Annotated in this window: 55 protein-coding genes (2 of these 55 running past the window's edge); 35 read left to right on the top strand and 20 right to left on the bottom strand. The window is 61.3% G+C overall.

The window, feature by feature from the left end; all coding sequences use genetic code 11:
• The 4 genes in view from ACSBQV_RS02090 to ACSBQV_RS02075 are tightly spaced (at most 2 nt apart) and all read left to right on the top strand, a layout consistent with a single transcriptional unit that may run on beyond the window.
• Nucleotides 1-605, top strand: partial view of a 2-aminoethylphosphonate ABC transporter substrate-binding protein gene (locus ACSBQV_RS02090; RefSeq protein ID WP_434991407.1) — the 3' portion only. The gene continues 406 nt to the left of window position 1, outside the view; the window shows 605 of its 1,011 coding nt (coding positions 407-1,011); its start codon lies beyond the left edge, outside the window; it ends in the stop codon at nucleotides 603-605.
• 2 nt (nucleotides 606-607) lie between these two features.
• Nucleotides 608-1,738 (top strand): 2-aminoethylphosphonate ABC transport system ATP-binding subunit PhnT, encoded by a 1,131-nt coding sequence (gene phnT, locus ACSBQV_RS02085; protein WP_373864250.1) that lies wholly within the window; start codon nucleotides 608-610, stop codon nucleotides 1,736-1,738.
• 1 nt (nucleotide 1,739) lies between these two features.
• Nucleotides 1,740-2,603, top strand: a complete 864-nt coding sequence (gene phnU / locus ACSBQV_RS02080; protein ID WP_099782813.1) for a 2-aminoethylphosphonate ABC transporter permease subunit — start codon at nucleotides 1,740-1,742, stop codon at nucleotides 2,601-2,603.
• 2 nt (nucleotides 2,604-2,605) lie between these two features.
• Nucleotides 2,606-3,409, top strand: coding sequence for an ABC transporter permease (locus ACSBQV_RS02075; RefSeq protein WP_042784335.1), 804 nt, complete (start codon nucleotides 2,606-2,608; stop codon nucleotides 3,407-3,409).
• A 45-nt stretch (nucleotides 3,410-3,454) separates the two neighbouring features.
• On the opposite strand, the gene kdgR is transcribed toward ACSBQV_RS02075, so the two are convergent.
• Entirely contained in the window at nucleotides 3,455-4,246 is a 792-nt protein-coding gene (kdgR, locus tag ACSBQV_RS02070) for a DNA-binding transcriptional regulator KdgR (protein ID WP_033642855.1), read from the bottom strand.
• Nucleotides 4,247-4,476: 230 nt separating this feature from the next.
• Here kdgR and ACSBQV_RS02065 point away from each other — a divergent pair, with 230 nt between their 5' ends.
• Nucleotides 4,477-5,871, top strand: a complete 1,395-nt coding sequence (locus tag ACSBQV_RS02065) for an MFS transporter (protein WP_099782811.1) — start codon at nucleotides 4,477-4,479, stop codon at nucleotides 5,869-5,871.
• Between the two features lie 104 nt (nucleotides 5,872-5,975).
• On the opposite strand, the gene ACSBQV_RS02060 is transcribed toward ACSBQV_RS02065, so the two are convergent.
• Both ACSBQV_RS02060 and htpX read right to left on the bottom strand, forming a co-directional pair.
• Complete coding sequence (locus ACSBQV_RS02060; protein WP_099782809.1) at nucleotides 5,976-6,683, bottom strand: hypothetical protein; 708 nt, start codon at nucleotides 6,681-6,683, stop codon at nucleotides 5,976-5,978.
• 338 nt (nucleotides 6,684-7,021) lie between these two features.
• Entirely contained in the window at nucleotides 7,022-7,900 is an 879-nt protein-coding gene (gene htpX / locus ACSBQV_RS02055) for a protease HtpX (RefSeq protein ID WP_033652481.1), read from the bottom strand.
• A gap of 367 nt (nucleotides 7,901-8,267) precedes the next feature.
• Between htpX and ACSBQV_RS02050 the strand changes: the two genes are divergently transcribed.
• The 6 genes from ACSBQV_RS02050 to ACSBQV_RS02025 are packed head-to-tail and all read left to right on the top strand — an operon-like array spanning nucleotide 8,268 to nucleotide 14,105.
• On the top strand, nucleotides 8,268-9,359 hold the full coding sequence (locus ACSBQV_RS02050; RefSeq protein ID WP_099782807.1) for an ABC transporter substrate-binding protein: 1,092 nt from the start codon (nucleotides 8,268-8,270) through the stop codon (nucleotides 9,357-9,359).
• A 2-nt stretch (nucleotides 9,360-9,361) separates the two neighbouring features.
• A complete protein-coding gene (locus ACSBQV_RS02045) occupies nucleotides 9,362-10,402 on the top strand; it encodes a FecCD family ABC transporter permease (protein ID WP_099782805.1) in 1,041 nt (346 codons plus the stop codon).
• Complete coding sequence (locus tag ACSBQV_RS02040) at nucleotides 10,399-11,184, top strand: ABC transporter ATP-binding protein (RefSeq protein WP_099782803.1); 786 nt, start codon at nucleotides 10,399-10,401, stop codon at nucleotides 11,182-11,184. Before ACSBQV_RS02045 ends, ACSBQV_RS02040 begins: the two co-directional genes overlap by 4 nt.
• Nucleotides 11,172-11,969, top strand: a complete 798-nt coding sequence (locus ACSBQV_RS02035) for a nicotianamine synthase family protein (protein ID WP_099782801.1) — start codon at nucleotides 11,172-11,174, stop codon at nucleotides 11,967-11,969. Before ACSBQV_RS02040 ends, ACSBQV_RS02035 begins: the two co-directional genes overlap by 13 nt.
• Entirely contained in the window at nucleotides 11,962-13,263 is a 1,302-nt protein-coding gene (locus ACSBQV_RS02030) for an opine metallophore biosynthesis dehydrogenase (RefSeq protein WP_099782799.1), read from the top strand. The genes ACSBQV_RS02035 and ACSBQV_RS02030 overlap by 8 nt, the downstream gene beginning before the upstream one ends.
• Entirely contained in the window at nucleotides 13,260-14,105 is an 846-nt protein-coding gene (locus ACSBQV_RS02025) for a DMT family transporter (protein WP_033652485.1), read from the top strand. Before ACSBQV_RS02030 ends, ACSBQV_RS02025 begins: the two co-directional genes overlap by 4 nt.
• A 66-nt stretch (nucleotides 14,106-14,171) precedes the next feature.
• Here ACSBQV_RS02025 and prc read toward each other — a convergent pair whose 3' ends face one another.
• The 3 genes from prc to ACSBQV_RS02010 form a co-directional block, all read right to left on the bottom strand.
• Nucleotides 14,172-16,226, bottom strand: a complete 2,055-nt coding sequence (prc, locus tag ACSBQV_RS02020) for a carboxy terminal-processing peptidase (protein ID WP_434991406.1) — start codon at nucleotides 16,224-16,226, stop codon at nucleotides 14,172-14,174.
• A 19-nt stretch (nucleotides 16,227-16,245) separates the two neighbouring features.
• Complete coding sequence (gene proQ, locus ACSBQV_RS02015; RefSeq protein ID WP_004931497.1) at nucleotides 16,246-16,956, bottom strand: RNA chaperone ProQ; 711 nt, start codon at nucleotides 16,954-16,956, stop codon at nucleotides 16,246-16,248.
• Between the two features lie 96 nt (nucleotides 16,957-17,052).
• Complete coding sequence (locus ACSBQV_RS02010; protein WP_033642843.1) at nucleotides 17,053-17,550, bottom strand: GAF domain-containing protein; 498 nt, start codon at nucleotides 17,548-17,550, stop codon at nucleotides 17,053-17,055.
• 255 nt (nucleotides 17,551-17,805) lie between these two features.
• Between ACSBQV_RS02010 and yebS the strand changes: the two genes are divergently transcribed.
• From yebS to ACSBQV_RS01955, 11 genes are all read left to right on the top strand, one after another.
• Nucleotides 17,806-19,053, top strand: a complete 1,248-nt coding sequence (gene yebS / locus ACSBQV_RS02005) for a membrane integrity lipid transport subunit YebS (RefSeq protein ID WP_108682295.1) — start codon at nucleotides 17,806-17,808, stop codon at nucleotides 19,051-19,053.
• Nucleotides 19,022-21,652, top strand: a complete 2,631-nt coding sequence (locus ACSBQV_RS02000) for a PqiB family protein (protein WP_099782947.1) — start codon at nucleotides 19,022-19,024, stop codon at nucleotides 21,650-21,652. The genes yebS and ACSBQV_RS02000 overlap by 32 nt, the downstream gene beginning before the upstream one ends.
• 102 nt (nucleotides 21,653-21,754) lie before the next feature.
• Nucleotides 21,755-23,191, top strand: a complete 1,437-nt coding sequence (gene rsmF, locus ACSBQV_RS01995) for a 16S rRNA (cytosine(1407)-C(5))-methyltransferase RsmF (protein WP_099782797.1) — start codon at nucleotides 21,755-21,757, stop codon at nucleotides 23,189-23,191.
• Between the two features lie 265 nt (nucleotides 23,192-23,456).
• Nucleotides 23,457-23,993: a Csu type fimbrial protein gene (locus ACSBQV_RS01990; RefSeq protein ID WP_033642841.1), complete on the top strand. Its 537-nt coding sequence runs from the start codon at nucleotides 23,457-23,459 to the stop codon at nucleotides 23,991-23,993.
• Between the two features lie 273 nt (nucleotides 23,994-24,266).
• The gene (locus ACSBQV_RS01985) at nucleotides 24,267-24,803 is read left to right on the top strand and encodes a Csu type fimbrial protein (protein ID WP_033642840.1); all 537 of its coding nucleotides are present in this window, start codon (nucleotides 24,267-24,269) and stop codon (nucleotides 24,801-24,803) included.
• Nucleotides 24,804-24,805: 2 nt separating this feature from the next.
• Nucleotides 24,806-25,309: a Csu type fimbrial protein gene (locus ACSBQV_RS01980; protein ID WP_099782270.1), complete on the top strand. Its 504-nt coding sequence runs from the start codon at nucleotides 24,806-24,808 to the stop codon at nucleotides 25,307-25,309.
• On the top strand, nucleotides 25,303-25,845 hold the full coding sequence (locus tag ACSBQV_RS01975) for a Csu type fimbrial protein (protein ID WP_099782272.1): 543 nt from the start codon (nucleotides 25,303-25,305) through the stop codon (nucleotides 25,843-25,845). The genes ACSBQV_RS01980 and ACSBQV_RS01975 overlap by 7 nt, the downstream gene beginning before the upstream one ends.
• 20 nt (nucleotides 25,846-25,865) lie before the next feature.
• Nucleotides 25,866-26,633, top strand: a complete 768-nt coding sequence (locus ACSBQV_RS01970) for a fimbrial biogenesis chaperone (protein WP_033642837.1) — start codon at nucleotides 25,866-25,868, stop codon at nucleotides 26,631-26,633.
• A 22-nt stretch (nucleotides 26,634-26,655) separates the two neighbouring features.
• Nucleotides 26,656-29,127 (top strand): fimbria/pilus outer membrane usher protein, encoded by a 2,472-nt coding sequence (locus tag ACSBQV_RS01965; RefSeq protein ID WP_404757950.1) that lies wholly within the window; start codon nucleotides 26,656-26,658, stop codon nucleotides 29,125-29,127.
• Nucleotides 29,128-29,143: 16 nt separating this feature from the next.
• Nucleotides 29,144-30,079 carry a Csu type fimbrial protein gene (locus tag ACSBQV_RS01960; protein WP_199169672.1) on the top strand — a complete coding sequence of 312 codons (936 nt, stop codon included), beginning with the start codon at nucleotides 29,144-29,146 and terminating at the stop codon, nucleotides 30,077-30,079.
• Between the two features lie 134 nt (nucleotides 30,080-30,213).
• Nucleotides 30,214-30,453, top strand: a complete 240-nt coding sequence (locus ACSBQV_RS01955; RefSeq protein WP_033652110.1) for a YebV family protein — start codon at nucleotides 30,214-30,216, stop codon at nucleotides 30,451-30,453.
• 55 nt (nucleotides 30,454-30,508) lie between these two features.
• Here ACSBQV_RS01955 and ACSBQV_RS01950 read toward each other — a convergent pair whose 3' ends face one another.
• Both ACSBQV_RS01950 and ACSBQV_RS01945 read right to left on the bottom strand, forming a co-directional pair.
• Nucleotides 30,509-31,108 carry a C39 family peptidase gene (locus ACSBQV_RS01950; RefSeq protein WP_099782276.1) on the bottom strand — a complete coding sequence of 200 codons (600 nt, stop codon included), beginning with the start codon at nucleotides 31,106-31,108 and terminating at the stop codon, nucleotides 30,509-30,511.
• A 4-nt stretch (nucleotides 31,109-31,112) separates the two neighbouring features.
• Nucleotides 31,113-31,505, bottom strand: coding sequence for an ASCH domain-containing protein (locus ACSBQV_RS01945; RefSeq protein ID WP_033638276.1), 393 nt, complete (start codon nucleotides 31,503-31,505; stop codon nucleotides 31,113-31,115).
• A 336-nt stretch (nucleotides 31,506-31,841) separates the two neighbouring features.
• Here ACSBQV_RS01945 and yniD point away from each other — a divergent pair, with 336 nt between their 5' ends.
• Nucleotides 31,842-31,934 (top strand): small membrane protein YniD, encoded by a 93-nt coding sequence (gene yniD, locus ACSBQV_RS01940; protein WP_016928013.1) that lies wholly within the window; start codon nucleotides 31,842-31,844, stop codon nucleotides 31,932-31,934.
• Nucleotides 31,935-31,972: 38 nt separating this feature from the next.
• Here the strand turns inward: yniD and ACSBQV_RS01935 are convergent, their stop codons facing one another.
• Nucleotides 31,973-32,125 carry a hypothetical protein gene (locus tag ACSBQV_RS01935; protein ID WP_162997461.1) on the bottom strand — a complete coding sequence of 51 codons (153 nt, stop codon included), beginning with the start codon at nucleotides 32,123-32,125 and terminating at the stop codon, nucleotides 31,973-31,975.
• A 159-nt stretch (nucleotides 32,126-32,284) separates the two neighbouring features.
• Between ACSBQV_RS01935 and ACSBQV_RS01930 the strand changes: the two genes are divergently transcribed.
• Nucleotides 32,285-32,494, top strand: a complete 210-nt coding sequence (locus ACSBQV_RS01930) for a hypothetical protein (protein WP_033642834.1) — start codon at nucleotides 32,285-32,287, stop codon at nucleotides 32,492-32,494.
• 146 nt (nucleotides 32,495-32,640) lie between these two features.
• Here the strand turns inward: ACSBQV_RS01930 and ACSBQV_RS01925 are convergent, their stop codons facing one another.
• Nucleotides 32,641-34,059: a serralysin family metalloprotease gene (locus tag ACSBQV_RS01925; protein ID WP_033652108.1), complete on the bottom strand. Its 1,419-nt coding sequence runs from the start codon at nucleotides 34,057-34,059 to the stop codon at nucleotides 32,641-32,643.
• Nucleotides 34,060-34,387: 328 nt separating this feature from the next.
• Nucleotides 34,388-35,731 carry a 2-hydroxycarboxylate transporter family protein gene (locus tag ACSBQV_RS01920; protein ID WP_033642832.1) on the bottom strand — a complete coding sequence of 448 codons (1,344 nt, stop codon included), beginning with the start codon at nucleotides 35,729-35,731 and terminating at the stop codon, nucleotides 34,388-34,390.
• A 432-nt stretch (nucleotides 35,732-36,163) separates the two neighbouring features.
• On the opposite strand from ACSBQV_RS01920, the gene pckA reads away from it, so the two are divergent.
• Nucleotides 36,164-37,783, top strand: coding sequence for a phosphoenolpyruvate carboxykinase (ATP) (gene pckA, locus ACSBQV_RS01915; protein ID WP_099782278.1), 1,620 nt, complete (start codon nucleotides 36,164-36,166; stop codon nucleotides 37,781-37,783).
• Between the two features lie 56 nt (nucleotides 37,784-37,839).
• Here pckA and ACSBQV_RS01910 read toward each other — a convergent pair whose 3' ends face one another.
• Nucleotides 37,840-38,484 carry a TetR/AcrR family transcriptional regulator gene (locus ACSBQV_RS01910; protein ID WP_099782280.1) on the bottom strand — a complete coding sequence of 215 codons (645 nt, stop codon included), beginning with the start codon at nucleotides 38,482-38,484 and terminating at the stop codon, nucleotides 37,840-37,842.
• A 93-nt stretch (nucleotides 38,485-38,577) separates the two neighbouring features.
• On the opposite strand from ACSBQV_RS01910, the gene ACSBQV_RS01905 reads away from it, so the two are divergent.
• From ACSBQV_RS01905 to ACSBQV_RS01885, 5 genes are all read left to right on the top strand, one after another.
• Nucleotides 38,578-39,276 carry a DAPG hydrolase family protein gene (locus ACSBQV_RS01905; RefSeq protein WP_025302572.1) on the top strand — a complete coding sequence of 233 codons (699 nt, stop codon included), beginning with the start codon at nucleotides 38,578-38,580 and terminating at the stop codon, nucleotides 39,274-39,276.
• Between the two features lie 84 nt (nucleotides 39,277-39,360).
• Nucleotides 39,361-39,747 carry a GFA family protein gene (locus tag ACSBQV_RS01900; RefSeq protein ID WP_099782282.1) on the top strand — a complete coding sequence of 129 codons (387 nt, stop codon included), beginning with the start codon at nucleotides 39,361-39,363 and terminating at the stop codon, nucleotides 39,745-39,747.
• A 90-nt stretch (nucleotides 39,748-39,837) separates the two neighbouring features.
• Nucleotides 39,838-41,142, top strand: coding sequence for an MFS transporter (locus tag ACSBQV_RS01895; RefSeq protein WP_099782284.1), 1,305 nt, complete (start codon nucleotides 39,838-39,840; stop codon nucleotides 41,140-41,142).
• A 168-nt stretch (nucleotides 41,143-41,310) separates the two neighbouring features.
• The gene (locus ACSBQV_RS01890; protein ID WP_099782286.1) at nucleotides 41,311-42,570 is read left to right on the top strand and encodes an MFS transporter; all 1,260 of its coding nucleotides are present in this window, start codon (nucleotides 41,311-41,313) and stop codon (nucleotides 42,568-42,570) included.
• Complete coding sequence (locus ACSBQV_RS01885; protein ID WP_099782288.1) at nucleotides 42,567-44,009, top strand: glycoside hydrolase family 32 protein; 1,443 nt, start codon at nucleotides 42,567-42,569, stop codon at nucleotides 44,007-44,009. The genes ACSBQV_RS01890 and ACSBQV_RS01885 overlap by 4 nt, the downstream gene beginning before the upstream one ends.
• A gap of 38 nt (nucleotides 44,010-44,047) precedes the next feature.
• Here the strand turns inward: ACSBQV_RS01885 and ACSBQV_RS01880 are convergent, their stop codons facing one another.
• The 3 genes from ACSBQV_RS01880 to ACSBQV_RS01870 all read right to left on the bottom strand — a co-directional run bounded on the left by ACSBQV_RS01880 (nucleotide 44,048) and on the right by ACSBQV_RS01870 (nucleotide 47,052).
• Complete coding sequence (locus ACSBQV_RS01880; protein ID WP_099782290.1) at nucleotides 44,048-45,049, bottom strand: LacI family DNA-binding transcriptional regulator; 1,002 nt, start codon at nucleotides 45,047-45,049, stop codon at nucleotides 44,048-44,050.
• Between the two features lie 69 nt (nucleotides 45,050-45,118).
• Entirely contained in the window at nucleotides 45,119-45,682 is a 564-nt protein-coding gene (locus tag ACSBQV_RS01875) for a HutD/Ves family protein (RefSeq protein WP_033652099.1), read from the bottom strand.
• Nucleotides 45,682-47,052 carry a formimidoylglutamate deiminase gene (locus ACSBQV_RS01870; RefSeq protein ID WP_197809003.1) on the bottom strand — a complete coding sequence of 457 codons (1,371 nt, stop codon included), beginning with the start codon at nucleotides 47,050-47,052 and terminating at the stop codon, nucleotides 45,682-45,684. Before ACSBQV_RS01870 ends, ACSBQV_RS01875 begins: the two co-directional genes overlap by 1 nt.
• A 180-nt stretch (nucleotides 47,053-47,232) precedes the next feature.
• Between ACSBQV_RS01870 and hutC the strand changes: the two genes are divergently transcribed.
• The 4 genes from hutC (at nucleotide 47,233) to ACSBQV_RS01850 (ending at nucleotide 51,949) form a co-directional block, all read left to right on the top strand.
• Complete coding sequence (hutC, locus tag ACSBQV_RS01865) at nucleotides 47,233-47,988, top strand: histidine utilization repressor (protein WP_033652097.1); 756 nt, start codon at nucleotides 47,233-47,235, stop codon at nucleotides 47,986-47,988.
• 156 nt (nucleotides 47,989-48,144) lie between these two features.
• Entirely contained in the window at nucleotides 48,145-49,368 is a 1,224-nt protein-coding gene (hutI, locus tag ACSBQV_RS01860; protein ID WP_099782294.1) for an imidazolonepropionase, read from the top strand.
• Nucleotides 49,365-50,168, top strand: a complete 804-nt coding sequence (gene hutG, locus ACSBQV_RS01855; protein WP_099782296.1) for an N-formylglutamate deformylase — start codon at nucleotides 49,365-49,367, stop codon at nucleotides 50,166-50,168. Before hutI ends, hutG begins: the two co-directional genes overlap by 4 nt.
• 245 nt (nucleotides 50,169-50,413) lie before the next feature.
• Nucleotides 50,414-51,949: a serine hydrolase domain-containing protein gene (locus tag ACSBQV_RS01850; RefSeq protein ID WP_049204075.1), complete on the top strand. Its 1,536-nt coding sequence runs from the start codon at nucleotides 50,414-50,416 to the stop codon at nucleotides 51,947-51,949.
• A 3-nt stretch (nucleotides 51,950-51,952) separates the two neighbouring features.
• Here the strand turns inward: ACSBQV_RS01850 and ACSBQV_RS01845 are convergent, their stop codons facing one another.
• Nucleotides 51,953-52,483 (bottom strand): chorismate mutase, encoded by a 531-nt coding sequence (locus ACSBQV_RS01845; protein WP_099782298.1) that lies wholly within the window; start codon nucleotides 52,481-52,483, stop codon nucleotides 51,953-51,955.
• A gap of 115 nt (nucleotides 52,484-52,598) precedes the next feature.
• Entirely contained in the window at nucleotides 52,599-53,096 is a 498-nt protein-coding gene (locus ACSBQV_RS01840) for an anti-virulence regulator CigR family protein (RefSeq protein ID WP_099782300.1), read from the bottom strand.
• A gap of 442 nt (nucleotides 53,097-53,538) precedes the next feature.
• Between ACSBQV_RS01840 and ACSBQV_RS01835 the strand changes: the two genes are divergently transcribed.
• Entirely contained in the window at nucleotides 53,539-53,718 is a 180-nt protein-coding gene (locus ACSBQV_RS01835; protein ID WP_033642811.1) for a hypothetical protein, read from the top strand.
• A 54-nt stretch (nucleotides 53,719-53,772) separates the two neighbouring features.
• On the opposite strand, the gene ACSBQV_RS01830 is transcribed toward ACSBQV_RS01835, so the two are convergent.
• From ACSBQV_RS01830 to yddG, 3 genes are all read right to left on the bottom strand, one after another.
• A complete protein-coding gene (locus tag ACSBQV_RS01830; protein WP_033652091.1) occupies nucleotides 53,773-54,654 on the bottom strand; it encodes a nucleoside-specific channel-forming protein Tsx in 882 nt (293 codons plus the stop codon).
• 362 nt (nucleotides 54,655-55,016) lie between these two features.
• Complete coding sequence (locus ACSBQV_RS01825; RefSeq protein ID WP_033642807.1) at nucleotides 55,017-55,289, bottom strand: hypothetical protein; 273 nt, start codon at nucleotides 55,287-55,289, stop codon at nucleotides 55,017-55,019.
• A gap of 73 nt (nucleotides 55,290-55,362) precedes the next feature.
• Nucleotides 55,363-55,655 carry the end of an aromatic amino acid DMT transporter YddG gene (gene yddG / locus ACSBQV_RS01820; protein WP_099782301.1) on the bottom strand. 601 nt of this gene lie beyond the right edge of the window, so 293 of the gene's 894 nt are visible here — the last part of the coding sequence; the start codon falls outside the window, past its right edge — the gene reads right to left on this strand; it ends in the stop codon at nucleotides 55,363-55,365.

Genomic DNA, 55,655 nt, shown 5'->3' with positions numbered 1-55,655 from the left:
AGGCGCCCGCCAGCTACCAACAGCTGCTGGACGCGCAGTTCCGCAATAAGCTGCAGTACTCCACGCCGGGCCAGGCGGGCGACGGCACTGCGGTGATGCTGCAGGCGTTCCACAGCTTCGGCGGCAAAGACGCCGGTTTCGACTACCTCGGCAAACTGCAAAGCAACAACGTCGGCCCTTCCGCCTCCACCGGCAAGCTGACCGCGCTGGTCAATAAAGGGGAGCTGCTGGTGGCCAACGGCGATCTGCAGATGAACCTGGCGCAGATGCGCAGCAACCCGAACGTGAAGGTGTTCTGGCCGGCCGGGCCGGACGGCAAGCGCAGCACGCTGGTGCTGCCTTACTACATCGGCCTGGTGCAAGGCGCGCCGCAAAGCGCCAACGGCAAAAAGCTGATCGATTTCCTGCTGAGCAAAGAGGCGCAGAGCAGCGTCAGCGCCATTTCCTACGGCATGCCGGTGCGTAAAGACGTGACCCCGACCGACGATAACTTCAGGCAGTCGCAGGCTGCGCTGCAGGGCGTGGATATCTGGGCGCCGGACTGGAATCAGGTGGTGAGCAGCCTGTCCGCCGACATTTCCCGCTGGCACAAGGTGACAGAATGACGCTGACCATGCCTTCTACCCTCTCCTCCAGCGCCGAGGCGCGGGATAACAGCCGGGACATCGCCGGGCCGTCGGCCATTCAGCTCGACCGCGTCAGCGTGTCGTACCGCGGCACCGAAGTGCTGAAACCCCTGACGCTCACCATCGCGCCCGGCGAAGTGCTGGCGCTGATCGGCCCCTCCGGCTCGGGCAAAACCACCGTACTGCGAGCGATTGCCGGTTTCGTGCAGCCGTCCGCCGGACGCATCGCCATCGGCGATATCGATGTCACCGACGTGCCGCCCTATGAACGCGGCCTGGGCATGGTGGTGCAGAACTATGCGCTGTTTCCGCATATGCGCGTCGAGGACAATGTGGCGTTCGGCCTGCGCGCCCAGGGCAAGCCGCGCGGCCTGACCGCCGAGCGCGTCGAAGAAGCGTTGGCCATCGTCGGCATGTCCGCCTACGCCAGGCGCTATCCCAGCCAGCTTTCCGGCGGCCAGCAACAGCGGGTGGCGATCGCCCGCGCCATTGCAGTGCGCCCCAAAGTGCTGTTGCTGGATGAACCGCTGTCGGCGCTGGACGCGCAAATCCGCCACAGCATGGTGGAAGAGATCGCCCGCCTGCACCGCGAGCTGCCGGATCTGACCATCCTGTACGTCACCCACGATCAGGGCGAAGCGCTGACGCTGGCGGACAAGATCGGCATCATGCGCGACGGCCACCTGATCGCCCACGGCGAAACTCGCGCGTTGTACCACCATCCGACGAACCGCTTCGCCGCCGAGTTCCTCGGCCGCGCCAACCTGCTGCCGGCCACCGCGCTGGAGACCACCACCGGGCAAGGCATGACCACCGTCAGCTGCGCCGGCAAAGTGATCGGCTGTTTCACCTACGGCGCACAACGCGGCTTCGACAAGCTGCTGTGCATCCGGCCGCAGCATATTGCGCTCGATGCCGACGCTCAGCGCAGCAACTGCCTTATCGGCACGCTGCGCGATATTCATTGGCAGGGTGAACTGACGCACCTGCAGTTCGACGCGCAAGGCCACCCGCTGCGCGTGGTCACCACCCATCGCAGCCGGATGCCGCAGATCGGCGAACGGGTGCCGCTCTATTTCGCCCCCGACGATGCGGTACTGATCGAGGACTGACATGACCGACTCTACGCTTACTCGCCCGGCCCAGCGGCTGCGTTTGCCGCACCGCCTGTGGATCCTGTTGCCGCTGCTGGCGCTGGCGACGCTGTTTTTCTACCCGCTGGCGTTGATCGTCAAACAGGCATTTACCGACGACCAAGGGCTGTTCAGCGTCACCGCGCTGCAGCAGGCGTTTGAATCACGCCGCTTTGTCGGCGCCCTTCTCAACACGCTGCAGATCGCGCTGCTGGCGACGCTGGGCTGCCTAGTGCTCGGCACCCTGCTGTCGCTGCTGCTGGTGTTCACGCCGTTCCCCGGCAGCCGTCTGATCGCCCGGGTGATCGATACCTTTATCGCCATGCCGACCTTCCTCATCACGCTGGCCTTCACGTTCATCTACGGTTCCGCCGGCCTGCTGAACGGCACGCTGATGGCGACCTTTGGTTTCACCCTGCCGCCGGTGGATTTTCTTTACTCCATCTGGGGGGTGATCCTGGCGGAAATCACCGTGTTTACCCCGCTGGTGATGCGCCCGCTGATGGCGGCGCTGTCGCAGATCGACCGCAGCCAGCTCGAGGCCGCCAGCATCCTCGGCGCCCGGCCGGGACGGGTGGTGCGCCAGGTGATTTTACCGGCCGCGCTGCCGGCCTTGCTGGCCGGCGGCAGCCTGTGTTTGTTGTTGACCACCAATGAGTTCGGCATCGTGCTGTTTATCGGCGCCAAGGGCGTCACCACGCTGCCGATGATGGTCTATGCCAAAGCGATTTTGGAATCGGACTACGCCGTCGCCTGCGCGATCGCCGTCGTGAATATCGCGCTGTCACTCGGGCTGTTCTCCCTTTACCGCTACGCCGCGGCGCGCGCCGGGCTGAGGAACTGACGATGTTGATTTGGTCTCGTACCGGACGCACCCTGACCTGCACACTGGCGGTCACGCTGTTCGCCCTGTTCTTCTGCCTGCCGCTGGCGGTGATCCTGATGTCCAGCCTCAGTGAACAGTGGAGTGGCGTGCTGCCGAGCGGCTTCACCCTCAGCCACTTCCGCCAGGCGTTCAGCGGCGCCTCCTGGGACGCGCTGATCGCCAGTCTGGCTATCGGTTTCAGCGCCAGCCTGTTCGCGTTGTTGTGCGGCACCTGGGCGGCGTTGGCGCTGCGCCACGTGCCTGAACGCGGCCGACGGCTGCTGGGCACGCTGTTTTTCATTCCCAGCGCGGTGCCTTCGGTCTCTATCGGTTTGGGGATGCTGGTGGCGTTCAGCCAGGGGCCGCTGCAGATGAACGGCACCTTCCTGATCGTGCCCGCCGCCCACTTCGTGCTGATTTCCGCCTTTACCTTCGGCAACGTCATGGCCGGGCTGACCCGGCTGCCTGACGACTACGAGAACGTCGCCGCCAGCCTGGGCGCTTCGCCGCTGTTTCGCCTGCGCCACGTCACCCTGCCGATGATCGCCCCCTACATGATCTCCGCCTTCGCGCTCAGCCTGTCGCTGTCGATGGGGGAGCTGGGCGCGACCATGATGATCTACCCGCCGAGCTGGGCGACGCTGCCGGTCACGATCTTCAGCCTGACCGATCGCGGCAGCATCGCCAATGGCGCAACGCTGACCATGATCCTGGTGGCGGCCACGCTGTTGCTGATGTTGGTGCTGGAGCGGATTTCTCAGCGGCTGACGCCCGGCGCAAAATAGCAGCAAGGCGCTGCCATGGCGGCGCCTTGCTCATCGAAACGCAGGTCAGAACGGGTAGTCGTGATAGCCCTGCTGTTCGGAAATGCGTCGGGCGGCGACGTGCAGCAACGCCACATACTCCTCCCGCGCCGCTTCGGAAAAGCGCAGCGTCGGGAAAGAGATGCTCAGCCCGGCGATCGCCACCCCGAACCTGTCAAAGACCGGAACCGCGATGCAGCGGATCCCCGCTTCTTGCTCTTCGGCATCTTCGCCGTATCCCTGCGCACGCACCCGATCCAGCACCGGCAACAGTTCGGCGGCGCTGGTCAGGGTATGCTCGGTGCTGCGGGTAAATTCAATCTGCGACAGGATCTGCGCTACCTCATCCCGCTCGCGCCAGGCCAGCAGCACCTTGCCGATGGCGGTGCTGTGCAGCGGGTTGCGGCGGCCGATGCGCGAATACATGCGCAGGTTGTACATCGCGTCGATCTTGTGGATGTAGACGATGCCATCCTCGTCCAGGGCGCCGAGGTGGATGGTTTCACGGGTATGATTCGACAGCTCGCGCATCTGCACGTCGGCGCTACGGATCAGATCGACGTTCTGCAACGATTTGGCGCCCAGTTCGAACAGCTTGAGCGTCAGCGCATACTTTTCCGTCTCGCCCTCCTGTGAAACGTAACCCAGCGCTTTCATGGTCTGCAGAAACCGGTAGACGGTGCTTTTAGACATCATCACCCGCTGGGACAGTTCGGTAATGCCGATCTCGCGCTCATCGCCGAGCGCCTGCAAAATGCCGAACACTTTCATCACGGATGAGACGGCATCCGGTTGCTTGTCTGAATCTGCGTTAGCCATGGCGAATACCCTACTTAACGGTTTTGTTTCAGGAAATTTAAACAAGGGTTTCAGTATAATCGGAACAGATCGCGACGCGCAACGCAGCTGAAGGCTAAGCGATTGAAGCCAAATGAATAACCGCCTGCCGCTCACCGCCGTTTACAATTAAGCGGACAAGGGGCATGCAATCGCAGGCGAATATGATTAGCATGATAATACTCTCCTGAATAAATACCGCTGAGACCTGCATGCGTCCTTGTTCCGACGGCCTCCCCGTCCCGCAACGCTATGGGGCGATCCTCGCCATCGCCCTCGGCATTACCGTATCCGTGCTCGACGGCGCGATAGCCAACGTGGCGCTGCCCACCATCGCGCGCGATCTCAACGCCAGTCCGGCCAGTTCCATCTGGGTGGTTAACGCCTATCAACTGGCGATCACCGTCTCTTTGCTGTCGCTGGCGTCGCTCGGCGATCTGGTCGGCTATCGCCGCATCTATCAGGCTGGATTGCTGGTGTTCAGCATCACCTCACTGTTCTGCGCCCTGTCCGACTCGCTGCTCACCCTGACCATCGCCCGCGTGCTGCAGGGCTTTGGCGCCGCCGCCATCATGAGCGTCAACACCGCGCTGATCCGCATCATCTACCCGCAGCGTTTTCTCGGCCGCGGCATGGGCATCAACTCGCTGATCGTCGCCTGCTCCTCGGCGGCCGGGCCGACGGTGGCGGCCGCTATCCTGTCGGTCGCGTCCTGGCAATGGCTGTTCGCCATCAACCTGCCGATCGGCATCGTCGCGCTGCTGCTGGGGATGAAATTCCTGCCGGCCAACGGCCAAAAAAGCGATAACCGCCGTTTCGATCCCACCAGCGCCGTGCTGAACGCGCTGACCTTCGGCCTGCTGATCACCGCCATCAGCGGCTTCGCCCAGGGCCAGAGCCTGATGCTGATCTTCAGCGAGATCGCCGCGCTGCTGGCGATTGGCGCGCTGTTCGTGCGCCGCCAGCTGCGCCAGGAATTTCCGTTGCTGCCGGTCGATCTGCTGCGCATTCCGATCTTCGCCCTGTCGATGGGCACCTCAATCTGCTCGTTTGCCGCGCAAATGCTGGCGATGGTGTCGCTGCCGTTCTTCTTGCAAAGCGCATTGGGCCGCGACGAGGTGGCGACCGGGCTGCTGCTGACGCCGTGGCCGCTGGCGATCGTGGTGATGGCCCCGATCGCCGGCCGGTTGGTGGAACGCGTGCATGCCGGCCTGCTGGGCTGCATCGGGCTGGCGGTGTTCGCGCTCGGGCTGTTCTCGCTGGCGCTGCTGCCCGCGGCGCCGTCGAATATGGACATCATCTGGCGCATGGTGCTGTGCGGCGCCGGTTTCGGCCTGTTCCAGTCGCCCAACAACCACACCATCATCTCCGCCGCACCGCGCAACCGCAGCGGCGGCGCCAGCGGCATGCTGGGCACTGCCCGTCTGCTGGGACAAACCTCGGGAGCCGCGCTGGTGGCGCTGATGTTCAACCTGTTCCCGGCCTCCGGCACCCACGCTTCACTGATCCTGGCTGGGGTGTTCGCCACCCTGGCGGCGGCCGTCAGCAGCCTGCGCATCACTCAACCGACGACGCAAACGGCGCAGCCCAGCCGCGAGGTGAAATAGCGCACATAAAAGAGCCGAGCCCCCATCGATTGTAAAACCGACGGGACCAGCACTGGCGGCCGGGCCGCGTCGGGTGCGGTGCCGGGAGCATGGCAGGCCAGGCGTCAGTCGCCGCACCTCAACGGGCTGCGGCCTTGTCGTAAACAGGCTAAATAGGCGTCGTCATCCGGATACCAGCCAACAAGGCGTTGGCCGTCGTTATCCATCCCCTCGAAGGCCGTCAGTAAGCCGGGGGCGAACATGCGCTTTATCAGATCTTCGGACTGCGCGCTGTCGATGCGGCAGTCACAGCGCGTCTCTCCGTCAACCTGAACGAAGTTCTGCAACGAAGCGAGACATCGCGCGTCGAGATCGCCATGAACATGGATAAACTCCCCCGTTTCTACCAGGGTGAGCGCGGTCAGGTCTCCCCCCACCACGAACGCGCCGTCGTTTCCTGAGCTGCAATAGGCATGGCGTATGCGGACATCGTCACGCACGACCAGTCCGCCCCAGCAAATCAGCGTATCCGCCTGCAGCCGCCCCAGCACGACAATGCCGCCGTCCTCTCGCTGCGGTGACACCGCCAGGCATCCCTCGACGATCACATCGCCGTCCACGATCAGGTAATCGTAATCGTGCCCGTCGTGCTCGTCGGGGAAAAACGCCGGCAGGCGCAGATCGCCTGAATGCCAGCGAATAACCGGCGGTTCATCATCGTCATCATGCCGGTTCAACAATTCCGCAACCGCATCGGCGACACCGCCAGCCAATGCGGCCAGGCGCGCCGACACCTCATCACCGTTGAGTAAGGGAAGGTGGTTGATTTTCATAGGGCCTCAGGGACAAATGTCATTGTGCCAAAGCATATAACATGCGCTTCCAAAGCCAAACAGGCGGTCGTGACCGGGCCCGATGCGGCTTGCCCTCTCACCGGGTGATCTGGCACCGCGCCTGCCCAGGCTGAGAGGCCGAAAGACGCGGTTTGCAGGTAGGCTTCAGGGACTTCGGGCGCTGCTGCACGGCATTAACGCCCGCAAACTTCGGTGAAGCGCTCACCCCATTCATTGCCGAATTTCATTGTTGAATCCGTCGCCGCCGCTGTAAAAGCGGTTCAGGCATGCCATAAAAAAACCCCGGCAAGCCGGGGTTTTTCATTTCATTCAGCCGATTACTTCAGGTACTGACCGGTGCGCAACGCTTCGATGCGCTTGTCGAGCGGCGGGTGCGACATGAACAGCTCGCTGAACGACTTGGATTTGCCGTTGATGCAGAACGCCATCATACTGCCCGCTTCCTGCGGTTCATAGCTGGTTTTCAGACGCTGCAAGGCGGCGATCATCTTCTCGCGGCCCACCAGTTTGGCGGAACCGGCGTCGGCATAGAATTCGCGGTGACGCGAGAACCACATGGTGATGATGCTCGCCAGGATGCCGAACACCAGTTCCAGCACCATCGACACGGCGAAGTAAATCATCGGGTTGCCGTTGCCTTCCCCTTCACCGTCGCGGTTGCCCAGGAAGCCGGCGGCAACCTGTGCGATCAGGCGCGAAATGAAGATGACGAAGGTGTTCACGATCCCCTGGATCAGGGTCATGGTCACCATATCGCCGTTGGCGACGTGGCTGATTTCGTGCGCGATAACCGCTTCCGCTTCGTCGCGGCTCATGCTCTGCAGCAGGCCGGTACTGACGGCGACCAGCGAAGCGTCGCGCCGTGCGCCGGTGGCGAAGGCGTTGATGTCCGGCGCGTGGTAGATAGCGACCTGCGGCATGGCGATGCCCGCCTGCTGCGATTGACGGCGCACCGTTTCCAGCAGCCAGTTTTCGGTTTCGTTACGCGGCTGTTCAATCACTTCCCCGCCCACGGAGCGCAGCGCCATCCATTTGGACATCAGCAACGACACGAAAGCGCCGCCGAAGCCGAACAGACCGGCCATGATCATCAGGCCCTGAACGCTACTGGATTGGATTCCTGTCAGGCTGAGCACCAGCCCGAAAACCAACATCACCGCCAGGTTGGTGAGCAGGAACAGAGCTATACGCATCATAAAATGTTTACTTCCTCATAAATGTTAACAAAACACTGTCCAGATACCCTGGATCGTATGGGCATTCGTCACAGTTTCAAGAGTTGCGCGCTATTAACCTACTAAAAATACGAAACTTTACAAAAACGACGCGCGACCGGGATTTGGCAAATTGTAAACGATTGTTGCGCAAGGCGGAGGGATTTTGCAGAAAAATTTCTTTGCCCGCACGCCATGACAACGAGAACCGTTATCCTCACGCCTTATAGGCCAATATCCGCTCAACGCGTTTCATCATGCCCCCCTGATTCAGCGGCGACGAAAGTTTGAATCTCGCGATTAATTGTTACATTATAACATCACAATTAATCGTAAAGGGATGTCAATCATGTTATCGCGTATCGTCTGGATGCTGGCGACGTGGCTGCTTTTCTGCCAGCTCGCGCACGCTGAAATTCACCTCACCGACGTTGAAGGACGCCAGGTTACCCTGGCCGCCCCCGCACAGCGCGCCTATATCGGCTTTTACTACGAAGATTTTCTGGCGGTGAACGGCCCGGAGAGTTATCAACAGGTCGTCGCCTTCTCCAAGAGCGACTGGGCGTTGCGCACCAGCCAATGGGCGCGCTATCAGGCGGCGCTGCCACGGCTCGCTCAATTGGTCGATGTCGGTTCGCTCTATAACCAGAGCTTCGATTTTGAACGCCTGCTGACCACGCAGCCAGATCTGCTGATCCTGGCGAAGTGGCAGCTCGACGGCTTCGCCAACTACCTGCCGGTGCTGCAACAACTCAACATTCCTTACATCGTCGTCGACTTCAACCAGGGCGTTGAGGTCAAGCTCGCCAGCATCCGGTTGATGGGCCAGGCGATGGGCCACGCCGAGCGAGGGGAACGACTGGCCGACGAATATCGCCAAAGTCTCGAGGATAGCCGGCGGCGCATCCGCCAGGCGCAGCTGCCGCCGCCGGTCACCTACATTGAGCTGGGGGACAAGGGCCCCGGCGAGTACGGCAGCAGCTATGGCGCATCGATCTGGGGGCCGCTGCTGCAGCTGGCCGGCGCCGACAATATCGCCGCCGGCGTCGTCGGCAGCCCTTCCCCCTTGCGCGCCGACTCTGTCCTGACCCAACGGCCCGAGGTGATTTTTCTCGCCGGTGGCGACTGGGAAAACATGCCGAACGCCGTGCCGATGGGCTACGGCACGCAGGCAGCCCTCCTACAGACGCGCCTGACGCAATACGCCCGGCGGGCGGGATGGCCGCAACTGCCGGCGGTAAAAAATCAGCGTCTTTATGCGCTTTACCATGGCGGCGCGCGCACGATTTACGATTTTATCTTTGTCCAGTATCTGGCAAAAGCGCTCTATCCCGCCGCGTTTGCCGATGTTGATCCCGCGCACAATCTGGCGCAGTTCTACCATCAATATTTGCCGATAGAGGCGGACGGCGTCTTCTTGCAACGCTGGCAAGGAGAATAACCGTGGCCCACACAGGACGTGCGTTTTTGCGACGGCGCAGGCTGCGCCGCGGGCTATTGACGCTGGCGCTGCTCGGCGCGCTGCTGGCGGCGACCGCCATCGATCTCACCGTCGGCGCCGCGCAACTTGGCCTCACGGATATCGTGCGGATGCTTTGGCCCGGCTCTGCGCCTGGCAACGCACTGCATCAGGCGGTTTTCTGGTCGATTCGCTTGCCGATGACGCTCACCGCCTTGGTGGTCGGCGCCAGCCTGGCGCTGGCGGGCCTGCTGATGCAGACCGTGCTGGCCAATCCCCTCGCCAGCCCCTATACGCTGGGGATCTCTGCCGCGGCGGGGTTCGGCGCGGCGCTGGCGATCCTCACCGGCTTCAGCCTGGGCGGCGCGCTGGCGCTGGGCACGCCGCTGCTGGCTTCGCTAATGGCGCTGTTGGCTTGCGTGCCTGTCTATCTGCTGGGACAACGCCGCGGCATGACGCCGCAAATATTAGTGTTGAGCGGCATCGTGGTGCTGTTTTTCTTTCAGTCGCTGCAATCGCTGCTGCTGTTTCTGGCCTCGCCGGAAGCCATGCAGCAAATTGTCTTTTGGCTGTTCGGCAGCCTGCTCAAAGCCAATATGCACGGCGTGGCGATCACCGGCGTCGTGTTGCTGTGCGCGCTGTTCGTCTGTCTGCGGCTCGCCTGGCGGCTGACGGCGCTGTCCGCCGGCGAAGAGCAGGCCCAGGGGCTGGGCATCAATGTCAGCGCCTTGCGCAAGCTGGCCTTTCTGCTGGCGACCTTGCTGACGGCCGCCTCGGTCTCGTTTGTCGGCACCATCGGGTTCGTCGGGCTGATCGCCCCGCATTTCGCCCGCTTTCTGGTGGGTGAGGATCAGCGCTACCTGATCTGCATTTCCGCCCTCTGCGGCAGCCTGCTGCTGCTGTGCGCCTCGATCGTCGCCAAGCTGGTGATGCCGAACGGCGTGGTGCCCATCGGCATCGTTATCGCCCTGATCGGCGTGCCGGTGCTGTTTTACTTCGTCACTCGACAGGTTAAACGCCCATGACTCAACTGACCCTCACCCGCGTCGGCGTCTCGCTGCATCGCCGCTCGCTATTGGCAGACGTTTCATTGAGCTGGCCGGAGGCGCAGCTCGGCGGCATCATCGGCCCCAACGGTGCCGGCAAATCGACGCTGCTCAAAGCGATCAATCGCATGGTGCCGTGCAGCGGCGAGATCGCTTACCGCGAGCGCCCTCTCGATCCGAAAACCAGCCGTATCGCCTATGTGCCGCAGCTTAATCGCTGCGATTCGGCATTGACCGCTTTTGACATGGTGCTGCTGGGCAAGGTACGCCAGTTGGGCTGGCGCGTCAGCGCCGCCCAGGCTGATGCGGTCGAGCAGGCGCTGGCGGAATGCGGCATTTCCGCGCTCGCCGATCGCCCCTTCAACCGGCTCAGCGGCGGCCAGCGACAGTTGGTGATGCTGGCTCAGGCCTTCGTCTCTCAGCCGCAGCTCATTTTGCTCGACGAACCCACCAGCGCGCTGGATATCCACCACCAGCTGCGCGTGCTCAATCAGATCGCCGACTACGGCCGGCGCCACCGCTGCATCACGCTGCTGGTGATCCACGATCTGGGGCTGGCGCTGCGCTATTGCCACTCACTCACGCTGCTCGCGCATGGACGCGTCGTTTGCCACGGCGATACCCATCAGATGATGGGACATCCGATGGTGTCTCGCGTATTTGGCGTCGGCATCGAAAACGGCGTCAGCCCTCAGGGCTACCCCTATCTGCTGCCGACACAGCTGTTACACGCACACGGAGAATCCCCATGTACACTCTGACCAAGGCGGATATGCTGGCGCAACTCGCCGGCTTGCAACAGGAAATTCACCAGCTTCACCGTTCCGCCCGGCAAGATCGGCGTCATTTTTCCCTGCTGGAGCGTCGTTTCAGTCGCCTGCAGGCCTTTAACGACGAACCGCAGCTGCAGGCCTATCGTCAAAAGCTGGAAAACGACCGTTTGATAACGGCGCAGATCACCCAGCTGCGGGCGACAGCCAACGCCGCGTTGTGCGACTACGAGAAGCATCGCGTCTCGGCGCTGTGCCGGGAACCGGCGCAGACCAACGCCTACCTGAACAGTTTCGACCGCGCCCTGCAGCTGGAGATCGCGGCCGCCAACATTAAACCCGGTGAACGGGTGCTGCTGGTGGGCAGCGGCGCATTGCCCACCACGGCGCTGGCGCTGGTCGCCAGGCTCTCCGCCACCGTCATTTGCTACGATTGCGATCCGACGGCCCAGCGTTTTGCCCGCCGGCTCACGCGCCACCTGGGGCTGGTGCAGCAGATGCCCTGCATCGACAAGCTGAACGGCCTGACGCGCAACGATATCGATCACATCATCATCGCCTCTCTGGTGGCGGACAAGCAGGGTTTGCTGAAGGCGCTGCGGCCTTTGCTGCCCCAGTGCGGCAAATTGCTGGTGCGCTATGGCAACGGCCTCAAGTCGATCTTCAACTGCCCTTACCACCACCAGGTCGCCGGCTCGCCCTGGCGCGTCAGCGGTAAACCGCTCACCACCCCGCTGTACGATCTCTTGATTTTGGAGCCTCACCGCCATGAATAATGCCTTTCCCACCCTGATCCTCGGCGCCGGCCCGGCGGCGATCCAACTGGCGGCGGACATCAAGGCCGCGGGCAATGCGCGCATCGGCCTGTACAACCGCCCCAGCGAAAAAGGGCGCCGCCTGAAGCAACATCTGGCGCACACGCCCAGCCTGTGGCTGACGGGCGCCGGTAAGGCGCAGCGTACCCAAGACGATGCGCAGGTGACGATTGACCGCTATTGCGATGATCTGGCGCTCGTCGGCGGCGACTGGCGCAGACTGATCCTTGCCGTCCCCGCCGATCAATACCATGACGTGCTGCGACAGGTGCCATGGGCGGCGTTGCCCCAATTGCGCTCACTGATCCTGCTCTCTCCCTCCATCGGCTCCGGCTTGATGGCGCAAAGCCTGCTGCAGGAGGCCGGGCAATCCCACGTCGAGGTCATCAGCCTGTCGAGCTACTACGCCGACACCAAATACCAGAACGCCGAACAGCCTTACCGCGCCTACACCAAGGCGTTCAAGCAGCGGATTTATCTGGCCGGCGCAAGGTCAGACTGCGCCGAACTCGACTGGCTTTGCTCGCTGCTGGCGCGTCACGGCATTGACGCCCAACGCTGCAACAGCCTGCTCGCCGCCGAGCGCTTCAGCATCACCAATTATGTTCATCCTCCGCTGGCGCTGGCCGAAACCACGCTGCAGGCGATATTCCAGCCGCAGGCGCCGATCCAGTACCTGTATAAAACCCACCCCGAAGGCCCCATCTGTCCCGAGACGATCGCCGACATGCTGGCGCTCTCGCAGGATTACCAGCAGTTGCTCAACCGGCTCGGCATCGAGGCCATTAACCTGCTGCGCTTTTTGAATGACGACAACTACCCGGTTCCGCCCCGAATGGTGAGCCGCCGCTGGATTGACCAATTCCCGCAGCTCGCGCCGACGGAGCAATGCTATGCGCTGTTTACGCGTTATACCGCGCTGCTGGTCGACCCCTATTCCGAGCCAGACGCGCAGGGCCGCTACTATGATTTTTCCGCCGTCAGGGTCGCCCGCGTCTTCCAGGATGCCCAGGGGCGCTGGCGCCTGCCGCGCGTGCCGCAAGAGGACGTGCGCAAACTGCGCGTCCTGGTCTTGCTGGCGCAGCGACTTGACGTCGAGATGCCCGCCGCCCAGCGTCTGTTGGCCCGCTTTCAGCAGGCGCTGCAGCACTTCGTCACCCGGATCGGCGCCGAGCATTGCCATCATTCGTTGCTGGACGATACCTGCGACGAGCAGGCGGACATCATTTACCGACAATGGCGGAGGCAAGCATGAATCAGGGTGCGCTACTGGCCATTTTTGCCTCATTGATTTTCAGCGTCATGAACGCGCTGGTTAAAACCATCTCCGATGCTATTCCCACCGGTGAAATCGTGTTCTTTCGCAGCAGCATCGGCTGTGTGCTGGTTCTGCTGCTGATGTACCGCCACCGCATCGCCTTTAGCCGCGTAGACCGGCCGCTGCTGGTGTTGCGCGGCACCATGGGCGGGCTGTATCTCATTTGTTATTTTTACAGCATCGCCCACCTGACGCTGGCCGACGCCAGCATGCTGGCCTATCTGTCGCCGTTTTTCTCCATTTTGCTCTCCTTGCTGGTGCTGCGTGAACGGGTCAGCGCCTGCACCGCGTTTTGGCTGACGATGGTCATCATCGGCGCCGTGCTGCTGGTGCGGCCGTGGCACTTCTCGGCCTATACCCTGGCGTCGCTGGTCGGCGTGATGAGCGCGGTGTTCGCCTCGATCGCCTATCTGTCGGTCAACAAACTCAGCAAGCGCCACCACAACTACGAGATCGTGTTCTACTTCCTGTTCATCGCAACGCTGATCTCGCTGCCGCTGATGTGGAACGCGTTCGTTTGGCCCAACGCCTATCAGTTCGCCATTCTGCTCGCCATCGCCCTGGTGTCGCTGTTGGGGCAGGTCGTCTTAACCCAGGCCTTCTCTTCCGATAACCTGATCGTGGTCTCGGTGGTGCGCTATATCGGCATCGTGTTCAACATCGCCTGGGGTTGGCTGTTCTGGCATGAGATCCCGCTGCTGCTGTCGCTGTTCGGCTGTCTGCTGGTGGTGGTTTCCTGCATTCAGCTCGGGCTGCGTCACCGCAAGAAACCGGCTTAAGCCGGCCTTGCCGCAACCAAAAAAAACGCACCCGAGGGTGCGTTTTTCACAGGCAAAGCCGTGGCCTTATTTGGCCGGCGTCGGCTGCTGAGCAGGCTGATCCTTTTCCAGATGAGCCAGGTCCAGCGCGATATGCACGGTTTCATCCAGATACGGATCCGGCTCCTGGTAATCCTTCGGCAGATCGTCGAGCGATTTCAGCGGCTTCTTGCCCGCACGTTCCAGACGCTCGTTGATGCGTTTCAGACGGGTCGCGTCGTCATCGTGGTTCTCTTTCTCGCGCACCGCCAGATTGAGGGACACGATGTTGCGTTTATCCTTCAGCGCCTTGTAATGCGCGATATCCTGCGCGATGTACTGGAACTCCGGATTTTGCGCGATGCGCTGCTGGTGATCTTTCAGCAGCTCCGGCTCGAACGGCGCCATATCGCCGGTCTTGCTGTAGGTCGCCGCATTGATGCTGTCCCACGGCATGGCGTTGTCTTCAAACGCTTCGCCGGTTTCCGCCGGATCGACGCCGGTCGGCATCAGAATGTCCGGCGTCACGCCCTTGCGCTGGGTGCTGCCACCATTGACGCGGTAGAACTTCTGAATGGTGTACTGCACGGAACCGAGCGCCGGCCACTCAGGGCGCAGCATCTGATCGTAGATACGGTTCAGCGAACGGTACTGCTGCACGGTGCCTTTACCGAAGGTTGGCTCGCCGACAATCAGCGCGCGGCCGTAATCCTGCATCGCCGCCGCGAAAATTTCGGAGGCGGAGGCGCTGAAGCGATCGACCAGCACCACCAGCGGGCCTTTGTAGTAGGTCACGCCGTCGGTGTCGGCGTCTTCACGCACTTTGCCGTTGTTGTCGCGCACCTGCACCACCGGGCCGCTCGGAATGAACAGGCCGGACAGCGACACCGCTTCGGTCAGCGCGCCGCCGCCGTTGGTGCGCAGATCGATGATCACGCTCTTGACATTCTGCTTGGCCATCTTCTGCAGCTGCACTTTCACGTCATCGGTCAGACCGACATAGAAGCCGGGGATGTCGAACACCGCCACCTTCTCTTTGCCGACGGTCTTGATGGTCATTTTCACCGCACGGTCTTCCAGACGGATGCGCTCGCGGGTCAAGGTGACCACGCGGGTTTTGGTGCCCTTGCCGGCCGGCAGGATCTCAAGGCGCACCTTGCTGCCCTTCGGCCCTTTGATCAACGACACCACGTCGTCCAGGCGCCAGCCGATCACGTCCACCATCGGTTTGCCGGCCTGGCCGACGCCGACGATGCGATCGCCCACGGTGATCGCTTTGCTCTTCGCTGCCGGACCGCCCGGCACCATCGAGTTGATCAGGGTGTAGTCGTCATCCATCTGCAGCACCGCGCCGATGCCTTCCAGCGACAGGCTCATCTCGGTGTTGAACTGCTCGGTGTTGCGCGGAGACAGATAGTTGGTGTGCGGGTCGATTTCATGCGCAAAGGCATTCATCGCCAGTTGGAAGACGTCTTCGCTGTTGCTTTGCGTCAGGCGCTTGATGGCGAACTGATAGCGCTTGGTCAGCGTGTCGCGGATTTCTTTGTCGGTCTTGCCGGTCAGCTTGAGGTTCAGCTCGTCATACGTGACTTTCGCATCCCACAGGCTATCCAGCTCGGCCTTGTCTTTCGGCCACGGCGCTTTGCTGCGGTCGAGATCGATAGTGCCGTTGCCGGTGAAGTTCATCGGCTTGTCCTTGTCCAGCAACGACAACGCATAGGTATAACGCTCAAAGCGGCGTTTCTGCGCCAGATTGAACAGCGCGTAGAAGGTGTCCAGCTTGCCGGTTTTCAGCTCTTCGCCAACCTGATTGCGTTTGCCGGCGAACTGCGCCACGTCGGAGGCCAGCAACACGTTATGGTTGTAGTCCAGCATGTTCAGGTAGCGATCGAAGATCTTGCCTGAAAATTCCGCATCGAGGGCGAACTGGCGGTAATGAGAGCGAGTGAAGCGCGAGGTGACGCGCTCACTCACCGTAGCGTGCTGGGGTTCCTGTTGCAGTTGGGGCAGTTGGCCGATGCGGATGTTGGCTGTTTCCGCGCCGTAACTGACACCCGCCCACAGCAGCCCTGCAATCGCTGTTAATCTGACGAATTTGTTCATGCCTGGGTTGGCCTCCGTATCAGAACTGCAAGTGTTCTGCGCGCACAATCATCGCCAGACCGGAAGAGAGCTGCACACGTACGCCATCTTTAGCGATTTCGAGTACGGTAGCATCCATCGCGCTCTTGCCTGCTCTGACTTTGATTTCCTGGCCAATTTGCAGTTTAGAGATATCCGTGACTGGCGCATAACGCGGCTGGCTTTCCTCTTTGGCTGCACGAGGTTGGCGAGCGGGCTGTGGGCGAGTTTGTGGGCGCGGCTTGCGGTTTTCCGGCGCGGCTCCGCCTTCGCGACGCGCAGCGGGCTTTTTACCGGCTGGACGCGGACGGCGCGGAGCGGCATCGGCGGATTCGCCGGCGGCTTCACGTTTTTTGGCGTTTTGTTCGGCACGCTGTGCCTGAACGCGCGCTTTGGCTTCTTCAAGCTGCTGGCGAGCATGATCGACATGCTGCTGCTCCAGTTCACCGCACGGATTGCCGTCCAGGTCGACGCGCTGCGCGCCAACCTTGACGCCGTACAGGTAACGCCAGCTTGAGGTGTATAGGCGCAGGGCAGAACGCAATTGCGTTTTGCTGAGATTCTCTTCCCCCTGCACGCGCTCTACCAAATCCTGAAAAATACCGATTTTCAGCGGACGAGCTTCGCCTTCGGCGCTAAAGCAGAGCGGAAAACGCTCGGCAAGAAAAGCAATGACTTCTTTACTAGAGTTCAACTTAGGTTGATTTTCCATGAAATTTCCTGATTACAACGGTATTGCCAACAAGCCACAGGCATGAACAGGCGTCATTATAATGACGCCATCGGTAATTGCCACGTTAACCGTCGATCAACTTGCCGCCACAGTCACATATTTCGCACTGTCACACTGTTCCAGTTGCTCACAAAGCCCCGCCACCACTGCTTTCAGGCCCACTTCGTCCTGTTCGTCGAAGCGTTGATAAACCGTGCTATCGATATCCAAAACGCCGATCGCTCGGCCGCCAACCGCCAGCGGCAGCACGATTTCCGCGTTGCTGGCCGCATCGCAGGCGATATGGCCCGGAAACGCATGCACGTCACCGACGCGCTGCACGCGATTTTCCGCCACCGCCGTGCCGCATACGCCCTTGCCCACCGGAATGCGCACGCAGGCGATCTTGCCCTGGAACGGCCCCAGCACCAGTTGGTCGCCATCCATCAGATAGAAACCGACCCAGTTCACGTCATCCAGACGCTCGTTGAGCAACGCGCTGGCGTTGGACAGCGCCGCGATAAAGTTGGTTTCCCCGCCGAGCAACGCGCTCAGGTCACGTTTTAATTCCGCGTAGAATTGTTCTTTTGTCATGTGTTAACCATTGAAACAGTGAAGATGGCCAGAAGCCCAAAGCTTAGGCCCTATAAAATAAGCATTAAATGCGTATAGCCACAAGGTTAATCATCTGTTGCTTCACAAAACCCCGTCGCTCGGGGTATGTTTGCCGCTCAGAATCCCGGTTTACCTCGTTTTACCGTCCGGCGCCCGATCGCCGGTGACGCGGCCGGTTTATTTTTCAGCTACGCTGACAGTTCCGGCGGGCTCAAGGGCAGCTACTTGTCAAAAATGAAAATACACGCGATCACCGCCCCCCTTTCCAAAGCGCGCCACCAACGCTGCTGCGAGTGCGACCTGCTGTTCGTGCTGCCGCCGCTCAGCGGCAATCAGGCCGCTTATTGCCCGCGCTGCAACGCCAAGGTGGTGCATGGCCGCGACTGGTCGATGACACGCCTGACCGCCATGGCGATCACCATGCTGCTGCTGATGCCGTTCGCCTTCACCGAACCGCTGATCAGCATCCGCCTGCTCGGCACGCGCATCGACGCCAGTTTGCTGGAGGGCATCTGGCAGATGAGCCGCCAGGGCGATCCGCTCACCGCCAGCATGGTGGCGTTTTGCACCATCGGCGCCCCGCTGACGCTGGTGCTGTCGCTGCTGTACCTGCGTTTCGGCCATGCGCTCGGCATGAACCTGCGCCCGGTGCTGCTGATGCTGGAGCGGCTCAAAGAGTGGGTAATGCTGGACATTTATCTGATCGGCATGGCGGTGGCGGCGATCAAAGTGCAGGATTACGCCGACATCCAGCCCGGCAGCGCGCTGATCGCTTACCTGTCGCTCACGGTGCTGAGCATCCTGACGCTGATCCACGTCAACCTGGAGCAGCTGTGGGAGCGCTACTATCCGCAGGAACAGCCGGAAGGCCCGCCGACGGCGCTGCACATTTGTCTGTCCTGCCACTATACCGGCTATCCCGACGCGCGCGGCCGCTGCCCGCGTTGCCATGTGCCAATGTGCCATCGCCAGCCCTACAGCCTGCAGAAAACCTGGGCGGCGCTGATCGCGGCGATGATCCTGCTGATACCGGCCAACCTGCTGCCGATTTCCATCATTTACGCCAACGGCACGCGGCTGGAAGACACCATTTTCTCCGGCGTGGTCTCATTGGCCACCTCCGGCAACGTGCCGATCGCCGCCATCGTGTTCATCGCCAGCGTGCTGGTGCCCTTCACCAAGGTGATCGTGCTGATCGTGCTGTTGCTGAGCATCCACTTCAAAACCTCGCACAGCCTGAAGACGCGCATTCGTCTGCTGCGCCTGGTCACCTGGATCGGCCGTTGGTCGATGCTCGATCTGTTCGTTATCGCCTTGATGATGTCGCTGGTAAATCGCGATCAACTGTTATCTTTTACTATGGGACCGGCCGCGTTTTACTTTGGCTCGGCGGTCATTTTGACTATTCTTGCCGTTGAATGGCTCGATAGCCGATTGATTTGGGATGCACATGCAACAGGAAACGCCGACTACACCGACTGAAGCGCGGGTCAAGAACAAACGCCGCATTTCACCGTTCTGGTTACTGCCGTTCATCGCCCTGCTGATCGCCGGGTGGCTGGTCTATAACAATTTCCAGGAGCGCGGCACCACCGTCACCATCGATTTCCAATCGGCGGCGGGCATCGTCGCCGGCCGCACGCCGGTGCGCTACCAGGGCGTTGAGGTCGGCACGGTGCAAAAAATCAGCCTGAGCAAAGATCTGCGCAGCATCGTGGTGGAAGCCAGCATCAAAAGCGATCTGGAAGACTCGCTGCGCGAAGGCACCCAGTTCTGGCTGGTGACGCCCAAGGCCTCGCTGGCCGGGGTTTCCGGGCTCGATGCGCTGGTCGGCGGCAACTATATCGGCATGATGCCCGGCAGCGGCAAGGAGCAAACCCACTTCACCGCGCTCGATACCCAGCCGAAGTACCGCCTGAACACCGGCGAGCTGATGATTCACCTGCATGCCGACGATCTGGGTTCGCTCAACAGCGGCTCGCTGGTCTATTACCGTAAAATCCCGGTCGGCAAGGTGTATGACTACACCATCAGCGAAGGCAACAAGGGCGTAACCATCGACGTGCTGATCGACCGCCGCTTCGCCAACCTGGTGAAGAGCAACAGCCGCTTCTGGAATGTCTCCGGCTTCAAGGGCGATTTCAGCCTGTCCGGCGCCACGGTGCAGATGGAGAGCCTGGCGGCGCTGGTCAACGGCGCCATCGCCTTCGATTCGCCGGCCGATGGCCAGCAGGCCAAGGGCGATCAGAACTATACCCTTTACCCGGACCTGGCCCACAGCCAGCGCGGCGTCAATATTCTGCTGGATCTGCCGAGCGGCAACAATTTGAGTGAAAACCGCACGCCGCTGATGTACCAGGGGCTGCAGGTCGGCACCCTGACCAAGCTGACGTTGCAACAGGACAGCAAAGTCATCGGTGAACTGACCATCGATCCTTCGGTGGTCGATCTGATGCGCAGCGGCACCCGCATCGTGATGCGCAGCCCGCGCATCAGCCTCAACGACGCCAAGCTCAGCCAACTGCTGACCGGCACCACGCTGGAACTGGTGCCGGGTGAAGGCGACCCGCAGCAGCGCTTCAACGTGCTGGACAGCAGCGAAACGCTGTTGCAACAGCCGGGCGTGTTGACCGTCACGCTGACGGCGCCGCAAAGCTACGGCATCGACGTCGGGCAACCGCTGGTGGTGCACGGCGTGAAAGTCGGCCAAATCCTGAGCCGCACCTTGACCGCCGGCGGCGTGGTGTTCACCGCCGCCGTTGATGCGCAATATCGCGGCCTGCTGCACAAAGACAGCAAATTCGTGGTCAACAGCCGCCTCGACGTCAAGCTGGGAATAGACGGCATGGAAGTGCTCGGCGCCAGCGCGCAGGAGTGGGTAGACGGCGGCGTGCGCATTATCCCCGGCAGCAAAGGGGAACCTGGCGGCCAGTACCCGCTGTACGCCAACAGCGAAAAAGCCGAGGAAGGCATCGTCGGCAACGCCCCTTCCACCACCCTAACCCTCAGCGCCACCAGCCTGCCGGACGTGCAGGCCGGCTCAGTGGTGCTGTATCGTAAATTCCAGGTGGGCGAGATCGTTAACGTTCGGCCGAAGGCCAACGAGTTTGAGGTGGACGTCTACATCAGCCCGGAATACCGTAAGTTGCTGACCCGTGAAAGCATCTTCTGGGCCGAAGGCGGCGCCAAGGTGCAGCTCAACGGCAGCGGCCTGACGGTGCAGGCTTCACCGCTCAACCGCGCGCTGAAAGGCGCCATCAGCTTCGACAACCTGCAGGGCGTGACGCTGAACAAAGGCGCCAACCGCGTACTGTACGCCAGCGAAACCGCCGCCCGCGCGGTGGGCAGCCAAATCACGCTGAAAACCTATGACGCCAGCAAGCTGTCGGCGGGCATGCCGCTGCGTTACCTCGGCATCGACGTCGGCCAGGTGGAGTCGTTGCAGCTGGCGCCGGAACGCAACGAAGTGTTGGCCAAAGCGGTGCTGTATCCGGAATACGTGCAGACCTTCGCGCGCCTCGGCAGCCGCTTCTCGATCGTGTCGCCGGAGATCTCCGCCGCCGGCGTCAGCAACCTCGATACCCTGCTCCAGCCTTATATCAACGTGGAGCCGGGCCGCGGGCGCGAGCTGCGCACCTTCGAACTGCAGCAGGCCAGCATCACCGATTCGCGCTATCTCGACGGGCTGAGCGTCGTGCTCGACGCCGCCGAAACCGGCTCGCTGCAGATCGGCACGCCGGTGCTGTTCCGCGGCGTAGAGGTCGGTACCATCACCGGTTTCTACCTCGGCGCCATGTCCGATCGGGTGCACGTCGCGCTGCGCATCAGCAAGAAGTATCAGCATCTGGTGCGCAACAACAGCGTGTTCTGGCTGGCGTCGGGTTACAACCTGCAGTTCGGCCTGACCGGCGGCGTGATCAAGAGTGGCACCTTCCAGCAGTTCATCCGCGGCGGCATCGCCTTCGCCACGCCGCCAACCATTCCGCTGGCGCCGAAAGCGACGCCGAACAAGCACTTCCTGCTGAATCCGGAAGAGCCGAAGGACTGGAAAACCTGGGGCACCGCCATTCCTCGCGATTAACTTTCGCGTTTTCCTCAGGGCCCGGCAATGCCGGGCCCTGTTTTTTTCCGCTTTATGATAAACTCTCGCCCTTGTCTTTATTGCACCCTGAGAGTTCGCCCCGTGGCCAAATCCACCGCCGTTTTTCTGCCCCCCGCTTTCCTCGACGCCACCCGCGCCATCATGCCCGCCGAGCTGGCGATGGGCGATTTTATCGCCGCTTGCCAGCGCCCGCTGCGCCGTAGCCTGCGCGTCAACACGCTGAAGATCGGCGTCGCCGACTTCCTGGCGCTGGTGCGGGAGTACGACTGGCGATTGGAACCCATCCCCTGGTGCGCGGAAGGGTTCTGGATCGAGCGCGACGATGAAGAGCTGCGATTGGGCAGCGCCGCCGAACACCTGAGCGGTCTGTTCTATATTCAGGAGGCCAGCTCGATGCTGCCGGTCAGCGCGCTGTTCGCCGGCGGCGCGGCGCCCCATCGGGTGCTGGACGTGGCGGCGGCGCCGGGCTCCAAAACCACCCAGATCGCCGCGTTGATGGGCAACCAGGGCGGCATCGTCGCCAACGAATACTCCGCCAGCCGGGTGAAAGTGCTGCACGCCAATATCAGCCGCTGCGGCGTGAAGAACACCGCGCTGACCCACTTCGATGGCCGGGTGTTCGGCGCCGCGCTGCCGGAGAGTTTCGACGCCATTCTGCTCGACGCCCCCTGCTCCGGCGAAGGCGTGGTGCGCAAAGATCCGGACGCCATGAGCAACTGGTCGCCGGAAAGCGTCGCCGAGATCGCCGCCACCCAGCGCGAGCTGATCGACAGCGCGTTTCATGCGCTGGCGCCGGGCGGCGTGATGGTTTATTCCACCTGCACCCTCAATGCGCAGGAAAATCAGCAGGTGGTGCGCTGGCTGCTGGGCACCTATGGCGACGCAGTCAGCGTCGAGCCGCTGGGTGAGCTGTTCCCCGGCGCCGACAAGGCGTTGACCGCCGAGGGCTTCCTGCACGTCTTCCCGCAGATTTACGACAGCGAAGGGTTTTTCGTCGCCCGCCTGCGTAAAAAACACGCCGTGGCGCCGTTGGCGAAGCCGACCTATAAAGTCGGTAAATTCCCGTTCAGCCCGCTGTCCGGCAAAGAGGCGGCGCTGGTCGCCCAAGCCGCCGCCGCATCCGGCTTAACCTGGGGCGATGACAGCCGGCTGTGGGAGCGCGACAAGGAAATCTGGCTCTTCCCGGCCGAGCTGGAGCCGCTGTTCGGCAAAGTGCGCTTCTCGCGTATCGGCCTCAAGCTGGCGGAGCGCTTCCCGAAAGGTTTCCGTTGGCAGCACGAAGCGGCGATCGCCCTCGCGGGCGCCGACGGCAAACAGCATTTCGAGCTGGACGCCGCGCTGGCCCAGGAGTGGTATCACGGCCGCGATCTCTACCCTGAGCAGCCGCCGGCGGGCGACGAGTGCATCGTCACCTATCAGGGGCAACCGCTGGGCATCGCCAAACGCATCGGCAGCCGCATCAAGAACAACCTGCCGCGCGAGCTGGTGCGCGACGGCGCGCTGGATTTTCACCTGTAATCACCCTGGCGCCGGGGAGCCGCTTTCCCCGGCGATAAATAAAGATAACAATATTCCCATCACCATTCGTTATTATTCTAATCATTTCACCATCACGTTATTTCACCCACGCACGCTTGCCCTGTGCCAATTAAAAAGTTTTGACCTTTGATAAAGACAATTTCACGTTCTTATCCTATTAATTTAAATGTAAGTAAATAAATGCGTGCAACTCAGCTCTGGGTGGCGTTTTTGCGGACTTTCTCTGACATGGCAAGGAATCATGATGAAAAAAACTCTGCTGGTTTTGCTCTCGTTAACACCTCTGCTGTGCATCAGTGGCGCAGCCAACGCAGCGGGCACCATTCAGGGCACGCTGGGCGTGACAATGACCATCGGCGCCGGGTGCGTGGTCACCGGCGGCAACAGTTCCGGCACCACCAACGACTTTGGCTCCATCAGTTTCGGCACCTACTCGTCGCTGGCTAACGTCATCACCGCCAGCGCCACCGGCAGCGGCGGCACCGGCACCTTGGGGCTGAACTGCACCACCGGCACCAACTACACCGTGGCGCTGGACAACGGCCTCAACGCCTCCGGCAGCCAGCGGCGCATGGCCAGCGGCGTGCCCGCCTACATCAGCTATAACCTCTACCAGGACAGCGCCCACGCCGTGCCGTGGAACAGCACTACCGGCGTGCTGACCGGCACCGGCACCGGCTCGGCGGTCCCGCTGATCGTCTACGGTCTGGTGCCCGCTGCGGGCACCACCCCGGCCGCCGGCGTGTACAACGATACCGTCACCATGACCGTGACCTGGTGATGCCTGCCGACACGGGGCGCCACCACGGCGCTCCGTCATTCATTAATGTAATAATATTCCCATCCGCCATCTCGTTATCTCAAACACGATTCCCCCTGATGTGTTTACGCTGCACTCAACCTGCGATCTCGCTTAAAAATAAATAAAGTTTTTAATCTTTCGGCAAGACATTCCCCCGTTCTTATTCTATTAATTAATCTGTAAATAGATTAATGCATTTGACTCATTTTTCGGGCTTTTTGGCAGGCTTCTCTACTACGGCAAGGAACCATGATGAAAAAGACTCTGGCGGCATTAACCTCGGCAGCGGTTCTGCTGTGCACCTCTGGCGCCGCCTTTGCGGCGGGCACCATTCAGGGCACGCTGGGCGTCACTTTAACCATCGGCGCCGGCTGCGTCGTTACCGGCGGCAACAGCTCCGGCACCACCAACAACTTCGGCTCCATCAGCTTCGGCACCTACTCGTCGCTGGCTAACGTCATCACCGCCAGCGCCACCGGCAGCGGCGGCACCGGCACCCTGGGGCTGAACTGCACCACCGGCACCAACTACACCGTGGCGTTGGACAACGGCCTCAACGCCTCCGGCAGCCAGCGGCGCATGGCCAGCAGCGTGCCCGCTTACATCAGCTATAACCTCTATCAGGACAGCGCCCACGCCGTGCCGTGGAACAGCACCACCGGCGTGCTGACCGGCACCGGCACCGGCTCGGCGGTCCCGTTGATCGTCTATGGTCTGGTGCCCGCCGCGGGCACCACCCCGGCGGCAGGCGCGTACAGCGATACCGTCACCATGACCGTCACCTGGTAAGCATGACGCGCCTGGCCGTCACCTGCATGCTGCTGTCGTTGGCAGGTGCTTGCCGCGCCGACGTCAGCACTGCGACGGTCGGCGTCAGCGCCACCTTGGTCAAATCCTGTGTCGCAGGCACCACCAGCGGCGGCAACACCACGTTCGGCACCTTCAGTTTCGGCACGGTTTACTTCCTCAATACGGCGATAAAAGTGACCGGCCAGGCGAACGCCGGCGCACTGCAGATCAACTGCAACAACGGCACCAGTTACACGGTGCTGCTCAGCGGCGGACAGAGCGGCAATACCGCTTCGCGCTATCTGCAAAGCGCGGCGGGCGCCCGCGTGAACTACAACCTGTATACCAGCGCCAGCTACGCCACCGTCTGGGATAACGTCACCGGCGTGACGCAGACCGCCACCGGTCAAAGCGTCTGGCTGCCGGTGTACGGCATGATTCCGGTGCAGGCGACGCCGGCGACGGGCACTTATACGGACACGGTACAGGTGACGATAAATTGGTGATTAACGGAACGCTGCGCACCCTGCTGCTGACGGCGCTGATTGGCGCTCCGGCGGCACATGCCGATACCGTCAGCCAGGGCTTCACGGTCAATGCTTCGATCATCAAAGGCTGCGTGCTCGGCAGCGGCGTCACCAACGTTACCTCGTTCGGCAGCATGAGCTTCGGCCAGGTGGCGTCTTTAAGCAGCCCGATAAAAATTGTCTCGAGCGCCGGCGCCGGCTCGATCCTTATCCGCTGCAACCCCGGGCTCAGCGTCACCCTGGGATTGAACGTCGGCAATAACGTGTCCGGCTCCATCGCCGGCGGGCGCAAGCTGTTGAACTCGGTCACCTCGGAAACGCTGATTTACCAGCTCTACCAGGATGCCAACTACGCCGTTTTGTGGGGAGACGGCGGCAACGGCGGCGCCGCCCAAACCGTCTCCTCCACCGGCAGTACGCAGGAAATAAAAATCTACGCCAGTTTAATGGCGAGCAGCACCTTGCCCACCAGCGGCACCTACAACGATACGGTCTTAGTGACGGTGAGTTATTGAGCTTTTAAAAGGATCACATTATGCGTAGTACTCTGCTTCGCCTGCCTCTGCTGGCAGGATTGTTGTTAGCCGGCCAGCCGCAGGCCTTCGCCGCCGCCTCCATTCTGATTTGGCCCATCGATCCGGTTATTGAAGACAACCAGCAGGCGACGGCCCTGTGGCTGGAAAACCGCGACAGCAAGCCGGTTTACATGCAAATTCGCGTGCTGGGCTGGCAACAAACCGGCGGTAAGGACGATTACCGCAACCAGAGCGAGGTGCTCGCCAGCCCGCCGGTCGCCACCATTCTCCCCGGCAAACGCCAACTGATTCGCCTGATCAAGCAGACGCCGGCCGCCGCCGGACAAGAGCGGGCTTACCGCATCCTGGTCGATGAAGTGCCGATCAAAGATAAAGATGGCGCAGCGCCCGACAAAGGCGCGCAGATGGGGCTGAAATTCCAGATGCGTTATTCGGTGCCGCTGTTCGTCAGCGGCAAAGGCGTCTGGACCAAGCAAGACTTCGAACACCCGCGCGACTACGCCACCGCCAACCAGCCGAAGCTCAGCTACCGGCTGCTGCAACAAAACAGCCAGCGCTGGCTCGACGTACGCAACGACGGCATCGTGCATGCTCGCCTGTCGCAGGTCAGCATTCAGGGCAAGCCGCTCAACAACGGGCTGCTGGGCTATGTGCTGCCGGGTTCGCAAATGCGTTTCGCCCTGCCGCCGTCGGGCAGTTTTGCCGCCGGCAAGCTGCAGGCGATGGTCAACGACAACAAACAGCCCGTAACCCTCCCGTCTTACTGAGCCCGAGGCGCAGGTGATGCGGATGTCGCCATCGCCCTCACGCGGCATGCAGCTCAAGCCGCTGGCCCTGGCCGTACTCTGTATGGCGGTAGAACTGTGCCCGCCGCCTGCCGCCGCCGACGATTTGCCACCGCCGCCCCGCGCCGTCAGCATGCCGGATACCACGCTGTATCTGGAGCCGGTGGTGAACGGCCGCCCGACCGGTAAAGTCGTGCCGGTCGCCTACCGCGGCGGCCATTACTATTTAACGCCTCAGCAGCTGCTCGATGCCGGCCTGCCGGTGACGGACAAACAGGTGAAAGAGATCGCCGTCGATCAACTGGATAAGGTCGACGTCACCTACAGCGGCGAAACGCAGCAGTTGCTGATCTCGGTGCCCAACGACTGGCTCCCCAGGCAAACCCTCGGCGACGCCAACCCGGAGCAGCGGCTGCCTGCGCAAAGCAGCCTGGGCTTCTTGCTGAATTACGACGCCTACGTCAGCCAAAGCGGCGGGCGCGGCAATCCGGGCTATTTTTCCGCCTGGAGCGAACAGCGGCTGTTCGACGGCTTTGGCGTTATCGCCAACACCGGCATTTTCCGCAGCAGCTTCAACGGCGAGACCGCCGCGCAGCAGAACAATCGCTATATCCGCTACGACAGCAGCTGGCGCTACAGCGACGACGACACCATGCTCAGCTATACCGCCGGCGATCTCACGACCGGCTCGCTGCCCTGGACCAGTTCGGTGCGCGTCGGCGGTCTGCAGGTAGCGCGTAATTTCGCCACGCGGCCGGATCTCATTACCTACCCGCTGCCGCAGTTCTCCGGCCAGGCCGCCGTGCCGAGCAGCGTCGATCTGTACATCAACAGCTATAAAAACACCTCCGCCAACGTGAATCCCGGCCCGTTCACCCTGAATACCGTGCCCTACATCAACGGCGCCGGTCAGGCGACGGTGGTGACGACCGATGCGCTCGGCCGCCAGATCAGCACGACGGTGCCGTTCTATGTCGCCAGTTCGCTGCTGCAGGCCGGGTTGAGCGATTTCAGCCTGTCGGCAGGCGCGCTGCGCCAAAACTACGGTTACCGATCCGCGGACTACGGCCAGTGGGTGGCCAGCGGCAGCGGGCGTTACGGCGTCACCGACTGGCTCACGCTCGAAGGGCGGGCGGAAGGTGCGGCGGCGTTGGCGGTCACCGGCGCCGGCGCCGGCGTGCGCATCGGGCAGCTAGGGGTGCTCAACGCCTCCTACAGCTACAGCCAGGCGGGCCGCGACGCTTTCAACGCCCCTCCGGTCACGCCGCGGTATTACGATCCGGTCACCGGCCAACCGGTGCAGCAACCGGATGCCGGGCCGGTTTATCAGTACGCCGGCCGCCACGGCGATCAAACCAGCCTGAGCTACACCTACAGCAATCAGTATTTCAGCCTCAACGCTCAACGGGTGCTGCGCAGCGCGGACTTTGGCGATCTATCCACCTACAAGAGCAGCTATCGGCTGAGCCGCCGCACCGATCAGCTGACCGGCAGCATCGGCCTGAGCCGCTTCGGCAGCCTGGGCGCCGGTTATTTCGACGTGCGCGACGCCATCGGCCAGCGCACTCGCCTGGTCAACCTGTCGTACAGCCTGACGCTGTGGCGCAACATCAGCCTGTACGCCTCAGCGAACCGCGAGATTGGCGGTGACGGTTACAGCTCTCAGCTGCAGATCAGCATTCCGTTCGATACCTGGGGCACCGCCAACGTCAGCACCGCCCGCGACGCCGGCAACCGCTGGAGCGAACGCGTGGCTTACAGCCGCGCCGCGCCGACCGACGGCGGTTTCGGTTGGAATCTGGCCTATGCCGGCGGCCAGGGCAGCAACAGCGATTATCGTCAGGCGGATGTGACCTGGCGCACCTCGCTGTTGGAAACCCGCGCCGGGCTGTATGGCAACCGTAACGACTACACCCGCTGGGGCGAAGTCAGCGGTTCTCTGGTGGCGATGAACGGCGGCGTTTATGCCACCAACACCATCAACGATGCCTTCGCGCTGGTATCGACCGACGGCTACGCTGGCATTCCGGTCAGCTACGAGAACCAGCGCATCGGCGTCACCAACGACAAAGGTTATCTGCTGGTGCCCACCGTCACCTCGTATTACCACGCCAAGTTCCAAATCGACCCGCTCAATTTACCGGCGGACGTTAACCTGCCGGCGGTCGAAAAAACCGTCGCCATCCGCGATCACAGCGGCTACCTGGTCGAATTCCCCGTCCAGCGCCTGTCCGCCGCCGATGTGGAGCTGGTCGATGCGCAAGGCAAACCGCTGGCCAACGGCAGCCAGGTGGCGGTGCTCGGCGGCAATCAACAAAGCTACGTCGGGTGGGATGGCATGACCTATATCGATCCGGTGCAGCAACACAACCGGTTAAGCGTAATCCCGGCCGACGGCGGCCCGCCGTGCCAGGTCAGTTTCAGCCTGGCCAACCCGCAGGGGCTGCAACGCGTCGGCCCTCTCGTCTGCCAGTAACACACGGAGAAGAAGAATGATGTCTCGGCAAGTGAAAATCTTTTTGGCGGCGCTGCTGTTGATGTGTGGACAACGCGCGCTGGCGGACTGCACCACCACCAACGGCACGGTTACCCTGCCCAGCAGCAACTCCTTCGCCGTCTACAACGGCCAGATAAGCGCCCAGGGCACCGCGGGGCTGAACTGCACCGGGCTCGGGCTCAATTTGCTGTCGCAAAACACCGTCACGGTCAAGATCGCTTCCACCACCAACAACATGGCTCTGCTGAACGGCAACGGCTCAGGCGATAAAATTTCTTATTTGATCTACCCGGATTCGAACTACCAGTATCCGTATAGCGTCGGCCAGACCATCGATTACAGCTCGCTGAATCTGCTGTCGCTGATCCTGATCTCAGCCAACGTCAACTTTCCGTTGTATATCAAAACCGTCGTCGGCGCGAACGTCAGCGCCGGCACCTATACCGATACCATCAACCTGGTGTGGAATTATCACATCTGCGGCATCGGCATCCTGGGAGCATGCATCTGGTGGGACGGCACCAATCAACCCAGCACCGTGACCGTCACCGCGGTCATCACCAAGAGTTGCCTGATCAATACCGCCAACAACGTTAACTTCGGCAGCATGGCCTTAGTGGGGCAATTCAATCCGATCAACCAAAACATCACGCTGACCTGCACCAAATCCCAGTCTTACAGCTCCTACTTCACCAACGGCAACAACCCGATCACCGGCTGGCGGCGAATGATCAGCGGCACCAGCAACTTCCTGCAGTATCAGATCTATTTGCCCAATACCAGTACCGTGTGGAGCAGCACCAACGCGCAAAGCGGCACCGGCACTGGCCTGGCGCAAAGCATCCCCTTTACCGCCGCCGTCAATCCGGCGCAAACCGAAGTGCCGGTCGGCACCTATCAGGATAACGTCAGCTATGTCGTGACTTACTAGCGCAGCCGCTAGCCGCCCGGCCGAATGTTGCCAGAGTGTATTTTTTATGTGGCATTTTTTGCTCATTTGGCTATGCTCATACCGACGACCTGACTGGTCTAACCTCCTACCACATCATTGAGCAAGGAGTTCCCATGAGCAAAACCGTCGTAAAAATTGGCAGCTTCGAGGTCGATGACGCGCATCTTCACGCCACCGCCGACCGTGCAGGCACCCTGAGCATCCCCTGCAAGTCCGATCCGGATCTGTGCATGCAGCTCGACGGCTGGGATGAACACACCAGCATTCCGGCCATCCTCAACGGTAAGCAGTCGCTGCTGTACAAGCAACACTACGATCGACAGACGGACGCCTGGGTGATGCGGGTGGCATGAAAATGCATCCAGTCGGCTGACGACGCGCTGCTTTCATCAGAAACAGCGCGTTTTTTTATGCGATGGCGATGCCGCGCCCGGCAAAGAAGTGGGCGAAGCGGTTGAGTGACAGCTGTACTCGCTCGCGCGTCGCCGGGCTGTCGCCCGAAGGATTATGGAAGGTCACGCTTTGCGCATCGGCGGCGGTGATCAACACCAAATGCCCGCCCCGCTGCGGCGGTATGCTCTCGGGCCGGCGAATGGCGGGATGCACCGAGGCGATAAAGTAGCGGCATTCATGAAGCAGCGCCGGCACATCGGCGGCCGCCAACCCCACCTTCACCTCCGCCTGCAGCGCGAACTGCTCGCGCACATACTCGACGAACGGCGCGTAAATCAGTCCTTTTATCCGCTCGTTCTCACGCACATAGGCGCCATAAGGCAGGCTGCGGCGCGCCAGTTCCAGCAGCGGCGGCGCTGCGCCGTCGCGGTGGCCCAGCACCATTTTCAGGCAGGCCATGCCGCACACGTGGTTGGCCCATTCGACGTACTCCGCCCGATCGCGGGCACCGCTGCACGCCCAATTCTCGTCTTGCGCCAACGTCGCGCGGCCGGCGATCAGATCGGCGGCCATCTCCGGGCTCGCCCACTGGCACTCGTAGGGAACGGCGCGCATCCGTTTAGAACTTGTCGACGACTTTGAAATTCATCAGCACCAGCGTCATGTCCGGCGAGAACAGATCGTACTCTTCGAAGAAGCGCTGCAGCTCTTTGCGCCAATGCGCCAGCGAACGATCGCCCTCGCCTTCGGCAAAGGCGTGCGCTTCATCGACCTGATCGTATGTTTTCATTTCCACCGCGGTCAGCTCAACCGCGCAGACCGGCTCTCCCTTGCCGTCCACCACCAGGAACCGATCGCCGGCCTGTGGGATGCCCTCGCCGTCCAGGTTGGAGCAGGTCGCCGTTTTGGTGCCGTTCAAAATCAATTGCACCACTTCATCGGCCTGCTGTTCGGTATCACCGAACGCCCAGCGCTCAAGGTGCTCGTATTTCTGTGGAATTGCCGTCGCCATGATTATACCTTTTGGAAAAATGCCTCAATGCAGACAGGATAGTACAACGTATTGACGGCCGTCTGCATCCGTCACAAGCGCGACTGCGCGTTACGCCAGCGCCGTCTTTACGAGTTTTTACCGTTCTTCGCTGTGCCTTCAGCGCTACGGGGCGCATACTGTGAACATTATTCACTCAATGGCAACGCCAGGCGGCAACATGCGGCAAGACGATTTCGATGCTGACGATACCTTCAGCGATTTACTCAACAGCGTCGCGTTGGCGACGCTGTTGCTCATCGCCATCGCCGGCGGATGGTATTTCAGTTAAGAGAGGGCGACGTGGCGACAAAACGCATGGGCAACAAGCTCAGTAAAATGGTGGTGGTGCTGCTGCTGATCTGCCTGGCGTTGCTGCTGTTGCGTTGGGCGGCGATAGCGTTCGGTTAATCCCATAAAACGACGCCGGCCAACCGCCGGCGCCCTGCTCACCGCCGCGGCGCCGCGGTCGGCTCCAGTAACTCGCGCAAATAGGCCAGACGCGCTTCCCCCTGTGGCAACCAGCGACGGCACAGCCAATGTTGCGTTTCACCCGTGCGGCTGAGGCGGTAGTACTCCGCGAAGGTTTCGACCCAGTTCATGATGTGTTCTCCTGCTTTTCGACATTGCCAGTATTGAGCGCAAAAACCAGAAGAAATACTGATGGCTTGTTTTTTATGCTTCCTGTTTTTGGCCGTCGGTAGCGAAGCCGCAGTTCAACTGCTACATTGGGCGAAAATCAACCCACCGAGGTGTAGGCCATGACGTTCTCGGAACAGGAGATTAAACCCGTATGGGATGAAGTCGCGCGCCTGATCGGCGACAGCGTGATGCAACTGCGCCATCGCGGCGAGGCGCTGTCGGTAGAAACGCTGGAGAAACATCTGGCGCGGCAGCTGGCCGAGAGCAACGACATCGAACGGCGTATCCTGCTCGGCGCCGCCATCAACATGCTGAAAGGCGGAAAATGAATCGCCAACCGAAAAGGTTGGCGATCCGACAGAAGCCCGAGGTATGCAAGCCCGGCCTTCTGCGCGCTACTATGTCACGCTAATATGACGTAATTAATAGGAATTGTCGGGTTTTTGCCCAAAACGCCCTATTTTTGTTGCCGGCATTACGCCAACACGAAATCGCCGGCATCCAGCGGCTGCCCCACCACTTTCACCAGGAAATCGTTGCCGTCAAAGGCGCCGCCCAGGTTGATCGCCACATCGCTGACGTGATTTTGCGCATCGTAGCTCAGCTTCGCCTCGCCCGCCTTGCCGCTGAACTGATCGACGAAGCGGATGCCGTCGGCGCTGCCGGTGTTGAACAGCGTCAGATCGATCTTGTCCTCGCCGCGCACGAAGTCGCGGATCCAATCCGGCGCCGCCGCCGTCGACTCATCCGCCGCGAAGTAGACGAAGGTGTCCTTGCCGGCGCCGCCCCACAGCTGATCCGCCCCTTTGCCGCCGTACAACACGTCATCACCCGCGCCGCCCTTGAGCACGTTATCGGCGGCGTTCCCGACCAGCACATCGTTACCCGACCCGCCGATGGCGTTTTCAATCGTTACGCCCGCCGCGATCGACACGTTGCCTTTCAGGCCGCCGACGTCCGAGAACGCCTTTTCATTCAGGTTGATGCGCTGATTTTGACCGAAGCCGGAGAAGTCGAAGGTGTCGTTGCCGCCGGCATCCCAGGCGGTGAAAATTATCTTGTCCTGCGCGCCGGTGGCGGTGAGGAAGTCGCGATCGGTGTTGGAATTGAAACCGTAAACCGTGTCGCCGGTGCGGGTGTTCATGTTGGCGCCGTAGAAATGCTGGATCGCCGTGATGTCATTGAGCAACGGCCCGGAAGAGTACGCGCCTTTAAAGTCCTGCCCGGTGTTGCTTTCACTGAAATAGCTCATCAGGCTGTGGGCGCGGCTGTCTTCGAAGTAGGTCGCGTCTTTAGCGTAGGTGATGCTGACGCCCGGCGCGGCGTTATAGTCGCCCGGGTGCTGCAACCCCAGCGCATGACCGATCTCATGGGTGAAGGTCTGGCGGCCGTACTCGTTTTCATGGATCTGGTTGTTGACGAAGGTGTGGTTCTTGGCGTTATACCAGGTTTGACCGGCGACCGAAGGCGATGAATCCGGGTTATACGCAAAGGCATAGGAGCCGCGCGAGCTGTAATCGAACAGACCGAATTTGATATTGGCGGCGGCGGTGTTGCTGGTCTCGGTGAAGGTGATGTTGGCCACGTCAGACCATGACTGCAGCGACAGTTTGGCCTGCTCGCGCTGTTCCGCGTTAAAGCTGCTGAAGCCGCTGATGCTCATGCTCGACATATTGCCCGGCGCCTTTTCCCAGAAGCTGTAGGTCAGGGAGACCGGCTTTTCGGTCACGCCCTTGTCGTGCCAACTGCGATCGCCGCGCACCAGCTCCAGGCCGGCATTCTCGAACGTTTTCGACGGATGAAGCACGGTAATGGTGTCGTCTTCATCGGGTTTATAAGCGCCCAGCAGGGCTAATACGCCTTCGGCCTTAACGGAAGCATTGCTTGATGACATAACCTTATCTCCATATTCGTCAATTCAATCGGGGGGATGCCCCAACTGGCGGATTGCCTGAACGGCAGCGGCCCGGTGTTGAATCAATACGGGGATATCGGTAATGCGCTGGCGCCTTCCATCGGCACTCTGAATGAGAACGATAATCCCTTAAGAGAAGAGAATAGACACATTTTACCGAGAACAGATTTTTCTTATCAAAAGTGTGACAGGGATTTTCCGCCATGCGAATGATTTTCAAGGTAATAATCAGCATTATCACGATGTCGAAAAAAGTATAAAAAAACCGGGGCAATCCAACCCCGGCTATCCATAACACACTCTGGACTCAGACTAACCAACCGAGCAACAGCGTCGCGCCAATGACCGTGGAAGCACCGCCGATGCGCGTAGCGATTTGGGCGAACGGCATCAGCCCCATGCGGTTGGACGCCGACAGGATCGCCACGTCGCCGGTGCCGCCCAGGCCGCTGTGACAGCAGGTGACGATCGCCGCTTCCACCGGGAACATCTTCAGGTAAGGCGCAATCAGGAAACTGACCAACCCCATCGACAGCACCACCGAGCCGCAGACCACCACATAGCCGACCGAGAACACCGCAACCACGCTTTCCAGCGGCACGTACAGCATGCCCAGACCGATCATCAGCGGCCACACCAACGCGGTGGAGACGAACTTATAGAAACTGTGCGCGCCGGTCTCCATCGAAGCCGGGATCACCCGGCAGTATTTGCACAGCACCGCGAACAGGATCATCAGCACCGGGCCAGGGATATGCACGATATGCTCGAACAGGCCGCCGACGATAAAGAAGGCGCAGATCACCAGCAGCCCGCCGCCCATCAGTTGGAAATCGACGTTGCCGCTTTGTTCCTTGATGGCGAACATCGCGTTCTCCTGCGCCGAACGGATCAGCATGCCGTCGCCGCTCAGCGCCTTGCGCTGCATACCGATGCGCGCCAGCACCCCGGCGGTCACGATGGCGAAGATATTACCCAGCACCGCCGCCGGCGCCAGCTGCGCGACATAGACGTCCGGTGTCGATCCCAGGATCGCCGAATAGGCCAGCGACAGCGGTAAAATGCCCTCGCCGATGCCGCCGCCGATGATCGGCACGATGATAAAGAAGAAGGTGTGATAGAAGGTGAAGCCGAACAGTTTCCCCACCAGCAGCCCAGTGATCACCGCCGTGACCGTGCCCACCACCAGCGGCACGAACATGCGAATCATCCCCTGGATCAGGATCACCCGGTTCATGCCGAGAATGCTGCCGACCACCAGACTGGCGATGACGAAATAAAGCAGGTTGGCGTCTTTCATCAGCAGATGGACGGTGCCCATGACGTTGGGCTGGAACACGTTGAAGTAGACCAGCACCGACGGCACCATCAAACACAGAATGGCCGGCCCGCCGATATCGCGCAGCACCGGAATGCTTTTACCCAACTGCGCCAGCGCAAAGCCCAGCGTCATTATCACCGCCAGGCCGCCGATCATATTCTTCGGCAGGAAGTTGGCGTAGGCGGAAATCGCCACGATGGCGCAAATCGTGATAAACAACGCGATCGGCACCGCACCGATATCTATTTGACGAAGTTGATTAATTAATCCTGATGATTCGGACGATGCCGTATTTTTATCACAGGCTATTTCTGCATTTATCTGTTTCATTATTCACCCTGCTGACAAGCGTACAGTACGGTTAGATTCACCTGGCGCAACAATCCCGCCATAGCCAAGTGAAAACAACTAATTACAAAAATCCTATTGCGGATTTCGCTTTTTCTAATAAGAAATAAAACAGTAGACAGCACTGACAATATGATAAAAAATAAAAATGCAAAACTAAATTACGCTGAGGGAATTCAATATTGTGACCCTCCGCCAAGGTTGGTTTTAATTAATTATCGTCAGCATTTTGTAATTAAAGTAATCAGGCTTAAATTCGCTGCTATGCTATAGGAGGGCGAAAAAGCCCCCTGCTTTATTAATAAAGAACCGGAAACGCCATTAGCTGAATCCGGTCAGCTTGATCCGAACCTTAATCCTGCGCGCGGCACCGCACGGGAAAAAGGCATAATATGACTCATAAGGAAGTAGAATATGTCTTCACGCGCTGTTACCCCACAAACCCTCGCTCGCTACGGCATCCATCAGGCCGCCGACATCGTCTATAACCCCAGCTATGAATTGCTGTTCGCTGAAGAGACCCGCGCCGACCTGCCGCCGCTGGAACGCGGCACCCTCACCCAACTGGGTGCGGTCAACGTCGCGACCGGCGAATTTACCGGCCGTTCGCCGAAAGACAAATACATCGTGCGCGACGACACCACGCGCGACACCGTCTGGTGGTCCGACAACGGTACCGGCAAGAACGACAACCAGCCGCTGTCACCGGAAGTCTGGCAGCATCTGAAGACGCTGGTGGGCAACCAGCTCTCCGGCAAGCGTCTGTTCGTGGTGGATGCCTTCTGCGGCGCCAACGCCGATACGCGCCTGAAGGTGCGCTTCATCACCGAGGTGGCCTGGCAGGCGCACTTCGTGAAAAACATGTTTATCCGCCCAAGCGACGCCGAGCTGGCGGACTTTGAGCCGGACTTCGTGGTGTTGAACGGCGCCAAATGCACCAACCCGGACTGGCAGCAGCAAAGGCTGCACTCGGAAAACTTCGTCGCCTTCAACCTGACCGAGCGCATGCAGCTGATCGGCGGCACCTGGTACGGCGGCGAGATGAAGAAAGGCCTGTTCTCGATCATGAACTATCTGCTGCCGCTGAAGGGCATCGCCTCGATGCACTGCTCGGCCAACGTCGGCGAGCAAGGCGACGTCGCGGTGTTCTTTGGTCTGTCCGGCACCGGCAAAACCACCCTCTCCACCGATCCGAAACGCCAGCTGATCGGCGATGACGAGCACGGCTGGGACGACGACGGCGTGTTCAACTTCGAAGGCGGCTGCTACGCCAAAACCATCAAGCTGTCGCCGCAGGCGGAGCCGGAAATCTATCAGGCGATCCGCCGCGATGCGCTGCTCGAAAACGTCACCGTGCGGGCCGACGGCAGCATCGACTTCGACGACGCCAGCAAAACCGAGAACACCCGCGTCTCTTACCCGATTTATCACATCGAGAACATCGTCAAACCGGTGTCCAAAGCCGGCCACGCGCGCAAGATCATCTTCCTGACCGCCGACGCCTTCGGCGTGCTGCCGCCGGTGTCGCGCCTGACGCCGGAGCAGACCCAATACCACTTCCTGTCCGGCTTCACCGCCAAGCTGGCCGGCACCGAGCGCGGCATCACCGCCCCGACGCCGACCTTCTCCGCCTGCTTCGGCGCCGCGTTCCTGACGCTGCACCCGACGCAATACGCTGAAGTGCTGGTGAAACGCATGGAGGCCGCCGGCGCCCAGGCTTACCTGGTCAACACCGGCTGGAACGGCAGCGGCAAGCGTATCTCGATCAAAGATACGCGCGGTATCATCGACGCCATCTTGAATGGCGACATTGAGCAGGCCGACACCTTCACGCTGCCGATCTTCGGGCTGGCAGTGCCGACCACGCTGCCGGGCGTCGATCCGTCGATCCTCGATCCGCGCAAAACCTACGCCGACGAATCGTTGTGGCAGGAGAAAGCGCAGGATCTGGCGCAGCGCTTTATCGATAACTTCGCCAAATATACCGTCACCCAGGCGGGCGAAAAGCTGGTGAACGCCGGGCCGAAGCTGTAACGCAGACGTTTTGCATCCTGCTGTTTAAGGGCCGAACTTTCGGCCCTTTCTTGTTTTCATCCTTCCGCCAGCAAACCCGGCATCACCAGCGCCACCGCCGCCGCGATGCGCTCGTCGATCGCGCTGCCCGGCGGCAACAGCCCCAGCGTCATCTGCCGCAGCGGTTCGGCGATGGCCATCGCCAACAGCAGATCGCTGGTTTGCGCCCAGTCGCGCTCACGCAGCCACCCGCACTGCTGCTGGCGCCGCAGCCAGTTCGCCACCGTCGCCCGTCCGCGCAGAATGCCGTTGCGCTGATAGCTGTCCAGCAGCGCCTCGCGCCCCGGAAACTCGCTTTGCAGCAGCCGAAACATCCCCACCGCTTCGGCGCTCAATACCTGCTGCGCCACCGCCTTCAGCCCTTTTTCCAACAGCGGCGCCACCGCCTCCCACCGCCCGGCATCCTGGGCGAAGGCCGGCTGAAACGCCTCGGTCCAGCCGCTCACCGCCTGCGCCACCAGTTCGTCGCGATTGGCCGCAAAGCGATACAGGGTTTTTTTAGCCACCCCGGCGCGTTTCGCCACCGCATCCACCGTTGCCGCGGCATAGCCGCCGTCGAGCAACAGCGCCAGCGTCGCCTGCGCCAGCGCGGCGCGCAGCGCCGTTTCCGGCGTGGCCGGCCGGCCGCGAGCACGCAGCGGTTCTTCATTCGGGTTCGCCATATTTATTCCTCACAAGCATTGACAGACTCAGCATAGCGGCATAGCTTTATTTTGGAAACACAATTCGTTTCCAAAATAAAACAGGAACCCATTATGACACATCCTTCCCTGCTGGCGCCGTGGGGCGTTAACGATATCAACGAGTTGCTCAAACCTGAACCGCTGCGGCTGGAGATGGGGCTGAGTCGCAGCGCCGACGGTTTGCTGACCGTCGCGGTCCGTACCGATCTGCACGGCTGCAAGGGGCGCATGCTGGACTGGTGGTTCACCTTCTTTGAGAACACGCAGCACATCAACTGGTGGCACCCGCACGATCACGTAGAACATCGCGGCTGGGACCGCCATTGGAAAAAAGGGGAAAGCTACGTCGGCGCCAGCATCGAAGCGGTCGAATGGCTGGCGGAGCTGCCACCGGTCGCGGCGCGCCTCAAATTCCACGCCGCCGAGGACTTCTTCGCGCCGCAACCGCTGCGCCAGGCGCGTGACGCGCAGGCGCTCTCCGCCGCCGTGTGCGCGCGCATCGGCTTCGGCGACCAGGTGGCGTTGGATGACAACGGCGATCCCTGCGACGGCGAAATGCTGCATCTGGCGCGCGATACGCCCTACGGGTGCGTGCTGCGCAGCCGTTTTCTGTTGGGTAAAGCCTGCGCCAACGCCCACGACGAACTGTCGGACGACATCGGGTTTAACCTGATGCGCCACTGCTACAACGAGTTCAGCTATCTGGCGCAGTTCCTGCCGTCGCTGTACTACGCCGAAAACGGCCGCGAGCCGGCGCCGTTGCTCTGGTAATGCATCAGCGGGGACCTGTTAATTTTTCGCGATATCGCTATAGTGATTTTCATCGTTTTCCCCTGCGCTCATGACGGAGACATCATGGAAAATCCCTGCTATAGCGGCGGCTGCCTGTGCGGGCATATTCGCTTTCAGGCACGCGGCCTGCCTGGCAATCCGCACAGCTGTTCCTGCGATTTTTGCCGCCGCCACTCCGGCGCGCCGACGCTCTGCTGGGTCGAATTTCCGCGTCAGGCCATCGAGTGGAACGGCCCGGGCGGCATGCCCACACTCTACCGTTCTTCACCCTATTCCAGCCGCGCCTTTTGCCCGCGCTACGGCAGCACGCTGGGGGCAATCGACGACGAGCCGACGGTGGCGCTGGCCACCGGCAGCTTCGATCGGGCCAATCTGCCGGAGCTGCGCCCGACCTCACATGCGTTCGCCGATGTTTGCCCCGAATGGTGGCGTATCGACGGCATGCGCTGAGCGCCTCACAGTTCCCGCTGAAATCAATTGATTGTTTTGTCGTATAAATTTAGAACTGACGAACAATAATTCAAAAGTATGGGAACGGGGATGAATCAACAGACTCTCGACGCGCGCCGGTCGCGTCAGGCGTTGCTGGCCGGCTCGGTCGGCAACTTTATCGAATGGTACGAGTTCGGGGTGTACGGGTTCCTGGCCACCGTTATCGCCGCCAATTTTTTCACGCTGCAGGGTGAAAATGAAATCACCAGCCTGATCCTCACCTACGCCGCCTTCGCGCTGGCGTTTTTCTGCCGGCCGATCGGCGCGGTGATCTTCGGCCGCATCGGCGATCGCATCGGCCGTCGTCCGACGCTGATTGCGGTCCTGCTGCTGATGACGCTGGCGACGGCGTTGATCGGCGTCATGCCGACTTATGCCTCGATCGGCGTCGCCGCCCCGCTGCTGCTGACGCTGCTGCGTATGTTCCAGGGGCTGTTCGCCGGCGGCGAATTCGGCGGCGCCGTGTCGCTGATGACCGAGTTCGCCCCAAAGGGCAAGCGCGGGCTGTTCGGCGCCTGGCAATCGCTGACCGTCGCGCTCGGCCTGTTGGCCGGCGCCGGGATGGTGGCGCTGCTGGCCGCGCTGCTGAGCGTGCAGCAGTTGCATGACTGGGGCTGGCGCATTCCCTTCCTGCTGGCGCTGCCGATGGGCGCCGTGGCGCTGTGGCTGCGGCTCAAGCTTGAGGAAACGCCGACGTTTACCCAGGCGCAGCAACATGCGGAACACGCTATCACCCCACCGGAAGTGAAGCTGGGCGGCGTGGTGAAAACCATTCTGGTCGGCATCGGCCGCATGATGGGTTGGTCGGCCGCTGGCTATACCTTCCTGGTGGTGATGCCTTCCTATTTGCAAACCTCGCTGCACGCCACCTTCCAGCAAGCGCTGGTGGCGACGGTGCTGGCCAACGTCGGTTTCGCCCTGACCATCCTGCCGGCGGGCATCATCAGCGACAGGCTGGGACGAAAAACGGTGATGCTGACGGCGGTGGCGGCGGTGATCCTGTTCACCTTCCCGCTGCTGCACCTGTTGCAGGATGCGCAGAGCTCACTGTGGATCAAAGGGCTGGCGGTCATGATCGCCGGCGCCGTGGTCGGCCTGCTGGCCGGTCCCGGCCCGGCGATGCTGGCGGAGATGTTCCCGACCCGGGTGCGCTATACCGGCCTGGGGCTGGCTTACTCGCTGTCCAATGCGGTGTTTTCCGGCTCGGCCGGGCTGATTATCACCGGCCTCATCAAACAGACCGGCAATATCGACATTCCCGCCTACTATGTGGTCGCCACGTCGGTGGTCAGCCTGTTTGCGCTGATGACGCTGCGCCGCGACGATCATCTGCGCTCGCTGAACGAACGTTAATCCTCCGGGGGCGCATCGCCCCCATTCCAACTCGTGATAATGATCACAACGCAATAATGTTAACGTTAACTTTTGTGATTAACATCGCATGAGTGATAACTGACAGCTTCATCCATCCGCGAGTTAACGTTAACAATAGAGCTAACTTCACTCACCGGGGCCCTACTCATGAACCGCGAAACTAAAAAATATTACGTGCTGCTCAGCGGCCTGCTGTTCTTCTTTTTCTTCACCTGGTCTTCCAGCTTTTCGCTGATCTCGCTGTGGCTGAATCAAAAGATCGGGCTGAAAGGCACCGAGACCGGCCTGATCTTCTCCGCCATCTCGCTGGTGGCGCTGTGCGCACAGCCGTTGTACGGCTTTATTCAGGACAAACTTGGGCTACGCAAACACCTGCTGCAGTTTCTCGGCGTGATGCTGCTGCTGACCGGCCCGTTCTTTATCTACGTTTATGCCCCGCTGCTGGCGAGCAGCCTGCCGCTCGGCGCTTTGGTCGGCGGGGTGTTCATCGGCGCGACCTTCTTCGCCGGCATCGGCGCGCTGGAGTCTTATACCGAGCGCGTCAGCCGCATCAGCGGTTTTGAGTTCGGCCGCGCCCGCATGTGGGGCTCGCTCGGCTGGGCCAGCGCCACCTTTGTGGCCGGTTTTATCTTCAATATCAATCCGAACATCAATTTCTGGCTGGCCTCCGCCGCCGCCGTGGTGTTCCTGTTGCTGCTCAGTCAGGTGCGCGAGCTGAAGCCGAACGCCATGGCCGGCCTGGCGTTCGGCAAACCGGAGAACCTGCGGCTGCAGGACGCGCTGGCGCTGCTGCGCATGCCGGGCTTCTGGGCTCTGGTGGTGTTTGTGCTTGGGATCAGCGTATACAACGTTTTCGATCAGCAATTTTCGGTTTACTTCGCCTCACAGTTCGCTTCTCGCGCACAGGGCAACGAGATGTACGGTTTTCTCAACTCGCTGCAGGTCTTCCTCGAAGCCGGCGGCATGTTCCTGGCCCCGCTGCTGGTAAACCGTATCGGCGCCAAGCAGGGGCTGTTGCTGGCGGGCAGCGTGATGGCGCTGCGCATGTTCGGTTCCGGGTTGGTCAGCGGCGCCCTGATGATCTCCGCCATGAAACTGCTGCACGCCGTAGAGTTGCCAATCCTGCTGATCGCTATCTTCAAATACATCGCCAGCCGCTTCGACAGCCGACTCTCCTCCACGCTGTACCTGGTAGGCTTCCAGTTCATCACCCAGGTGATGGCTAGCTTCCTGTCGCCGCTGGCGGGCTACGGTTATGACCGCATCGGCTTTGCCGACACCTATCTGCTGATGGGCTGCGCGGTCGCCGCCACCACGCTTGTCTCCTGTTTCTTGCTGCGCGGCGAACGCTCCGCCACGGCAACGCCCTTTCCATCCGCCATTAAATCAAGTGAGTCTGTCCAATGAACACTGCTTTAGCTCAAGCCGACCATGCGGTCGAAGCCCTGCGCGCAGAGCGCCGAGACGATTATTATCCGCAGTTCCATCTCGCACCGGCCGCCGGCTGGATCAACGATCCCAACGGCCTGATCTGTATTGACGGCGTCTATCATGCCTTCTTCCAACATCATCCCTATAGCGAGCACTGGGGGCCCATGCACTGGGGGCATGCGACCAGCCGCGATCTGATACGCTGGCAGCACCAGCCCATCGCCCTGGCGCCCGATGCGCCCTATGACAAAGACGGTTGTTTTTCCGGCTGCGCCGTGGATGACAACGGCGTGCTGACGCTGCTTTACACCGGCCACGTGTGGTTGGGCGAACCCGGTGACGACAGCCAGGTGCGGGAAGTGCAATGTCTGGCCACCAGCGAAGACGGCATACGCTTCGTCAAACACGGGCCGGTGCTGGCCCCGCCGGACGGCATTCAGCATTTTCGCGATCCGAAAGTCTGGTGCGAGAACGGCGAATGGTGGCTGGTGGTCGGCGCCAAAGAAAACGGCCTGGGCCAGGTGCGCCTGTACCGCTCTGCCGACCTGCGCGCCTGGCGCTTCGATCGGGTGCTGGCCGGCGCGCAAACGGCGCATCAGGGCTATATGTGGGAATGCCCGGATTTCTTCCCGCTGGGGGAGCAACACCTGCTGCTGTTTTCGCCGCAGGGGCTGGCGGCGCAGGGCTACCGCTACCGCAATCGCTTCCAGAGCGGCTATCTGCTCGGCCATTGGCGGCCGGACGGCGACTTTACGGTAACGCAGCCCTTCTGCGAGCTGGATGCCGGCCACGATTTCTATGCGCCGCAGACCTTCACCGCCGCCGACGGCCGTCGGCTGCTGTTTGCCTGGATGGATATGTGGGAATCACCGATGCCCAGCAAAGCGCACCGCTGGGCCGGCGCCCTCACCCTACCACGCGAGCTGACGCTGGCCGCCGACGGCAGCGTCCGCATGAATCCGGCGCGTGAACTGGCGGCGTTGCGCCGAGGATCGCAGACGTTGTCGGCGCAGACGCTGACCAATCAGCATCTGCCGCTGACGAACGATATGCAGGAGCTCATCATGACGTTGAGACCGGCCGACAGCGACGCCGAGCGGTACGGGCTGGCCATTGGGAGTGCGGCGCGGCTGTTCGTCGACAATCAGTCACACCGACTGGTGCTGGAGCGTTTTCATGAAAACCCCGCCCTGTGCACCTGCCGCAGTGTGCCGCTGCCGGAGGGTGACATTCTGTCGCTGCGGATCTTTATCGATCGCTCGTCACTGGAGATCTTCGTTAATCAGGGGCAGGCCTGCCTGACCAGCCGCATCTATCCGACGGCGGGCGATCGCCGCCTCAGCCTGTTCGCCGAAGGCGGCCGGGCGCTGTTCGAGCCCATCACGGGATGGCAGTTGGCAAGCATCTGGGGATAATGGGAATGAGCACCGGGCGCAGCGACGCCCCGGTGCGTTTACAGCGAACCACGTTCCAGCAGCGGGCAAGGCACTTTCACCGTATCACGCTCTTCCCGCCGCTCAATCACATGCAGCGCCGCAAGACGACCCAGTTCATAATGCGGCAGCTGCACCGTCGTCAATGCCGGCAGGAACAGCTCGCCGGTGCCGACCATATTGTCGTAGCCCAGCACCGCCACCTGCTGCGGTATCCGCCATCCTTGCGCCAGCAATACCTGATACGCCAGAAACGCTATCCGATCGTTCCCACACACCACGACATCGCAATCGCGCCGGCCGGCGGAAAAATGCCGCTCCAGCAACGCTACGCAGTCGCGATAGCTTTGATCGCCGGCACTCAGATCGAGATGATACTGCCGCAGCTGTTCAACATCGCGCCCCGCTTCGCGCCAGGCGCGTTCCAGACCGCGGCGGCGCAGCCCCGCCGCCAGCGTATCCGCCGGTAAATGAATGCACAAAGGCGCGCGATAGCCTTTGGCGATCAGCGTGCGCGTCGCGTCATACTGCCCTTGCTCATCATCAGGAATGTAGCTGGCGATCGAATGCGCCGGGCTGACGCAGTTGGCCAACACCAGCTTTTTGTCCAGCAGTTTGGCCGGCAGCGTCACCTCACGCAGCCCCATCGTGGTGAAGATCACCCCATCCGGCCGATGCGCCAGCAGCAGATCGACGGTCTGTTCGGCGTTGTCGTCGGCGAACAGGTTGACGACGAAGCTGTTCCAGCCGCGCTCGCGCGCGGTTTTCTCAATCGACAGGATCATTTCCACCGAGAACGGCGTCGTGGCGGTGTCCAGCGCCAGCACGCCGAGCGTCTGCACGCGATTTCCGTCACCGCGAATACGCCGCGCCGACAGATCCGGCACATAGTCCAACCGATCGATAGCCTGTTTGACGCGGCGGTAGGTTTCCGGCCGCAGCTTGCCGGGATCATTGATGGCGCGGGACACCGTCATCAACGAGACTCCGGCAAGTTTTGCGACGTCTTTCAGCGAAGCCATGCGCCCTTCTTTATGATTAATGGGAAAAAGTGAATAATCCCATAACCGGGCGCAGGACTCTACTCTGCGTTAACGGGGTGTGATGTCCGCCCACAGGATAGCGCTGCCGGCCCTCAACGGTGCCACGTCGCCCCCCGCCGCCGATGCCGTCCACCAGACGCCCTCGCGCGCGCTCAGTTCGCCGCCCCCCGGCAGCGACCAGAGCCCGCTCAGCACATACAGCACCCCCGCCCGCCCCGGCGGCAAGGTTAGCGGCTCGGCGCTGCGTTGCACCTGCGCCGCTAGCCGGCCGCGGCGCGTCATGATGTTGAAATCCTGACTGGCGCCACCCAGCAGCGTCGCTTCCAGCGCCACGTCGCCGGAAAAGGCGAACGGCTCCCCGATACGCGCCAACTGATGGTCGATATGCCCGGCGCTGAACAGCCGCACGCCGTCGCCTTCCAGCAGCGTGATCGAACGATCGATGCCCGCAAAGGCGGAGAACGGCCCGTCCTGCGCGATGGTGGCGATGCTGGCGCGCCAGTCGAAATCCGGCTCGCCCGGCGGCCAACTGACGATTTCACGGGTTTCCCCGCCGCCGTTGCGCCACGGGCTGACCGGCAACCCAGCGAAATTAAAACGGGTCAGGCTCATCACGCCTCCTGCTGAAAGGTTTTCAGCACCTGCAGGAACGCGGCGCTGCTCTGCTGCTGCAGCGCGTGCCGCCCCTGCTCGATCACCTGTCGGCCGCCGACGAACACGTCGCGAATTTGCTCTTTGCCGCCGGCGAACAGCCAGCGGTTGAGGATCGAGGCATCCGGCGCCGCCGCCAAATACGGATCGTCGCCGTCCAGCACCAGCCAGTCGGCGCGATAGCCGCTCTGCAAGCGGCCGATCGGCGCGCCACACGCCTGCGCGCCGCCTTGCAGCGCCTGGTGATACAGCACATCGCCCACCGCCGACTGTTCCGGTGTCGTCAGGCGATTGCGGCGCTGATCGCGCAGCCGCTGCCCATATTCAAACCAGCGCAGCTCTTCCACCACGTTGAGCGAAACGTGGCTGTCGGAGCCGATGCCCCAACGCCCCTGCTGCTGCAGATAGGCGTCGCCGGGGAAAATGCCGTCGCCGAGGTTGGCTTCGGTGGTCGGGCACAGGCCGGCCACCGCGCGACTGCGCGCCAGCGCTTCCAGCTCATCGCGATCCAGATGGGTGGCGTGCACCAGACACCAGCGCTGATCCACCGGCAGATGGTCATACAGCCAGGCCACCGGTCGCTGCCCGCTCCACGCCAGGCAGTCGTTCACCTCTTTTTGCTGCTCGGCGATATGAATATGCACCGGCAGAGTGCGATCCGACGCGGCCAAAATCTGTTGCATCTGGCCAAGTTCCACCGCGCGCAGCGAATGGAAACACAGACCGTGATTCTGCAACGGGCGATCCGCCAGTTGGCGAGCAATCACCTGCTGCTGTTGCAGGTAGCTTTCGGCATCCTGGATAAACCGTTTCTGCCCCGGCTGGACCGGCTGGGCGCCAAAACCGGCGTAGCTGTACAGCACCGGCAGCATCGTCATGCCGATGCCGGCCTGATGCGCGGCCGCGCTGAGGCGGCCGGTCATCTCACCGCGATCGGCGTAAGGCTTGCCGTCGGCGTCGTGATGCAGGTAGTGGAATTCGGCCACCTGGGTATATCCGCCCTTGAGCATTTCGATATACAGTTGACGGGCGACCACCTCCACCTGCTCCGGCGTCAGGCGCTGCACCAGCCGATACATCAGATCGCGCCAGGTCCAGAAGCTGTCCTGCGGGTTGCCCGCCACTTCCGCCAACCCGGCCATCGCGCGCTGAAAGGCGTGGGAGTGCAGGTTCGGCATGCCCGGCACCACATCGCCGTGCAGCCGGGTGCAGCCTTGCGGTTCAGCGTTGGCGGTAACTTGAGTCAGATAACCTTGCGCATCGACGTCCAGCCGGACGTTATGCGCCCAGCCCTCAGGGAGCAAAGCGCGTGGGGCAAAATAAGCAGGCATGGCAGTATTCCACGGTTAATGTAACGGCGAATAAGGCGCGGCGATGGCGCGTCTTCAGGAATTTTTGGCGGTCGCCGGCAAGTTTCTGGCGCGACGGCCACTAGTTGTATATACATATACATACGCCGACATCAACAGTAAACTGGTGTTATTATTTTTTTATTTGACGAGGTTAACGTCGTGGCTGAACAACAGACCGTGTTACAACTGGCGGCTGCAATGAGCGATGCCCCCGCCCCGATCTACCAACGGGTCAAACAGGCGATCGTGAATCAAATCCGTGCGGGGCACTGGCAACCGCACCAGCGCGTGCCCTCCGAAAGTGAACTGGTGGCAGAACTGGGCGTCAGCCGCATGACCATCAACCGCGCGCTGCGCGAGCTGACCAGCGAAGGTTTTCTGATCCGCATGCAAGGCGTCGGCACCTTCGTCGCCGAAGCCAAGGCGCACACCGCGCTGCTGGAAGTGCACAACATCGCCGATGAGATCGCCGCGCGCGGTCATCGCCACAGCAGCAAAATCCTCGAGCTGAAGGCCCGCCCGGCCAGCGAGGAAGAGGCGGCGGCGCTCGGCATTCAGCCCGGCCAACGGCTGTTCTATTCGCAGATCGTGCATTACGAAAACGACGTGCCGGTGCAGGTGGAAGACCGCTGCGTCAATCCGCTGGTGGCGCCGGATTACCTGAAGCAGGATTTCGACCGCGTCACGCCCTACACCTATTTGACGCAGGCCGCGCCGCTGACCGCCGGCGAACACATCGTCGAAGCGGTGATCCCGACCCGGCGCGAACGCGAGCTGCTGCAGCTGGAGGACCACGAACCCGGCCTGCTGATCCACCGTCGCACCTGGTCCGGCAAAACCGTGGTGACCTCGGCCCGGCTGCTGTACCCCGGCAGCCGTTACCAGCTGTTCGGCCGCTTCACCAGCGAAGTCTGATCCCCGGCGGGCGCCCCTGCGCCCGCATCTCCGCGGTCGATCACATCCTGATAACAAAATCTCTCCCGCCCCTTGTGACATCCCGGTGAATGCGTTAGGTTGTTTTTAATTGTATATACAACCATGTGGGAGCTGCGGCTCCGGCGGAGGAAAGCAATGACGTCTGAAATTCACTGTGACAGCCTGTGGCACGGCGCCGATATCGTCACCATGCGCGACGGCAAATATCACACCCTGACCGACGGCGCGATCGCCGTACGCGACGGCAAGATCGTATGGATTGGCGAACATGCGGCGTTGCCGCCCGGCCTGATCGCGGACGAAACGGTGAAATTCGACGGCGGCATCATCACCCCCGGCTTTGTTGATTGCCACACGCACCTGGTGTTCGGCGGCAACCGCAGCGGCGAGTTCGAACAACGGCTGAACGGCGTGAGCTATGCCGACATCGCCGCGCAGGGCGGCGGCATCATCTCCACCGTGAAAGCCACCCGCGAAGCCGACGAAGCGCTGCTGCTGGAACAGGCGCTGTTCCGCCTGCGTCCACTGCTGGCGGAAGGCGTCACCTGCGTGGAAATCAAATCCGGCTACGGTCTCAGCCCGGAAAGCGAGCTGAAAATGCTGCGGGTGGCGCGCAAACTGGGCGAGCTGCTGCCGGTCGAGGTGAAAACCACCTGTCTGGCGGCCCATGCGCTGCCGCCGGAATACGCCAACCGCGCCGACGACTACATCAGTCTGGTCTGCGATACCATCATCCCTCAGGCCGCCGCCGCCGGCCTGGCGGATGCGGTTGACGCCTTCTGCGAACATCTGGCGTTCTCACCGGCGCAGGTGGAGCGAGTCTTCGCCGCCGCCGAAGCCGCCGGTTTGCCGGTCAAACTGCACGCCGAACAGCTCTCCGCCCTCGGCGGCAGCACGCTGGCGGCGCGCCATCACGCGCTCTCCGCCGACCATCTCGAATACGCCACCGAGCAAGATGCCCGCGCCATGGGCGACGCCGGCACCGTGGCGGTGCTGCTGCCGGGTGCCTATTACCTGCTGCGTGAAACCCAATGCCCGCCGGTAGAGCTGTTCCGCAAACACAACGTGGCGATGGCGATCGCCAGCGACGCCAACCCTGGCACGTCGCCGGCGCTGTCGCTGCGCCTGATGATCAACATGGCCTGCACGCTGTTCCGCCTGACGCCGGAAGAAGCGCTGGCGGGCGTCACGACCCACGCCGCCAAAGCGCTGGGGCTGCAACACAGCCACGGCACGCTGGAAACCGGCAAGGTGGCGGACTTTGTTCACTGGCCGCTGTCGCGGCCGGCGGAACTGGCTTATTGGTTGGGCGGCCAGCTGCCCTGTACGGTGATTTTCCGAGGAGAAGTACGTCAATGACCATTCGCGATCCTTTTAGCTTCCAGATCGGCAGCCTGCCGCTGCTGATCAGCATCCCACACGCCGGCACACAACTGACGCCCGCGGTCGAGGCCGGGCTGACCGACGATGCCCGCCCGCTGCCCGATACCGACTGGCATATCCCGCAGCTGTACGACTTCGCCCGGGCGATGGGCGCCAGCGTACTGGTCGGCAACTATTCGCGCTTCGTCATCGACCTGAATCGCCCGGCGGACGACAAGCCGCTGTACACCACCGCCACCACCGGTCTGTATCCCGATGTGCTGTTCGACGGCCGCCCAAGCTTCCTGCCGGGCAAAGCGCCGACGGACGAAGAACGCGCCGGCTATCTGCAGCAAATTTGGCAACCTTATCATCAGCAGCTGCAGGACGAGTTGGCACGCCTCAAAGCGCAGCACGGCTATGCGCTGCTGTTCGACGCGCACTCCATCGCCTCGGTGATCCCGCGGCTGTTCGACGGCAAACTGCCGGATCTCAACCTCGGCACCAACGGCGGTGAAAGCTGCGCCCAGGCGCTGAGCGATCGGCTGGTCGCCTGCTGCGAGCAGCAACAGCAGTACACCCACGTGCTGAACGGCCGCTTCAAGGGCGGTTACATCACCCGCGCCTACGGCCAACCGCAGCAGCAACAGCATGCGATCCAGCTCGAGCTGGCGCAGGTCAACTACATGTCCGAACAGTATCCTTTCGCGTTCGAACCGCAGCGCGCCGCCTCGCTGCAGCGCCTGCTCAAGCAGATGGTTGAAAGCCTGTTGGACGGCGCCGCCAGGCTGAACTGATCCCCTTTACAGGCGCCGCCGGGCGCCTGTTCCTCTCCCTGTCCTTAACCGTAACGTCAGCCGCAATCTGCGCGCTATATCAAAGTTTCGCGTGATTCCCTACTGACTGGTCTAAACAGCGCACAAAACAGCGGCCGACGAAAAACGCGCTGCGCCACAATCAGCCGAAAAGCCCGCGCTCATCGTCAGCGCCGGGCGGCGTGTGGCCGAGCTGGCCCGTTTCGAACCATCACTCTGGAGGCCCTATGTCTGTAACACCGTTAAACTGGCGCGCTGCCGGCGCCCTCGCCGAACAATTGCTGGCCGGCTGGCAACGGCGTGGCGAACCCGGCGGCGCCATCACCCTGTTTGACGCCGAACAACTCCGCGCCACCGCCAGTGCCGGCCTGGCCGATCTGGCGCAGAATACCCCCTTCACCGCCGACAGCGTGGTGCGCTACGCCTCAGTGACCAAGCATATCTTCGCCGCGTTGGCGCTGAACGCCACCGATCGCGCCATTCGACTCGAACAACGCCTGGGCGAACTGCTGCCCACCCTGCAGCCCGCGTTGGCGGACGTTACCGTCGGCCAGGCGCTGGACATGACCGGCGGTCTGCCTGACGTGCGCGAGACGCTCGGTCTGCTGGGCATATCGCTGCATGCCGTCAGCGAGGCGCAGCCGGTGATGCAGTTTGTCGAGGGGCTGGAAAGGTTGAACTATGAGGCCGGCAGCGAGATCGCCTACAGCAATACCGGCTATCGGCTGCTGGAGGCCGCGCTGCGCAGCAAAGGGTATGATTTCGACCAACTGGTGCAACAGCACATCGCCCGGCCGCTGCAGGTGCAGATGCAAGCGCCGGAAAGCTGGTTCGACGTGGTGCCAGGGTTGGTGCCGGGTTACTGGCGTGCGGCGCGGGGCTGGCAACACGCCAGCGCCGGTCTGCACCTTTCCGCCTCCGGCAGCCTGACCGGCAGCCTCAACGCCCTCACCCGCTGGCTGCAAACGCTGCTGGCCGACCAGGGCCCCGGCCAGGGCGTGCTGGCGCAACTCGGCGCGCCGCGCCGCCTCAATCAGGGTCAGCTCAGCGCCTATGGACTGGGGCTGGCGCAGACGCCGCTAGGCCGCCGCCGCTTGCTCGGCCACGGTGGTTCCCACGCCGGTTACAAAACCTATTTCCTGCTGGCGCCCGATCGCCAGGTCGGCGTTGCGCTGGTGGCCAACCGCGAAGACTGCGACAGTTTCGGGATGGCTTTGCAGGTGATGGCAGCGCTGCTGGGCGAACCTTTACCGCAGCGCAGCACGGCGATCCCCGACGGTCTCTACGCCACGCTGGCGGAGCCGCACTGGCTGGAGGTCAAAGACGGCAACCTGGCCTATCTGGGCAGCGATGAACCGCTGTATCAGGGCGAAGACGGCTACGCGGTGTCGCTGTCCGCCCATATGCCAATCAAATTGAAGTGGACCGGCGAAGCGGTCGAGGGCGAGGTCGGGCATGTGGCGCGCCGTTTCCTGCCGGTCACGGCCAACGGTGACTGCCTGAAGCATGTGCAGGGGTTGTGGTATCACCCGCACTATCGCACCGCCTTTGAAATTCGCGGCAATCGGGTGCATATCGGCGTCGGCCCAGCGGCGCAGACCGGCACGCTCAGCCCGCTCGGCCAGGGCCGCATGCTGGTGGAGTGCCAGGACGGCCCATGGTTGAAACGCTTTTGCCTCTATTTCCGCGGTTACAACGTGGATCTCATCGCCAACCGCAGCCGGATGCTGACCTTCCGCCGCAGCACCGTCGGCCGCGACTGACGCTCAGCGTGCGCTGCCGGTTCTGACCGCCAGCAGCGCATCCGCCAGCCGCCGCTTGTCGGCGGCGCTGAGATTCACCTGATCCACAGACGCCATAAACGCCGCCCGATCCGCCTCGCCGAGCGGGCCGGTACGCAGTCGCTCCGCCAGCCGTTGCAGTATCCGGCTGCTCAATTGCCCGATCTGCACCCGCACCTGCGCCAGCGGGCGCGGCTGCCAATCGCTTTCCGGGCTCGCCAACCAGTCGGCGCGATAGCGGTACTGAATCGCCTTGGCGGCGTCCATCTGCGCGGTGATAAAAGGCCGTACCGACGCCGGCTCCAGCCCCAAACGCCCCGCTTCCGCCTGCGCGTTGGCCAACACCTTCGCCTCCTGCGCCAGATCTTCGATCGGCAAATGCTGCTGCGCCTTGTAACCGGCCACGTCTTTCATCAACGACAGCCGTTGGTTCACCTGCTCGCCGATAGCGGCGCCGCCGTCCGCCAACGCCGGAAAACTGGTCAGGCAACACGCTATCAATAACGCCCTGAACATGGCGCCTCCCTTATGATGCAGTGAAAAGGTCAGGCGCCAAGTTCACCACGTCAGCCCCGCGCCGGCAAATAAAAAAGGCCCCGCCGCAGCGAGGCCCGATGAGACCCAACCGGCGTTAGTCGAACACGCCGTTGATGACGGAAGCCACAATCGCGGTGCTGAGCGCGACCAGCACCAGATCGTCGCCGGCGATGCGCCATTCATAACCCGGATACTGCGGCAGTTCACGCAGCATCGAAGACGGCACCATTTTTTTGGCGATGCCCGGCGGCAGCGGTTTGCCGCGCGCCAGATTCTTGGCGATGCCCGGCGGCAACGAGCGGTAGCCGGTCAGCCCGTAGGTGTGCGCCAGCGAACGGGCGCGGTCGCGCGAGAGGCTGACGGAAACCAGATTATCGTCGTTTCTATAGTCTCTATAGTCGCCTTTATCTTTGTTGCCTTTGTTGCCGTGATTGCCGTTGTTGCCGTGGTTACCGTTATTGCCATGATTGCCGCTGTTGCCATGCCCGTTGCCGTTACCATTACCGCCTTTGTCGGCCATGGCCGGGGCGGATGACAACCCCAGCGATGCAATCAGTGCCAACACCGTGAGAGTCGTACGACGTTTGTTCATGTTGTGTATTCCTGCGTGGGGGACTCTGTTTACTATAGTTGGCCTTTTCCGGATAAAGTATAAGGAAAACTCCGAGATGACAGTGCGGTTTTACGGCATTCGCGCCACTCTCTTGTTTTAACGCAAAACGCCTCGAGAATTCCGAAATCTACCCCCGATTTTTCTTGAAGAAAAATAAGCCTTCCGCTAGCGTGGGACGGTAACAAAAAAGAGTTAGCGTGCTCTTTTTCGTCGCACCTCAAATCTTATTCTTATCATCCAGAATGATAATATCGAACACTTCCCGCCTTTCCGTGCGGGATTCTTTTTCCCACCGGCGTCGCCCCTATTTGGTGCTTTATGTTGAGATTTCGTTGCCGATAATTTACATTCGCTGTCTGAGAAACCTTAACCTCCCGCGGTGGCCAGGCTGGCAACGGGTGGGCGTTCAGGAGCAAAAGACGTGCAAATGACCCTCATGGAATACATCACTCGGCACTTTAACGGCGATCTTCATCGTTACGCGCAGTCGGAAGGCGTCAGCCGTGAACAAATCATTAGTTGGATAAATAATGAATGTCACGTGATCAAAGGCAGGCTGTTTATGCCGGTGAGGCATCTCCCGGTAGAACAAGCCCAGTGATGACGAAAAAAAACCCCGCCAGGCGGGGTTTTCTGTTTCTGATAACACGGAAAATCAGAAGTTATAGCCGACCACCAGGTAGTAACCCCAACCGGTTGACTTGATCGGGCCCTGCGGCGTGCCGATCTCCGCGCCATCCTGCCACTGGCCGCCGTTATGGAAGTAACGCGCCACGAAAGAATAATGCCAGTGATCGTAGTTCAGCGCCAAAATATGGCTGGAGGCGATCGAGTTGCCGGTGCGCACCTGTTTGCCGGTGCCGTCAACCCAGTGGCTGTCCTTGCCCAGATCGGAACCGAAGTCGAAGTTGGTGAAGCCGATGTAGCTCAGATTGCCGCCCCACACCTGGGTCAGCGGCACAAAGTATTTCACCTTGAAGCGGTAGCCGTCCCAGCTGTTCTCGTTGGCAGCCTGGTAGTTTTCCCACTGGTATTTGGCATAGATGTTCATCGACAGGCTCATCGGCAGGCCGGTGTCGATATCGGTGCCCAGACCCATGTACCAGGTGTTTTGACGACCGTCGGCGTTGTGGCCCAGGTCATAGATGTAGTTGTTGGCGAAGTACCACTCTTTGAACGGGCCGAAGCTCAGGTCGGTGCCGGTCAGTTTGTCGATGGAGAAGCGCGGTTCAATCTCCATAAACAGCGGGGAGCCTTTGTTCCAGATGCCGCGATCCGGGGTGTTGCCCACGCCGAAGAACTTTGGCACGTCAACGTAGCCGTAGAAATCGAACCAGTCTTTCTTGGCGAAGGCTTCGTATTCGAGATACACGTCGTTATTCAGTTGCGGCCCGAAACGGGTGTGGTAGCTGCCCACCACGTTAACGCTCTGGTGCCACCAGTCGGAGACATATTGACTGTCTTTGCTATCAGCCATTGATGATGCACTGTAAGACGCTGCGAGCAGTACACCTGCTGCGAGAGCTATTTTTTTCATTTTATTACCACATGCTTAAAGGGCCATTTCCTGCCCGTTTAGAAAAGATGACAATGAGTCTGCCGACACCTGGCGTTGTCTTCACACAGAAACTCGGATGACGCGCGCATTATAGAAACCACTGACTGTAAGAATCTGTGATCCAGTTACGCATTTCGCGAATAGGTAATCGATTGCGTTCACATTTGTCAAATTATGTTTCATGCAAATTCACATTCGCTGTGATTTTTGTCATGTGTCGCGTTTTTTAGCGCAGTTTTTAAGCCAAATGACATCAGGGCGTCATCACGAGGTGGAAAAGAAAAAGCCGACGCGCGAGCGTCGGCCTTCATCAGCATCAGGAGAAAGTACGGAACGTGAAATCAGCTTACCGCCGGCACCGCTTTGGCGATGTTTTCCTGGCGGAACGCCACCTCTTCACCGTTTTTGACCTCCCAGCTGGCGACCGGAATATCGGTTTTGGGCGCCGCCGCGACAACCGAACCGTAAATCAGCTTGTCATCGCGGCGCAAAATATAAACATCGAGCTGATATTCATGCCGCAAATTCGCCGTGGTCAGGCGCACGGTATCGCCGCGCTCATAATGATGCACGTCGATTTCAGGCTGCTGAATAAATTGAATGTCACTTCTCATTGTCGTCGTTCCTTCAGGCAACATGGCTAGTTAAATTCTAGTTCAACATTGCGGCGATGGCGGATAATTTCCGTTAATTTCCGCGAGTTGCCCGCCAACAGATCAGCGAACCCAGGGTAACCATCGCCACGCCCTGCCAGAAATTGACGGTCAGCGAGGTGTGCAGCACCAGCGCGGCGAACACCGCCGACAGCACCGGGGTAAAATAGGAGACGGTCGCCAGCAGCGTCATGTTGCCGTGCAGAATGCCGACGTTCCAGGCGGCATACCCCGCCCCCATCGCCACCCCGGCGCACAGCAGCGTCACGGTCACGCCGACGCTGAACTGCATGCCGCTTTCCGCGCTGAAGGCGTACTTCAGCCACA

The sequence above is a fragment of the Serratia sp. B501 genome, from assembly GCF_051172315.1.
In the GTDB taxonomy this organism is placed as follows: domain Bacteria; phylum Pseudomonadota; class Gammaproteobacteria; order Enterobacterales; family Enterobacteriaceae; genus Serratia; species Serratia ureilytica.
Note: the sequence above shows the minus strand (reverse complement) of the source record. Positions and strands in the feature narration are given on the sequence as shown.

Bases quoted from the DNA above. Each gene is read 5' to 3' on its own strand.
- ACSBQV_RS01990 (WP_033642841.1), top strand. From the start codon at position 23,457: ATGAAAAAAACTCTGCTGGTTTTGCTCTCGTTAACACCTCTGCTGTGC.
- ACSBQV_RS02010 (WP_033642843.1), bottom strand. From the start codon at position 17,550: ATGACAAAAGAACAATTCTACGCGGAATTAAAACGTGACCTGAGCGCG.
- htpX (WP_033652481.1), bottom strand. From the start codon at position 7,900: ATGATGCGTATAGCTCTGTTCCTGCTCACCAACCTGGCGGTGATGTTG.
- ACSBQV_RS01950 (WP_099782276.1), bottom strand. From the start codon at position 31,108: ATGCGCGCCGTTCCCTACGAGTGCCAGTGGGCGAGCCCGGAGATGGCC.
- ACSBQV_RS02050 (WP_099782807.1), top strand. From the start codon at position 8,268: ATGTTATCGCGTATCGTCTGGATGCTGGCGACGTGGCTGCTTTTCTGC.
- ACSBQV_RS02075 (WP_042784335.1), top strand. From the start codon at position 2,606: ATGTTGATTTGGTCTCGTACCGGACGCACCCTGACCTGCACACTGGCG.
- prc (WP_434991406.1), bottom strand. From the start codon at position 16,226: ATGAACAAATTCGTCAGATTAACAGCGATTGCAGGGCTGCTGTGGGCG.
- ACSBQV_RS01905 (WP_025302572.1), top strand. From the start codon at position 38,578: ATGACACATCCTTCCCTGCTGGCGCCGTGGGGCGTTAACGATATCAAC.
- ACSBQV_RS01980 (WP_099782270.1), top strand. From the start codon at position 24,806: ATGACGCGCCTGGCCGTCACCTGCATGCTGCTGTCGTTGGCAGGTGCT.
- ACSBQV_RS01960 (WP_199169672.1), top strand. From the start codon at position 29,144: ATGATGTCTCGGCAAGTGAAAATCTTTTTGGCGGCGCTGCTGTTGATG.
- ACSBQV_RS01985 (WP_033642840.1), top strand. From the start codon at position 24,267: ATGAAAAAGACTCTGGCGGCATTAACCTCGGCAGCGGTTCTGCTGTGC.
- ACSBQV_RS01900 (WP_099782282.1), top strand. From the start codon at position 39,361: ATGGAAAATCCCTGCTATAGCGGCGGCTGCCTGTGCGGGCATATTCGC.
- ACSBQV_RS01920 (WP_033642832.1), bottom strand. From the start codon at position 35,731: ATGAAACAGATAAATGCAGAAATAGCCTGTGATAAAAATACGGCATCG.
- ACSBQV_RS01895 (WP_099782284.1), top strand. From the start codon at position 39,838: ATGAATCAACAGACTCTCGACGCGCGCCGGTCGCGTCAGGCGTTGCTG.
- ACSBQV_RS01890 (WP_099782286.1), top strand. From the start codon at position 41,311: ATGAACCGCGAAACTAAAAAATATTACGTGCTGCTCAGCGGCCTGCTG.
- ACSBQV_RS01930 (WP_033642834.1), top strand. From the start codon at position 32,285: ATGACGTTCTCGGAACAGGAGATTAAACCCGTATGGGATGAAGTCGCG.
- hutG (WP_099782296.1), top strand. From the start codon at position 49,365: ATGACCATTCGCGATCCTTTTAGCTTCCAGATCGGCAGCCTGCCGCTG.
- ACSBQV_RS01945 (WP_033638276.1), bottom strand. From the start codon at position 31,505: ATGGCGACGGCAATTCCACAGAAATACGAGCACCTTGAGCGCTGGGCG.
- ACSBQV_RS01830 (WP_033652091.1), bottom strand. From the start codon at position 54,654: ATGAAAAAAATAGCTCTCGCAGCAGGTGTACTGCTCGCAGCGTCTTAC.
- ACSBQV_RS01875 (WP_033652099.1), bottom strand. From the start codon at position 45,682: ATGAGCCTGACCCGTTTTAATTTCGCTGGGTTGCCGGTCAGCCCGTGG.
- yebS (WP_108682295.1), top strand. From the start codon at position 17,806: ATGAAAATACACGCGATCACCGCCCCCCTTTCCAAAGCGCGCCACCAA.
- ACSBQV_RS02040 (WP_099782803.1), top strand. From the start codon at position 10,399: ATGACTCAACTGACCCTCACCCGCGTCGGCGTCTCGCTGCATCGCCGC.
- ACSBQV_RS01825 (WP_033642807.1), bottom strand. From the start codon at position 55,289: ATGAGAAGTGACATTCAATTTATTCAGCAGCCTGAAATCGACGTGCAT.
- ACSBQV_RS01840 (WP_099782300.1), bottom strand. From the start codon at position 53,096: ATGAACAAACGTCGTACGACTCTCACGGTGTTGGCACTGATTGCATCG.
- ACSBQV_RS01955 (WP_033652110.1), top strand. From the start codon at position 30,214: ATGAGCAAAACCGTCGTAAAAATTGGCAGCTTCGAGGTCGATGACGCG.
- ACSBQV_RS01965 (WP_404757950.1), top strand. From the start codon at position 26,656: ATGTCGCCATCGCCCTCACGCGGCATGCAGCTCAAGCCGCTGGCCCTG.
- ACSBQV_RS01910 (WP_099782280.1), bottom strand. From the start codon at position 38,484: ATGGCGAACCCGAATGAAGAACCGCTGCGTGCTCGCGGCCGGCCGGCC.
- ACSBQV_RS01970 (WP_033642837.1), top strand. From the start codon at position 25,866: ATGCGTAGTACTCTGCTTCGCCTGCCTCTGCTGGCAGGATTGTTGTTA.
- ACSBQV_RS02065 (WP_099782811.1), top strand. From the start codon at position 4,477: ATGCGTCCTTGTTCCGACGGCCTCCCCGTCCCGCAACGCTATGGGGCG.
- phnU (WP_099782813.1), top strand. From the start codon at position 1,740: ATGACCGACTCTACGCTTACTCGCCCGGCCCAGCGGCTGCGTTTGCCG.
- proQ (WP_004931497.1), bottom strand. From the start codon at position 16,956: ATGGAAAATCAACCTAAGTTGAACTCTAGTAAAGAAGTCATTGCTTTT.
- yniD (WP_016928013.1), top strand. From the start codon at position 31,842: ATGGGCAACAAGCTCAGTAAAATGGTGGTGGTGCTGCTGCTGATCTGC.
- ACSBQV_RS01880 (WP_099782290.1), bottom strand. From the start codon at position 45,049: ATGGCTTCGCTGAAAGACGTCGCAAAACTTGCCGGAGTCTCGTTGATG.
- hutI (WP_099782294.1), top strand. From the start codon at position 48,145: ATGACGTCTGAAATTCACTGTGACAGCCTGTGGCACGGCGCCGATATC.
- ACSBQV_RS02030 (WP_099782799.1), top strand. From the start codon at position 11,962: ATGAATAATGCCTTTCCCACCCTGATCCTCGGCGCCGGCCCGGCGGCG.
- pckA (WP_099782278.1), top strand. From the start codon at position 36,164: ATGTCTTCACGCGCTGTTACCCCACAAACCCTCGCTCGCTACGGCATC.
- ACSBQV_RS01870 (WP_197809003.1), bottom strand. From the start codon at position 47,052: ATGCCTGCTTATTTTGCCCCACGCGCTTTGCTCCCTGAGGGCTGGGCG.
- ACSBQV_RS01885 (WP_099782288.1), top strand. From the start codon at position 42,567: ATGAACACTGCTTTAGCTCAAGCCGACCATGCGGTCGAAGCCCTGCGC.
- ACSBQV_RS02060 (WP_099782809.1), bottom strand. From the start codon at position 6,683: ATGAAAATCAACCACCTTCCCTTACTCAACGGTGATGAGGTGTCGGCG.
- ACSBQV_RS02025 (WP_033652485.1), top strand. From the start codon at position 13,260: ATGAATCAGGGTGCGCTACTGGCCATTTTTGCCTCATTGATTTTCAGC.
- kdgR (WP_033642855.1), bottom strand. From the start codon at position 4,246: ATGGCTAACGCAGATTCAGACAAGCAACCGGATGCCGTCTCATCCGTG.
- ACSBQV_RS01925 (WP_033652108.1), bottom strand. From the start codon at position 34,059: ATGTCATCAAGCAATGCTTCCGTTAAGGCCGAAGGCGTATTAGCCCTG.
- ACSBQV_RS01845 (WP_099782298.1), bottom strand. From the start codon at position 52,483: ATGTTCAGGGCGTTATTGATAGCGTGTTGCCTGACCAGTTTTCCGGCG.
- ACSBQV_RS01850 (WP_049204075.1), top strand. From the start codon at position 50,414: ATGTCTGTAACACCGTTAAACTGGCGCGCTGCCGGCGCCCTCGCCGAA.
- ACSBQV_RS02000 (WP_099782947.1), top strand. From the start codon at position 19,022: ATGCAACAGGAAACGCCGACTACACCGACTGAAGCGCGGGTCAAGAAC.
- ACSBQV_RS01935 (WP_162997461.1), bottom strand. From the start codon at position 32,125: ATGAACTGGGTCGAAACCTTCGCGGAGTACTACCGCCTCAGCCGCACG.
- ACSBQV_RS02035 (WP_099782801.1), top strand. From the start codon at position 11,172: ATGTACACTCTGACCAAGGCGGATATGCTGGCGCAACTCGCCGGCTTG.